Genomic DNA, 57,671 nt, shown 5'->3' with positions numbered 1-57,671 from the left:
TGGACAGAATGCTGATGAGCATGGATTTGGCTGGCGTTTTCAGGAAGATTAAAGGTCTAATAGTTGGTGGAATGATCAACATGGGTAGCGAGACCGACAATCCGAATTATGAAAATAGTTTTGATGAAAAAGCCTACGAAATTATCCAACACCGAATAAAAAAATATCACTTCCCTACCCTATTTGGATTTCCTAACGGCCATATTTTTGACAACCGCCCTCTGATAATTGGAGGCAAAGTCCATTTGGAGGTCGATAAAAACTTGTCGAGTATTTTATTTTAAAAAAAAGTATCCATGGCAGAACACAATGATTTTGGTAAAGAAGCCGAAGAATTTGCTGTTTCTTACTTAGAAAACAAAGGCTATACAGTAATAGCTAGAAATTTTTATTACCAAAAAGGCGAGCTGGATATTGTAGCGTTGTATAAAGATTTTTTGGTAGTAGTAGAGGTAAAAGCCAGAACAAGGAACCTATTTCAAGAGCCGTATGAAGCGGTAAATAAAAAGAAAATAAAATTGGTCGTTATGGCTACCGATGCTTTTATGAATGCAGGAAATAGAACGGAAGAAGTCCGTTTTGATATTATTTCTGTACTAAAAACGGATAGAGGTCATTTGGATTTGACCCACATCGAAAATGCTTTTGAGCCTTTTGATGCAAATTGAGGTTTTATTTTGAAATACAAGAATAAAAAAAGAAGCTGACTTTAAAGTACAGCTTCCGTTTTTTTTGTAAAAATTACCTTTTTACTTGCGATCCGGACGGGACTCGAACCCGCGACCTCCGCCGTGACAGGGCGGCATTCTAACCAACTGAACTACCGGATCAATATTTTTTATTTACCTCCCGAATAAAAATATAAATATTTTTTTTGGGTGAAAAATTGTGGTGCAAATATATTTATTTTTTCTTAAAATACAACTAAAAAAAGGAAAATTTTGAAAGTAGCTTTTTTAAAACATAAAAATACAAAACGATACTCCTTGCTTTTAAGCAAAATGAAAAAAAATAAAAGAATATCAAAAGTATGACTGATAAAAAGATGGTTTCGGATAAAAAATAATACTTTTGATTGAAATTAAAAACAATCTTTGACAGTAACCCCAAAAAACCATCAATTTTATAAAATTATGAAAACCATCTTCATTACAGGAGCAACTTCTGGTATAGGAAAAGCAACCGCAAAATTGTTCGCAAAACAAGGAAATCGCCTGATTATTTGTGGACGAAGAAAATCCATTTTAGACAATTTGGCCAATGAATTGGGTAAAATAACCGAAGTAAAAACCTTAGTTTTTGATGTTAGAAACCAAGACGAAATTCGAAAAGCGATGGATGAATTGGATGAAAGCTGGAAAAATATTGATGTTTTGGTCAACAATGCAGGAAATGCTCACGGACTCGAAGCTATTTCTGACGGGGATATCTCCGACTGGGATGCCATGATGGACGGAAATGTAAAAGGATTGCTCTATGTTTCTAAACCGATTATCAATTTGATGAAAACCCAAAAGTCAGGACATATCATCAATATTTCTTCGGTCGCAGCGAGACAAACTTATGCTGGTGGCGTGGTCTATTGTGCATCTAAAAAAGCCGTAGATGTTATTTCTGAAGGAATGCGTATAGAATTGACAGAATTTGGAATAAAAGTAAGCAACATACAACCCGGAGCCGTAGAAACCGACTTTTCTAAAGTTCGTTTCAAGGGCAACGAAAGCCGAGCAGCTTCGGTCTATGCAGGATATGAAGCCTTAAAAGCCGAAGATATTGCCGATGCCATCTCTTATTGTGTTAATGCTCCGGATCGTGTGTCTATTGCCGAGATCTGCATCTATCCTAAAGCTCAGGCCGAACCAAGAATGATCCATAAAAAATAAAGATTTTTTAAGAGGCCGTATAAAATTTATGAAGTTGTTAAAAGTAAAATACTGATGCTCTAAAAGACTCATAATGTTTGGTTTGGGTCGTTCATTAATATAATTTACTTTCAACAACTTCATCCAAATGGTAAAGAAGAAATGCGGTTTAATGTCGAAAAAAAATACAATTTTATAAAGAGTTAGCGCATTTGCAATTACTGCAATTCCAACGGGTTATTGTTGTTTTTCTGTTCTTCTTTAGCTCTTTCTTCCATTCTTTTTCTCATATCTCCAGAGTTACCACCTCTCATTGGGCCTGTGTGCATACCAGGACCTCTACCTCCGGATTGGGTAAAGAATGACGCAGGATCTTTTTTAAATTTTTCTTGCTGTTTCAGATACTCTTTTCTGTTAACCTTTATGATGTTACCCATATTGCTCAGATTCGGAAGTTCTCCAATTTTCTTGGTTTCCTTCAAAAGAAAAGCATAATCGCCTTTGCTGTCTTCCATTTTAATAATTAAACCCGGAAGTCCATGAAATTTATACGGTCCGTCCATAAAAGGTATGTCTTGTGTAAACCAAGCCGTCCAATGCCTTCCGCCAAAATCCAACTCGGCTTTTTGGGCTTTATAATCACCAATAACAGCCGTTTCAGATTGTATTTTCCAGTTCATTGGTCGGTCTTCCGTGTAGGTATAAATGTCTCTGGCAATACGGTCTTTGTAGTCCACTTTTTGGTTTGCAAGATCCTTTTCTATGGTATAATTAATCTCCGATCTTAGGTTTTCCATGGCATTTCTGTCCGGTCTTATGGTTCCTTGGGATTGGAAAGCCACCCGCATAATAGAATCTCTTTTTATTCTTTTCTCTGCATAGAACAACGATTTTTTTCCATCATTGTCCAAATAAGCCAACTCGGTTTTGGTGTTGTTTCTATTGATGGAATCGGTTTTCATATGCACTTCGTACACAAATCGGGAGTTTTGTGCAAAGTTCAAAGAAAAAAATCCCATAGCGAGGGTTAGAAAAACATTTTTCATAAATAATTATTTAATCGTTGGATAACAAAAGTAGGAATAAGTTAAATCTCATCAATGATAAAAATAGTTAAAACAAAACTTCAAATTTTTTAATCTGTTATATTGTTTGTACTTTTGCAATCTAAAATCATTCTAAATAAAAATTGAGATGATCAAAGTATCTGATACTGCAAAACTTAAAGCAGTACAATTGATGACAGAAGACGGATTCGATCCCAGCCTAGATTTTATCAGGGTTGGTGTAAAAAGTGGCGGTTGCAGCGGTTTGGAATATGTCTTAAAATTCGACAATCAAAAAAGCGATGCCGACCAAGTTTTTGAAGACAACGGAATAAAAATCATCATTGATAAAAAATCCATTTTGTACCTCGCAGGTACGGTTTTGGAGTTCTCCGGAGGACTAAACGGGAAAGGTTTTGTCTTCCAAAATCCGAATGCGTCCAGAACTTGTGGCTGTGGCGAGAGCTTTTCGCTTTAGAAAAAAAAATTAAGGATAGACAAAATCTTTCCTTTTACATACATCGTGAAATCATAATACAGTATTTCATTTTTACAAAAACCTTACTTATTAATTTCATAATTCATTTATGGCAAAATACACAGAAGACGATCTAAGGATTGATCTGGAAAATAAACAATACGAAGCCGGATTTTATACCGATATCGAATACGAGGATTTCCCAACAGGACTTTCTGAAGATATCGTTAGAATGATTTCTGAGAAAAAAGAAGAACCGGAATGGATGACCGAGTGGCGCTTGGAATCCTTTAGAATTTGGCAAAAAATGGAAGAACCCAACTGGGCCAATGTCAAATACGAAAAACCTGATTTTCAGGCTATAAAATACTATGCAGCTCCGAAAAAGAAACCTCAACTGAACAGCTTGGACGAGGTGGATCCGGAATTGTTGAAAACCTTTGAGAAATTGGGCATCAATATCGAAGAGCAAAAAAGACTGACCAATGTGGCGGTAGATCTTGTCATTGACTCGGTTTCCGTAAAAACAACTTTTCAGGAAACGCTAAAAGAAAAAGGTATTATTTTCTGCTCCATGTCCGAAGCGATCAAAGAATATCCGGATTTGGTGAAAAAATACATTGGCAAAGTTGTACCAAGAGGAGATAATTTTTATGCAGCACTCAACTCGGCTGTATTTTCTGACGGCAGCTTCTGCTACATTCCAAAAGGCATCAAATGTCCTATGGAACTTTCGACCTATTTCCGTATCAATAAAGAAGGTACCGGTCAGTTTGAAAGAACACTTTTGGTGGCCGATGAAGGGTCGTATGTTTCTTATTTGGAAGGTTGTACAGCACCTTCGAGAGACGAAAACCAATTGCACGCCGCTGTGGTCGAACTTATCGCCATGGACGGAGCCGAAATAAAATATTCTACCGTACAAAACTGGTATCCCGGTGATGCCGATGGTAAAGGTGGGGTGTTCAACTTTGTAACCAAAAGAGGTTTGGCAGAACGCAATGCAAAAATATCTTGGACACAGGTAGAGACAGGTTCTGCCGTTACTTGGAAATATCCATCGTGCATCCTAAAAGGAGACAATTCCATTGGAGAATTTTATTCGATTGCTGTAACCAACAACCATCAATATGCCGATACCGGTACCAAGATGATCCATATTGGGAAAAACACGAGATCTACAATTATTTCCAAAGGAATATCTGCTGGTAAATCCAACAACTCGTACAGAGGTTTGGTAAAAGTAATGCCAACAGCAAAAGGGGCTAGAAACTTCTCGCAATGCGACTCCTTATTAATGGGGAATGATTGTGGTGCACATACTTTCCCGTATATCGAAATTAAAGATCCTACGGCACAATTGGAACACGAAGCTACGACTTCTAAAATTGGAGAAGATCAAATTTTCTACTGCAACCAAAGAGGTATCAACACGGAGAAGGCCATTGCCCTAATCGTAAACGGATTTGGAAAAGAAGTCCTGAACAAGCTCCCAATGGAATTTGCCATCGAAGCACAAAAATTATTAGAAATTTCGTTGGAAGGAAGTGTAGGATAACAAATTTACCTTTCAAATAAAGTAGTATATAACCGTTGCTATTGTATTGCATCACCATGCAGGATAATCAATTCAACACAATTCAAAAGAAAAAATAAAATGTTAAAAATAAATAATCTACAAGCTCAGATTGAAGAGGGCAAACAAATATTAAAAGGAATTAATTTAGAAATAAAACCGGGAGAGGTACACGCGATTATGGGACCAAATGGTGCTGGAAAATCCACACTCTCTTCTGTTATTGCAGGAAAAGAAGATTATGAAGTTACCGGTGGCGAAATCCTTTTTGAAGGCGAAAACATCGTAGAAGATGCTCCGGAAGAAAGAGCTCACAAAGGGATTTTCCTATCCTTCCAATATCCTGTAGAAATACCGGGAGTTACGGTAACCAACTTTATCAAAGCGGCCATCAACGAAACCAGAAAATCAAAAGGAGAGCCTGAAATGTCTGCTAAAGACATGTTGGCATTGGTGCGTAAAAATTCTGAGAAATTAGGCATAAAAAAAGAATTTTTAGGTAGATCTCTGAACGAAGGCTTCTCTGGAGGTGAAAAGAAAAGAAACGAAATTTTCCAAATGTTGATGTTGGATCCTAAGTTGGCCATCTTGGACGAAACCGATTCTGGATTGGATATCGATGCCCTAAGAATTGTCGCAGACGGTGTCAATTCTTTTAAAAACGAAGGAAATGCGGTGTTGCTTATCACTCACTACCAAAGATTGTTGGACTATATACAACCGGATTTTGTGCATGTTTTGGCCGATGGTAAAATCATCAAAACCGGTGACAAAAACTTGGCTTTGGAACTAGAAGAAAAAGGATACGATTGGTTGGTAAACTAATCTTAGATTCTTTCATACTCCCATTCCAAATTCAACAATAAAACTCACACAATCTAGCTATTATGAGTCTATACGAACAAATTGAACGAATAAAACCTTCACTTTCAGGAGAAAAACTTAAGGCTTTAGAGAATTTTTTAGCTTTAGGATTTCCTACCAAAAAAGACGAAGAATACAAATATACCCACCTAAAAGAAATTACGGAGAAAGACTATAATTTCGCCCCAAACCAAGCGCACAACATTACCAAAAGACAATTGGATGATTTGCATTTGGGCGAGGAGCATTTTGATTTCTTGGTATTTGTAAACGGAATAATGCACCCAGAACTTTCCAAAATTTCTATTGAAAGTGCTAAAGTCCTAACCTTGAAGAATGCTTTGGAAAATAAAGAATATTCTGATTTTTTAAAAGGGTATCTTCATACCTTAACCTCTTCGGAAAATGCTTTTTGCCAACTGAATGAGGCCCTAACCAAGAACGGTTTCGTACTTCATGTACCAAAAAATACAAGAATAGAAAGACCAATTCATGTATTCTACCTGTCACAAAACCAAGAAGAAAACACCTTCTACAACCCACACAACTTATTGGTGGTAGAAGACGGTGCAGCCGTAGAGATTATTGAAAGCCATCACAACTACGACAATTCTTTTGTATTGACCAATTCGGTTACCGAAATTTTTGTCGGAAAAAATGCCAAAGCCGATTGGCACAAATTGCAAAACGACAGCCAAACCACTTACCTTATCGATCATACATTTGCCAAACAAGACCGAGACAGCTTGGCTACTGTGAACACCTTCAGTTTTGGTGGTAAATTGGTGAGAAATAATTTGGACTTCATCCATGCAGGAGAGAACATCAACTCTTTTATGAACGGAATTACCATTATTGGTGACAATCAATTGGTGGACCATCATACTGCCGTGCACCACAAACAACCTAACTGCGAGTCGTACCAAAACTATAAAGGCATCTTTAAAGACCAAGCAAAAGGCGTATTCAACGGAAAAGTTTTTGTGGATAAAATTGCTCAGAAAACCAATGCTTATCAACAAAACAACAACATCTTGCTGAACGAAGGGGCAACCATAGACACCAAACCTCAGCTGGAAATTTTTGCAGATGATGTAAAATGCTCACACGGTTGTACGGTAGGCCAGTTGAATGAAGATGCCATGTTCTACCTTAGAGCCAGAGGTATCTCTAAAAATGAAGCACAAGCGTTGTTGCTGTATGCTTTTGCTAACGATACCATGCAAAATATAGACATCGAACAATTAAAAGATAAAGTTTCCAGTCTTTTGGCGGAAAAATTAGAAGTAGATTTAAGCTTTTAATACTGAACGAAAGGCGTATCGTTGCCAAATAACGAGGATTGAACATCGTTTAATCGAATACCTTTCTCAAATAAAGATACGGGAAATTTCATAAAGTAAAGGCCGTTTTCACGAGTTGTGAGACGGCCTTTTTATTTAAAAATTCTTTGTAGCTCCAATCAACATGGACATGGTCATCAGCCTTTGCTCATACAAACTTTCGGAAATATTGTTAATGCCGTAGGTCTGAATGCTTTTTACATTCAGGAGGTTGTGTCCTTTAAGGAACAGATTCATGTTAAAAAATTTACAATTAGTATTCAAAAAAAAACTCCCAAATGCTCTTGCATTGGAAGTTTTTTTTTAAATTTATATCATAAACTCAAGAGCAGCAGCCTCTGCCACAATCTTTATCTTTTCCACCATCTTTTTTCACAAAACTTTTTCTAATGTATCTGTAAAAATAATAACACGCCAAGACAAATACTACGGCTAATACGATGTACTGAACGGTTAGAGAATCCATTATTATTGATTTTTAATGACTTATTTAAACAGCTGATAAACCACCAGCGAAACGATATAGGCCAAACCGGACATGGACACCAACTGTATCAAAGTCCACTTCAGAGATTTTGTCTCTCTGTACACCACGGCAATGGTAGAGATGCATTGCATGGCAAAAGCATAATACATCAATATAGAAATACCCGTTGCAAAAGAAAAGACCTTCTCGCCATTTTCATTCACATCGTTTCTCATTTTTTCGATGATGGTGCCTTCCGGAGCTTCATCGTCCAAACTATAAAGCGTTGCCATTGTTCCTACAAAAACTTCTCGAGCTGCAAAACTGGTGATGATCCCCACTCCCATTTTCCAATCGTATCCCAACGGTGCAATGACGGGCTCTATCTGATGTCCCATTTTTGCCAAATAGGATTGTTTCAGCTTGACATCGGCATCCATAAACGAACCGGATTTTTGAGCGGGTCCAAAATAGCTTAAAACCCAAATGATGATGCTAACAAGGAAAATAATTTTCCCAGCACCTGTGATAAATTCCCAAACTTTCTGCAATACAATCTTGAAATCGTAACCAAAAAGAGGCTTTTTATAAGTCGGCAAATCCATTACCAAAAAGGATTTACCAACATTTTTAATAATTTTTTTCAAAACAAAGGACGACAGCAACGCCATGAAAAATCCGACCAAATACATCGCCAAAAGAGCGATGGCTTTGTAAGAAATACCGATAAAAGTTTTGTCCGGTATCACCAATTCTATAATGATGCTGTACACCGGCAATCGAGCAGAACAAGTCATAAAAGGAGTTACCAAGATGGTGATCAACCGTTCTTTAACATTCTCAATATTTCTGGTGGACATGATGGCCGGAATGGCACAAGCCGTACCTGAAATAAGCGGAACAATGCTTTTACCACTCAACCCGAAAGGCCTGAGCAATCGGTCCATAAGGAAAACCACCCTCGCCATATAGCCGGAATCTTCCAAAAGATAGAGCATATACAAAAGTATCCCAATTTGTGGGGCGAAAACGACAATCCCACCAATCCCAGGAATAATTCCGTTAGATATTAGAGAATTGATAGGCCCAGCAGGAAGTGTCTCTGCTGAAAACTCGGAAAACCAAAGGAAAAAATTAGAAATCCAATCCATAGGATAGGCTGCCAAATAATAGACCATTTGGAAAATCATCAGCATGACGAAGATGAAAAATAAATAGCCCCAAAATTTATGAACCAAAACTTTGTCCAGTTTTTCCGTGAGCAATTCCTTGAACTGAGGTTTTTTATTGATGACTTTGGCGATGGTTTTGTCGATGGACAAGTACCTCCTTATGGTTTCTTGCGTTTGCAATCTTTTGGGAACCAAGCACTTTAGCTCTTCGTTATCCCTCAATTGTTCGCTTACGGTTTCCAATTTTGCAATATAGGTTTCGGATGCCAAAAGCGTCCAGATTTTATATTGATTTTCTTCTTTAGAATCGGATAATATTTTGAAAACCAAGCCTCTGTGTTCGGTAGGAATTTGGAACGATATGTGGTTGGAAGTCCTGAACTTGTTGTTGTAAATGGAATTTCTAAGCTCATCAATGCCGATCCCTTCTTTGGCATTGGTCGGGATAACTTTAGTTCCTAATTCTTCTTCTAAAAGAGGAATATCGATGTGTATGCCTCTTTTTTCAGCTTGATCTATTTGGTTCAATAATATAAGAACCGGAATTCCCAAATCCTGAATTTGTCGGAACAAAAGAAGTCCTCTTTTGATGCTTAGTGCTTCCAAAACATAGATGACGCCGCTGTACTTATGGGCTTCGTCTATCAGATATTTAGAAAAAATGGCTTCGTCTTCAGAGCTTGGATAGATGCTGTACGAACCAGGAAGGTCAACAATTTCTACCTTTTGGTCTTGATAGATATAGTCTCCAGAGTGGGCAGCAACAGTAACTCCGGCATAGTTTCCGGTTTTTTGTTTTCGGTTACACAATTGGTTGAAAACGGTAGATTTGCCAACATTGGGATTTCCTACTAAAAGTATTTGTTTTTTTTGATCGGTCTGCATGGGTCGTGTTAAAAATTAATACGAAAGACAAAACTTCAAAAGCCAAGAAGCTTAGGCTGTGGTCGATTCTACAATAATGAATTGAGCCTCTTCTACACGCAAGGCAATTCGACTTTTCTCTTCACCAAATTCTATATACAAAGGTCCATTAAAAGGGGCTTGATACAGGATTTTGAAAAGGGTGTCCGGCAACAATCCCATTTCGATAATTTTGTTGGGCATTTTAAGATTGTCGTTATCGTACCCACAAATTCTTCCATCGATATTCTGTGGAAAACAACTTAACTTATTGGAATGATCTCTCTTCACGGCTGAAAAATTTCTACGCAAAGATACGCTATTTAAACTTAATCTAAATAAGAAAAACCAAAAGCTTGACAAAACTCATTAAGAAGCCCGAAAACAATACTGTTCTCGGGCTTCTCTACAATATAAATAGTTAAAATGAAGGTCTATTATTTGGTCTTAACAACAGGAATTTCGATGCTGTTGTTCACACGAGCCAGCTCTTCTTTCATCTGTTTTTCGGCATCTCTCATCATTTGCGAAACCGATTGTCCACCTGCTCCGGAGATCTGTACCTGAGCTTCCGGAGGGAGTTGGGTAAGCATTTGTCTCACACTTGCTAACGGATCTTTTTTATAGGCTTCGTATTTTTCGTTAAACTTCTCCTTGCTCACCTCCATGGTTTTATTCCCAATTGGGGACTGTTTCATCATGCTTTGGAAGTACAATTCATCAGCTATTTTTTTGATTTGCTTGTTTCCTTTTAGCTCCCAGGAATAATTTTTACCCTCGTCTTCTATTTTCACAATGAGGCCAGGCAAACCGTAAAATTTGTAAGGTCCATCCTGAAATGGAAGATCGGTAGAGAACCAAGCCGTCCACTTTCTACCGCCGTATTCGGTGCTTGCTTTTTGGGCGTTGTATTCACCTATTTTTGATTTGTCAGAAGTAATTTTCCAATTGAAATTGGGCTGTTCTTTGTACGAATACGAATCGGTTCCTAAAAAATCGGAATACAGGATTTCTTTGATCGGATTGTTTTTCGAAATACGATGGGCAAAAGATCCCTTTTTTTGATTTTCAAATTGTTTGGTATCCATCATGACTCCTGTTTTTTTCATGTTTTCTATAGAAACTTCTAACAGAGAGTCCATCTGCACCATTTGATAGGCTTGGTAGATGGATTTGTTTTTATCGATGTCCAAACTCATAACTTCTTTCTGTACTTTGGCAGAATCTTTATGCGGCTTGAAGGTCAATTCATAATAAAAACGATGGCTTTGAGCTAAAGTCAAACAGCTCACTAAAATGGTAAAAAATCCAAGAATTCTTTTCATAACAAAATGGTTTTGATGTTTATTTCTTTTTCTCAGGAGTCCAAAATTCTATAGGATTGTCGTTGGAATTGTAAAAATCCTTCATCATTTTCTCTTGATCTTTTACCATTTCTCCGATGGTCTTGTCCATGCCTGGCATTTTTTGCGACATCATGTTCGCTGGGATGTGTTGCCTTACCGAAGCAAAAGGGTCTTTTCTATAGTCGGAAAATGTTTTCTCAAATTTGTCACGGCTTACCTCAACCACTCTTCCGGCACCACCAGGTCTTACTTTTTCAGCATAGGATTCTTCCTGGAAATCGTCTATTTTTTTGTTTCCTTTTAGTTCCCAAGAATAATTTTTGTCGGTATCTTCTACTTTTACAATCAATCCCGGTAATCCGTGGAATTTGTAAGGTCCGTCTTGCAAAGTGATATCATTGGAGAACCACGCCGTCCAATTTCTACCTCCAAATGTTGCGGTAGCTTTTTGGGTATTGTACTCGCCTATTTTCTGTTTTTCGCCTGTAATTTTCCAATTGAATTGCGGATTTTCTTTGTATGCCAATTGTACCGGAGACATCCCGTTCATCATCCCTTCGGAATATTGAATGTTCATTTCTGGATAGCTTTTGGCTACTTTATAGGCGAATTTAGGCATCACAATATCTTTGGACATATCCTTGAAAACATTGGTTTTCTGCATTTCTTCGACTTTCACTTTGATGATTGAATCTTGTGCTAGCATTGTATAATCCTGATAAAGCGATTTTTTATCCGTAATATCCAATACGGTCATCACTTTTTCCAATTTTGCAGAATCTTTTTTAGGCTTGATGGTCAATTGATAAAAAAAACGATTGGCAGGGATTTTTGTCTCTGTATTGCTTTGTGCATAAGAGCTAAAGCCAACAGACATCAGGGCTAAGAATACTAATTTTTTCATGTTATTTTTGATTTTTGATGAATGAAGAATAGCGTTTTCAACAAAACTTCTTTTCCTCATGGTACACAATTAGTGTTCAAAATTTATGGAATGTTACAAATTTTAATAAAAGTTTATCATTATTTATCCAAAACTTATGAAAGATTTATTTTAATTTTAATCTTCTAAATTTCAAAATATTATGAATACTTTAAATTTGTTAAAACAAGAATTTCAGCACGAATTCGAAACCACAAAAAAATTCATTGAGCAATTCCCAGAAGGACAAAACGAATACAGTCCACACGAAAAATCCATGAAGCTGATGCCGCTTGCCACGCACATTGTCGAGATATTTGCTTGGCCGGAAACCATCATCAACACCACCGAATTGGATTTTGGAAAAGGCGATTACCAACCTACCCACCTCAACACCAAACAAGAATTGACAGACAAACTTGCACAAGATTATGAAACCGGAATAAAGGCTTTGAATGCGATTTCCGAAGAAAAGTTGGACGGAAGATGGGCCATGAAAATGAACGGACAAATTCTACAAGATTGGTCCAAGTACGAAGCTCTAAGGCATTCTCTCAATCAAATAACCCACCACCGAGCACAATTGGGGGTCTATTACAGACTGAACAACATCCCGGTACCCGGTGCATACGGTCCGTCTGCAGATGAAAATAATTTTTAACAAAAAAGCCCGAATATTTCGGGCTTTTCTATTTATTTGATAAGTGTAGGCTCTATGCTGTTGTCGAAAAACTCTAAGGATTTTCTGACCCTTTCTTCTTTATTTTTTATCATTTCCTTGAAGTCCAATGGTTTCCCGCCAACCGAAGAAGTAACGACCACCCTGTTTTCACTGCTCGGGGATGCCATTTCTCTTATACTTTTTGCAGGATCGGCAATGTAGTTTTTCACTACTTTTTTATACTTCTCTTCGGATATTTCTATCGCTTTGTCGCCATCGAAAACCAACCCATTGGGTTGTGATTTTTCTTTTACTTCAACTTTTGGTTGTAGTTTTTTGTTGGCGATCATGTTCATTTTAAAACCGCCTGTTGCGTCTTCAATGCTTACAATAAGCCCCGGTAATCCTTGGAATTTGTAGGGTCCATCAGGGAAAGGAAGTTCTTCTACAAACCATGCCGTCCAATCCCTTCCACCCCAAGAAGTTGTTGCTTTTTGGGCAGTGTAGTTTCCTATTTTCTTTTTTTCAGGTGAAATTTTCCACAGCTGTTTTTCTTCTTCTTTAATTTTATAATTCTGCCCGTCCAAATCTTTCAATAAAAAGACCTCATTTTTTGCATAATCCTTTATTACAGAAGTGCTGACGGTTCCTTTTTTAGATCCGGTTCCGGAAAGATCAATATTGGTAGTAACACCTGGTTTAAAATTTTTCCAGATTTCTGCTTTTATCGAGTCGGTTTGTATTTTGTGTAAGGATTTGTACACCGAGCCTTTGGCATCTATATCCAGCGCCATTAGGTCTTGATAGATGGTGTCTTTAAGTTTGGAGTTGGGTTGGTATTTGTACTCGTACACAAAACGATGTACCTGAGCGGTTGCCATGGTGGTGCACAGCACCAATAGTGCGAATAATTTTTTCATGTTTGTATTAAAGTTTAAATAGATTAGGCTCTATTCGGTTGTTGTTGTTTTTAAGCATCGTTTTGGCACTTTCTTCTTTTCGCTTCATCATTTCTTTCATGTCCAATTCTTTTCCATTTTGGTCTTTCATGATGTATGTATTGGTCGTATAGTAACCGCCACCACCAGATACACTTCTTGATGACATTTCTCTAAGGTTTTTTGCGGGATCTTTTATATAATTTTTCCATGCTTTTTTAAACTGATCTACGGTTACCGGAATTTCTTTAGTCCCAAATGTAATGGTTGCTTCTCCAACTTTTTTGGTGTTTACAATTTCTTCTTTGTTGGGCATTTTTTTATTGGCCACCATGGTCATGATGTGAGATCCCGTTGTATCTTCTAATTTTACAATTAAACCGGGTAAACCGTGGAATTTATACGGGCCGTCTGGAAATGGCAAATCTGTGGTGAACCACGCCACCCAATCTCTTCCACCAAAGGATGTCGTTGCTTTCTGAGCGGTATAATTTCCTATTTTTTGAGTTTCGGAAAGGATTTTCCAGTCTTGTTTTCCTTCTTCTGCTATTTTGTACAAATCAGAATCTACTTTTTCAAAAAGATAGGTTTTGTACTCCGGATATTCTTTTACAACCTTCTGTTCTACCGTACCTTGCTTACGAGATAATCCAGAAAAGCTGAGAGATCCACCACTTCCCATGCTTTTTTGTGCACTGAACAATCGTGCTCTAAATGCGGAATCTCTTTCCAATTTACTTAGACTTTCGTAGCTGGATCCTTTTTCATCGATGTCCAACACCATAAGATCGTCCATGACTTTTTCTTTCTCGTTGATGTTCGGGATGTACTTGTATTCGTAAACAAAACGATGTACCTGTGCCGTAGCCATGGTTGAACAGAGGACCAATGCTGCAAATAATTTTTTCATGTATTTTTTTAATTAATCGTTTAAAGATATGACTTATTGATAAATCTCAATAAAATTTAATATTTTTTTAACAAAAAAGCCCTTTCAGTTGGATTTGAAAGGGCTTTTAATCAATTCTATTTTGTTAAAAGTTAAACTTAACAGCAAACATGACCTGACTCGGTCTAAGTTGGATTTTGGTATAGCTTTCCGATGTTGCACCTACGGAATACCTTTCGAATACTTTTTTGTTCGCGATGTTATTCCACTTCAATTCAAAATCAATTTTCTTTTTGGACCAAGTGTACTGATAGGTCAAATCGTAAAATGCATTGTGGTACATATTGTCCGGAGTACCGGAGTTCAGCTGATCCCAAGCAAATCCTACGGTATGGTTTTCTATCGGATAGAAGTAGGTGCTCAAATTATGCTGATACCCTAAGGATCTGTTGGTAAGTGTACTGATCTGTTTGCTCCAATTGTAGTTCATGTTATAATCGACACTCATCCAAGAAAAATAAGAATTGTTGAACTTGAAACCTAAACTTTGGCTTTCGGATTTGTTGTCGAACAAAATATTGTTTTGGATCATTTCAGATTTGGACTCGTTGTAGCTGAAAGTTACCGATGCATTCGACTTGATGGCCGGGAAGTATTTTCCCACCTCAGCATTGGCAGCAAAAGAGTTAGAACTGTTGTCTCTTTCGATATAATTGGTTACCACATATCCCAAAGAGTTCACAAATGGTGACGATGTCAAGTTGCTTTTGTTACCGCTTATGTTCGTGCCTACATTAAAGAACAAATTGTTCAAAGGATTTCTGTATTGAATTCGGATTCCTGTAGATTTCGATTGATTTTCTCTGAACGGATTGTTCGGGTTCATGGCGGAAAGTGACGACGGCGAACCAAGAAGTAAACCGGCATAAACATCCGAAATATCTGCAAAACTATGGTTCATATTGGCAAAAACATTCGCCGTCCAGAACGATAGAAATTTGTACTGAACAAAAGCATTGGGCTCGAAGGTTATTTTGTGTGCCGAACGATCCAAACCTCTGAGCGGATCAACTGCTTTTATGTTTTTAAAATTAAACGGCAATCCCGCAAACATCATCCAGTTATCGGATTTGTAATTAATGCCCAAAGACGCATACGGTTTCAGATCGGTAAACTCCAAATCGTTTTGGAAGGCTTGTCCCATGGTCTGAAGCGTGCCACCGTTTCTGAACATCAAATCCGAGTTGATCGTATTGTTGGAAAAATTCAAACCAATTTCTGGGGTGAAAGTCCAATATTTGTAGCTCAAACTAAGATTGGCAGAATGATTGGCCTCTATGGTTTTCATTTTGAAATCTTGTCTTAGCATTTCCGAAGTACTCGGGAACGGCAAGTTCAGGTTGACATAAGAAGCCGGTGCAATATCCAAAGTTTGTCTGTCGTTTTGGTAGTTGATGTACGATTTCAGGTTGATCATTTTTTCCTTCCACGGCAATATCGCGCTCAACGAGTTTTGGAAAGAAGAAGTAGGCGACTCGATGGACTCTGCACCGGTTGCTGCACCTCTTTGTACATCGGCTCTATCGGCATTCCAAAATTGGTTAAAGGTTGTTGTGTTTTTAAAAAAGCCTTTCTTGGCATTTTTTGTAAAGATCAATTCTCCTTTGGCTTTGTTGGTGTAAAATTTATTCTGAAGATTGGTTACTACCGTAGAGTTGATGGGAGCAAAATAGTTGATCTGGCTGTACGACTCACGGCTCACCACATTGTTGGTGTAGTTGGCATTGGCCTTCAGCTCCCATTCTTTATTTTTGAATGGATTGGTCAATAAATTTGCAGAAAGGAAATGAACATTGTTCATCAAATATCTTTTTTGAGGCAGGTTGGGTACGGATGCGTTTTCTACATTCAGCCAATCGTTTTGGGAAGCATTTCTTCTCACTCCTTCCCAATGGGATCCAAAAGAAAGCATCATGCCTTCTCTCTCCACATCTTCTCCAACATTGTTGGTTTTGTAATTAACAATCCATTGGTTTTTCTGACCAAAAAACATGGGGGTAAGTTTTACATTCCACAACCAAGGATCGATAAAACCTGTGCCTACCTCGCCACGACCGGTCATGGTGACTTTGGATTTCAGTTTTATGTTCATTGCTGCTTGATCGGAAGGGACTTTATCTTGAAGAATTTTTATTGGTTGGTGGTTTTCCATGATCTCTACCTTTGCCACAGCATCTTTGGGCAAAGAGTTGTTGATCGTTCCGTAGCCGCCTTCCATAAGATCTTTTCCATTGACATAAAATTTGATAAGTGGTTTTCCTTGGTACAAAATACCACCGTCTTTCCCCACTTCTATTCCCGGCATTTTTTTTAGAACATCCGCAAGGGTTCTGTCCGATTTGTTTTCAAAAGCTTTCAGGTCGTAGGAAATGGTATCGCCTTTAGCGGTGATCATTTTCGCCTTCAGTTTTACTTCTTTAATCTCTGTAGCCTCGGTTTGCAGGGTAAAATTAAGTTGCTGATCGTTATTGCTGATTTCCTTCACCAAAGTTTTGTGATTGAAAGCTTTTACTTTGATGTCCAAATTGGGATCTGCCGAGTTAAAAGAAATTTTATACTCTCCTTTGGCATTGGAAATGGCATACGCTACGATGGCGTCTTTTCCTTTTTCTTCGATGGTGATGCTGGCAGAGGACACCGTCTCTCCTTCGGAGTTTTTTACTACTCCAGAAATGTTTTTCTGGGAAAATGCTATGGCAAATACCAAAAGCAAGAAAAGTGATAACGATTTTTTCATATTTTAGTCTATTTTCTATTCTTATCTCAATCTACCTTTTCATTGCAAAAAAGGAGGTGTTTTTTGTGTTTACTTTTTGTTGTTAACTGTGATTTAACATTTTATTGGTAGTAAATTTCCTGAAAATGTTACAAAGTATTCAATAATTATTAAAAAAACAAAACCATTTGAATTGCAATTCAAACGGTTTTATAAAAAACCACTGTTAAGTAGGATGAAGATTCTTTGTTAAAGTTAAAATCTTTTTAATTTATTTCAAGTTCAATGGGATTGTTTCTTCTTTCTTCTGTATTTTTTAAATTAACCATAATTCTTTTTTTTAATTCTGGATCTTCAAACACGGGGTAAGGAGCAAGTGTGAACATGATATTATAAACTGTTTCTTTGTATTTGTTTTTTGTTACAAATTTGATGTCGGAAAAGTTTATTTTTAGATCCACTTTCTTTCTCTCGACCGATTTCATAATAAAAACATATTCTCTATTTTCATCAAAGACTTCTACCACCAATCCTGGAAGTCCATTGAATTTATAAGGCCCTATTGGAAAAGGATATCGTGTAGAAAAATATGCCACCCACTTTCTTCCGTATTTTTCAGTGGTTGCTTTACTACAAACAATCCCATCAATTTCTTTGGTTTCGTTTTCAATTTTCCATTTCAAATCCACCTTTTCTTTATATCCTAATTTGTCGTCCATAAAAGTCCCAAAAGCAAAAATTTCTTGATGGTTATTAAAAATTAATTCTTCTATATACGATGTATTCGATTCTATTTTAGAACGATCTACTGTATAATTGGTCGCAAAATCTTCTAACAAAGATTCTGGAGCAGAGAAAGAAAAATCATCTCCCAAGAGCAAAATGTAGTTCACCTTATGTACCACTTTGGCTTTTCCTGGTTGAAAAAAACCATCGTACATCACCATATAATTTGAAGATTTGGAAATCTCTTGCGAAAAGATACATGATGAAATTGCGATAAGCAAAAGAGAGATGATTTTCTTCATAAATTTAATTTAATGTTAATACTTTCGTTACTTTCATGTTTATAACATTAGGTCTTACCCCACATTGGGTTTCGTTGATATTTTTAATATCATTCTTTATTTGTGTTTCTGTCCAACTATCCGGATAGGTCGTGGAATGTTTTACACCACAAGTGGAAGTCCATGTTACAATTTTTTCTGCGTAAGCAAAAACTGAAAAGCATGTTAACGCCATGAGTACAAGTTTCTTTTTCAGAATAAATAAAATTTTTAAAGTGTTTAATGGCGTAAAACTAAAACTAAAACTATGCAAATTTTTTAGTATTTATTTTCATTTTTTGTAAGAATTCTTACAATTTTTCAAAAAGACTAAGGATTATCGATCTTCTGTTCTCTTCCTGTGTTGATCAATTTTTTCTCGCATTTTCATTTCGTTATGAAAAAGTTTCAACACTTGTTTGGGGCTTAGGATTTTTAAAAATTCTTGAGTGTATTTTTTTCTGTTGTCCATCAACTTTTGTCCTACCACAAAACTGTTTTCCAATTCCAACTTCGCTTCCTGCTCTGTCATTTTATCGGAATCTTCAGGATGTTTGAAACGGTCTTTTATCACTCTTTGGCTTTCCATATATTCATGAAAAAGTTGTCGGAACTGTTTGTCATTGCTTGGCGAAACTTGAAGTTCTTTTACCAAATGATCTTCTCTCATTTGTCGTATAAACATCTTTTTCTCGGACATCGACAGTTTGTCAAAGGCTTCTTTTCTTTGTTCTTTGCTCATGCTTCTATAGGCATCTGTCGTCAGTTGTTGTGCAAAAGCCAACGATGCACAAAATAGGCACAATACGGTAACTATTCTCCTTGCTTTCATTGCATTATGTTTTTTAGTTTAGTAATATAAATCCAGATAAATATCTTGGTCGCCGCCGCTGCCCAAATCGGCCAAGTCTTTTTCGCTCATTTCGGAAAGCACAGCATCCATTTGTTCTTTATAAACCGTTTGTGATACGGGTTTAATCGTAGCGTTTGGTTTTTCATTTTTTACATTCTCAATTTGATCCGATTGAGCAGTACCTGTTATTTCTGGTGCTTGATTTGTGGCAATGGAGTGATCAACGGCAATTTTATGATTTTCTTTTCTTTCATTGGTCGGATTATTAACCACAACAGGGATAGGCTTGTCTTCAACCGTATCGTTCAGATTTGGGATAAATTGGCTTATTCCGAAAATTAATGCTACAGCAGCAGCCATTGACAGTCCAATCCATTTAATCGAGAAACGAGAATTTCTCTCGGTTTCTCTCTCGGTTTCTGCTTTGTTTTCAGAAGCGAGTACCGTTCTAGAAAGGACATTGTTTTGAATTTCTTCAAAGAAATTTTCAGGAACCTGTCCTCGATTTTTTCTTTCTAATTTTTCTATATCTATATTTTTCATGATATCAATGGTTTGCGTTTTCTATAATATACTCTTCAATTTTTTGTTTGGCATAGTGGTAATTGGTTTTCAGCGTCCCAACCGACATGTCCACTATTTGTGAAATTTCTTCGTAAGGCAAATCGTCAAAATACCTCATGTTGAATACCAATTTTTGTTTCTCCGGCAGCTTGTCAATGGCCTCATTCAACAAGAGGTGTATTTTATCTTCTTCATTTTCCAAGGGTGCAATGCTGTTTTTCAGGTGATAATCGGCATCTTCATCCATCATTTTCATTTTATTTTGTTTGTTCAGATGTTGCAAGGCTTCATTGGTCGATATTCGGTACAGCCAAGTGTACAACTTGCTTTCTTGTTTAAATTGATGAAAATTCTGATAGACCTTCACGAAAGTATCTTGCAAAACATCCTGTGCAACACAATGATCCACAACCAACCTTCGTATGTGCCAATACAAACGAGTCTGATAGGCGTCCATCAGCATCCTCAACCCTTTTTCTTGGGCTTTTGCATCTTGCATACAGCGTATGATTTCGGATTCGTTGCTTTTCATAAATTAATTTCCATTATTTGGATGTTTTTCTATTCTAAAAGTTAAATCGCCTTTCAAACAATTATTATTTTTTACTTTTGTTGTTATGAAAACGGTCATCATCGGTTCCGGAAATGTTGCTTATCATTTGGCAAAAGCTTTTTTACAAAAAGGCATTTCGGTATCTCAAATTTACGGCAGAAACGAATCGGAACTAAAAAAAATCTCTGAAGAATTGGATATTCCTTATTCTTCTCAAAAAATTCAACAGGCCGATTTTTATTTGATTTGTGTAAAAGACGACGCCATTGCAGAAGTTTCCAAGGCAATTCCTAGTCAAGACTGTCTTGTAGCGCACAGTTCTGGTGCCGTTTCCCGTGAAACCTTGGTGGGAAATTACAGAAAAGCAGTGCTCTACCCGCTCCAAACTTTTTCCAAAAACAAAGCGTTGAACTATTCCGAAATTCCGTTTTTTATCGATGCTGAAAATGCTGAAGATGAAAATCTCTTAAGAAATTTAGCCGAAAAAATATCCACTCGAGTGGCTTTTGCCGATGGAGAAAAAAGAAAATACATCCACCTGACGGCGGTTTTTGCATGCAACTTCACCAACCATCTTTTTGCCAGAGCCAAAGAAATTGCAGACAGCCAAAACATTCCGTTTCAGTTTTTTCTTCCACTCATCGACGAAACGACAAGAAAAATTCATGAAATGGATCCCAAAATGGCACAAACAGGTCCGGCCGTTAGAAACGACAAAGCCGTACTGAAGGCACACGAAGAGCTGTTGGCCGATCCCGAAAAAATCAAACTTTATAAAACCCTGAACGAATCCATAAAGAAAATGTATGAGTTATAAATTTAAACTTAAAAATATAAAAGCTTTTGTTTTTGATGTCGATGGCGTATTTACAGACGGTAGCGTATATCTGCTTCCTGGTGGACACATGTCCCGAGTGATGAATGTCCTGGACGGTTATGCCGTGGTGAAAGCCATAAAAAACAAATATCCAATCGGAGTGATTACCGGTGGAAATGACGACATGGTCAAACACAGAGTTCACTATCTGGGCATCCAAGATTATTACCCAAAATCCCAAGACAAACGAGAAGATTTTGAAAAATTTAAAGAAAAATACCAACTGAAAAGCGAAGAAATTTTGGTGATGGGCGACGACATCCCAGACATTGCGATGATGAAAAACGCAGGTCTGGCTACTTGTCCGGAAAATGCAGTCCCAGAAGTGAAAGCCATAGCCGATTACATCTCGCCCATTGCCGGCGGCAAAGGTGCTGTCCGTGATGTGATAGAACAGGTGATGAAGGTACACGGAAAGTGGACAGAAGACAATACTCAAAGCATTTAATTCTAAAAATGAAATTATTATTAGCCTCCAATTCGCCAAGACGAAAAGAACTTTTACAAGAATTGGGATTTGAATACCAAGTGGTAAACATCGATTGCGACGAGTCTTTTCCGGAAAACTTGCCCTCAGAAGAAGTAGCCGCTTTTGTATCTTTGTTAAAGTCCAACGCCTATTCAAATCTCGATAATGACGAAATTTTGATTACCGCGGATACCGTTGTTGCGTTGGAAGGAACGATTTTGGGCAAACCAAAAGACAAGGAAGATGCTAAAAAAATGTTGCAACAACTTTCAGGGAAAACCCATCAGGTGTACACGGCATTTACCCTAAAAAACAACGACAAATCCATCACAAAAACCGATGTTGCCCAAGTTTCGTTTTTAGAAATAAGCGATCAAGAAATTGAATTTTATTTGGAAAAATACCAACCCTACGACAAAGCCGGCAGTTATGGTGTACAAGAATGGTTGGGTATGGCTAAGATTTCTAAGATTGAAGGCAGCTACTATACCATTATGGGATTGCCTACCCACGAAATCTATCCTTTGATATTTGATTTTCAAAAGATTCAGCATTAATCAAAATTTCATTAAATTTACGCAAACATTTGGCAAATCAACAAAATAATTCGAAGTGTTTGCAGTTATTATACAATAATGAAAAGAAATTTTTTATATCTATTTTTAGGCGCAGTCTTATTTTCTTGTGGATCCAACAAAAGTCCTGAGACTCGTGGCCGATTCCTAAAAGGTTTTACAGCACAAAACAATACCTTGTTCAATGCCAAAGAAGCCTTGAATACGGAATTGGAAAGCCGTGAGAAAGCCTATAAAGATAATTTTTATTCGGGGTACATTTCTTTGGTCAAATACAACGATCCTTCGGAAGGTTTGGTTTCGTCAAGTTCGTCATTTTCTGGGGGTTCAAATGCAAATGTCCCGTCCATTCCCAATACTGGAGGCGTACCACCTGCCTCTCCAGGAACGAATACTACCGGAGTGAAAGGAGCAAGTATTTTGGAAATTGCAGAAGGTAAAGCACTGAAAACCATACACAACTATTCCGTTATGAGAAAAGGATTGGAAAAAAACGATCAAATTTTTGATGCGTATATGGTTTTAATAAAATCCAGAATTTACCAAAACAAACCCATCGAAGCTCTTGATGCATTCGGCAGCTTGAAACAGATTATGCCGAGAGACAAAAGAATGCCTCTGGCCATCGTGTACGAAGGACTTGCCTACACAAAACTAAAAGATTATCACAAAGCCAATTCTATTTTTACTGAGCTTAAGAAACAAAATATTTCCAAGAAATACGATAAAGTTTTATCTGTTTTTAATGCAGAAAATTTAATTTTATTTGACAAAAAAGATCAAGCCATTGCAGAGTTGGATCGGGCATTTGCTCTGAACTCGGATCGCCCATTAAAAAGTAGAATTTCCTTTCTAAAAGGGCAACTCCTTTCGGAAAAAGGGAAAAATGTAGAAGCCAGAACTGCTTTTTTAAACGCGTACAAATACGCCAATGATTTTGAATTTGAAGTAAAATCACAAATAGAAATCGCAAAAACCTACAACTCCAAAGACGATTATGAAGGAGCTAGAAAATATTTAGAAAACATCTCGAAAAAAGGAACTTACGCCTCCAGAAAAAACGAATTTTACTACGCTTTAGGACTGATGGCTAACAAAGTAGGAAAGAAACAAGAGGCGCTAGACTATTTTAGAAAATCGCTTAAGGAAAAAGTTTCAGATTCTCAAATTCGAGGTTTAGATTATTATGAAATTGGTAAACATTATCTGGAGAAAGACGATTACATCACGGCTGGAGCCTATTATGATTCGGCATTGGTAGCCATGACGCACGCTCCGACAAAAATCCTTTTGAAAGAGCAGAGCGATAACATAAAAAAGCTCTCAAAAAACTATTACCTCATCAAAAAGAATGACAGTATTCTGGCATTAGCAGCCATGCCAGAGGCGGATAGAACGGCTTTTTTCCAAAAATACATCAACACGCTAAAAGCCAAAGAAGAGCTTGCTGAAAGAGAAAGAAAACTAAAAGAAAGAAATGCCGGTTTTGACAATTCTGATTTTAGCAAAAATTCGATTTTTGGAAATTCCGGGAATAATTTTCAGGATTTTGGAACAGGAACCAAAGGTTTTTACTTTAACAATCAGAATACCGTTGCAAAAGGAACAAGCAGTTTTAAACAAATTTGGGGCGATCGTGCTTTGTCGGACAATTGGCGATTTTCCGCTAAAATGGCAACCCTTGTCGATACAAAAAACTCCGTTATGGGTACCTCTTCCGCACCCGACCCACGAAGATACGAACCTGCTTTTTACATCGAAAAAATCCCAACAGATTTGGCACAGTTGGATCAGTTAAAAAAAGATCGGGACACTGCATCTCTTGGTTTGGGTATCATGTACGACAATCTGTTTAGCAACCGACCGTTGGCAACCAAAACCTTGTACAAATTGGTGGACAACAAACCCGTGGAAGATGTTATGTTAAAAGCCTTGTACCAAATCTTTTGGATGAATTATGAAAAGAATCCCGAAATTGCTGAACGAGCAAAAAACATCCTGATCAACGATTATCCGTACAGTTCCTATGCTGAGTTTGCCAGAAACCCAAGAGGCAGTAACTTCTTAAAATCTGCTGAAGCGGTAGAAAGTGCCTATCTCGAAGCTTACCAGCTTTACAAAGACGAGAAATATGCAGAAGGTAAGCTCTTGGTTGAAAAAACTTTGAAAGACCATCCTAAAGACGCTTTGGTGCCAAAACTTTCTTTGTTGAACGCCTTTTTGACCGGGAAATTATCCGGAAAAGAAATCATGATCCTTCAGTTGGAGCAAATTGTTTTGAACTATGCCAAAACGGATGAGGGCAAAAAAGCCAAAGAAATGCTGAACTATCTAAAAAGCGATATCAAATTGCAAATGATGGACAACAAAGGCAATCCGATACAGCAGCCGAATAACAACCTGCCAAAGGCCGCACCACCAGCAACATCGGGAGGATTGTTTAACTCAGGAAATTCTGGGGCACCGCCTGTGAAAAAGAATGCAGATCTGAATAAAAAAATAAACACATCACAAAACTTGGAAACAATTGATGCCCAAGTGAAAACCAAAAAATAAGTGTGCATCTGAACCTTTTCAGAATAGAGATGCGAATAAAATCAACATAAAAAAGTGGCTGTCAATTTTTTCTGACAGCCACTTTTTATTCTAAAAAATCAAATTGTTTTTTATTATTTTCGACTTGCGGTTATTGAATACACCAGGGGAATGTTGTCTTCCAAATGTTTAATTCTGTAACGATTGGGTTCAAATTCTATTGTTTTGTTGAAGCAGTTGTAGGGTGAGTAGTCGTACTCTTCCAAAGAGTTAATTTCCAGACCGTTTTTAATTAGTGCACTTACAACCTCACCTAAGCCGTGGTTCCACATCACGGAAGTTTGTGTAATTTCGGCATTTTTATCGGCATAAGTTCCATTTTCTGTTTCTACAATTGCACCAGAATTGAAATAGTTGTACCCAACTTTCTCAAAATTATCATCAAACATCCACACAACAGGATGAAATTCAACAAAAACAAATTTCCCATTGGGTTTTAGAAATGTTGAAACTATTTCTGCCCATCGATCCATATCGGGCAGCCAACCTATGGTCCCGTAACTTGTGAAAACGAAGTCAAATTTTTCGTCCAAATGCTTGGGTAAATCGTAAATGTCACAACAAATAAATTTTGTATTGCAATTGGCTTTTTGCGCAATCTCCTTTGCTTTTTCAATGGCTTTGTCGGATAAATCGACCCCAGTAACCCTAGCTCCCAAACGCTCTAACGAAATAGAATCTTGACCGAAATGGCATTGTAAATGCAAAATTGACTTTCCTTGGACATCGCCCAGCAAGTCAAGCTCTATGTCGTTAAGTGAATTTTTCCCTTTTAAAAAATTATCCAGGTCATAAAAATCCGACTTCAGATGTGCATCAACACGATTGTTCCAAGATTGTCGGTTGATGTCGATGTATTTGCTCTCTTCTGATCTATTGCGTTTCATTTAATTTTTCTTTAGTCCATGAAAATCTTTCAAATAGAAGGGTTCAAAGTAGGCCACATCTTCAAAATCTTTATTTTTAAATTTTTCTGTGGCTTTATTCACCAAATATTTTGCAGAAGGATAGACCTCTGAATTGTATTTGGCAAAGGGCAATTGAAGTAGGGTTTCTGCTTTTTTGGCACCATCTCCAACAAAAAGAATTTTTTTATCTTTAAAATTATCAAATGAGGAGTTTTCCAAAATTTTTGCTTCTGTAGCGCCAAGAACAGCTCCTGTTTTCGCATCATAAATCCCGCAATACACCTCCATTCTTCGGGCATCGACCATGGGAATGATGAGGTCAAAATCTTCACCTATAAAAGGCTCAACCATAGAATCCAAAGAGTTGATGGCGATGAGTGGTACATTCAGGCCAAAACAAAAACCTTTGGCTGCAGAAGCCCCAATTCGGAGTCCGGTGTAAGATCCGGGTCCCATTCCTAATGCAATTGCATCAATGCTGCTAAGGTCGATCTCTGCGCCTTCCAATGCCCATTGAACAAAGGTGTGCAAGCTTTCGGATTGTTTGTAATTTTCTGAAACTTCATCGCAAGAACACAGGATTTTTTGATCTTCAGAAATGGCTACAGAACAATTTTTAGATGAGGTTTCTAGGTGTAAAATTCTCATGAATCTAGTCGGATTTGCATTGAACAATTGTTTGCAAAGATACTTAAGATTTCAACTTAGAATTCAATTTTAGGTTGATGAATGAAAAAAATTAAGTATTTCTGACCAAAAATGTAGTGAAAACCATGATTCTCACTGCATTTTCTGATAATTTTATGGTGTTCATTCGTTGAAAATATTATATTTGCATCCTATTCAAATAATAAATACAAAAAACTATGAAAGAACTAATCGAAAAGATTACTGCCGAGTACGAAACTTTCACTAAAGAAGCGTCTCAACAAGTAGAAAAAGGAAACAAAGCTGCAGGAACAAGAGCTAGAAAAGCAGCATTGGAACTTAGCAAACTTTTCAAAGATTTCAGAAAAGAATCTGTAGAAGCTTCTAAAGCAAACTAAGCCTACTGAAATAGAAATAAAATCCGCCTTTTAACTGAGGCGGATTTTTTATTCGGTATGATCGGAAATGATTCTCCAGTCTTTGTGAAAGCGTTCAAAAATTAAAGTGAATATCCCGCTGGGGCTGTCTTTTTCTCGGATCAATTTCCATTTTCCAATGACCAAAGCATGTTTTTTACCCAGCATTTTTATGCGAATATCCGTAAAATCCAGCTCGCCCATTCTTTCTTTGTTGGGATATCCTTTTTTGTAATTGTTCAAAGTATTTTTCCACCCGTAAGTTGTACCTCGCGATCCAATAAACACCAAGGAATCGTTTTTCCAATAGCCTTGCATGTAGCCCTCGATATCTCCACGATTCCACGCGGTTTTTTGATTGCTCATCACCTTCAAAATATCGGATTTTTGAGCAAATGTTGATACAGACATCAAAACGAAAATCAGGCTAGACCAAAGAGTTTTTATCCGCATAATTCAATTTAAAAAAGATAAAATTCATTATAGAAAAAGTCACCAACGAGGTTCCTCCAGAACTAAAAAACGGGAGCGGAATCCCTACGGTTGGGAAAAGGCCCATCACCATTCCAATATTAATGGAAAAGTGCATGAGTAAAATAGAGGCGAAACAATACCCAAAAACACGATTGTAGATGTTCTTCTGTCTTTCTGAGAGATAATAGATTCTACCGATGTATAAGGCGTAAAGCAAGATCAAAGTGGTGCTTCCTACAAAACCCCACTCTTCGCCTACGGTACAAAAAATATAATCCGTGCTTTGTTCTGGGACAAATTTTCCTTGAGTTACAGAGCCTTCGCGATAACCTTTGCCCAATAAACCACCAGAACCAATTGCCGTTTTGGAGTAAAGCAAATTGTACCCGGAAGTATCCCTGAACATTTTCTCGCCTTTGTACAAGACTTCTATCCTTTCTCTTTGGTGTTTTGGAAGTTTTTCTAAAATTTTTGGCGCTGCAAAAGCCAAACCACACAACACAACCACCACACCCAATATACTGGAAATGGAAATGACATTCCAAGAAATTCTATTTTGGTTGATGAACACATAGAGTAAAGCTATACCGATAATGGTGATAATGACATAAACGGGATCTATGCCCAAGGCTATCAGAAAGACCAATCCAAATATAAAAATAACACCAAAAAACCATCCGCTCAATCCCTCGCGATAAAGCGCGATCATAAATGCCATAAACACCAACAACGATCCCACATCGGGTATGGCCAAAACCACGATAGCGGGAACTCCAATAATGATGAGTGCCGTCCAAAGTGATTTGTTAATTTTTATGTTAAAATCCGGTCCGGCTACATAATTGGCCAACATGAGTGCAGTCCCCAATTTGGCAAACTCTACCGGTTGAAAACTGAAGCCACCAACTCGGTACCAATTTTTTTGTCCTAAAACCTCGGTGCCAAAAGGGAAAAGTCCTATGAGCAGCAAGACACTTCCTATGTAAAACAATCCGGCCATATTTTCGAAAAATTTGGCTCTTGTAAAGAAAATTACGATACCGATAAAGACAGAAATTCCAAAGAAAGTGAGCTGTTTAATTCCGGCAGAAGGCTCAACACTATAAATGTTCGCCACTGCAAAAAGACAGAGGATTGCATAGAGAGAAAGTCCCAGTTTATCTATTCCTTCGGTCCAATTCATGGTTTGTTGCTTTTTGGGGTGTTGGTTTTCTTATTCTGTAAGCTGTCTTTCTTTTTCTTATTTTTTAGTTCGGCTTTTACCTGATTGGCCAGTCGAATACTGTCTTTAATTCGTTTTAAAGTTGCAGAATCTGGTGCCGGTTTACCGTGTTTTTTATACCACTGCCTTTTGTACTCGCCCATGAAACTGGCATTGGTCATTTTTTTATAAAGGTTTTCTCTTTTCAGCGTTCCGGTGATGTACTTCTCAGCAATCGTCGTACAAGCCGGTCCAGCCCAAGTCGCACCAAAGCCAGCATGTTCCATAACTGCAGCGACAACAATTTTAGGTTTATCGGCTGGAGCAATTAATGTGAAAATGGAATTGTCCTTACCTTGAGGTACCTGTGCCGTTCCGGTTTTTGCCATTTGGGTAAACTCAGTGCTTCTAAGGCTAGCACCCGTACCACGAAGCATTACGGCTTCCATCCCTTGTTTTACAAGATCATAAAAATGTTTATTTTGAACTTTGGTATAGTGTTTATTTTTGAAACGAGGATCCGGATTGGGTTTTCCGTCCACATACTTCACAATATGCGGGGTATAGTACCATCCGTTATTGGCTATGGCTGCCGTAAAATTTGCAATCTGAAGAGGTGTTAAAAGCACATCTCCTTGTCCCATCCCGTTAAAAATAGACCCGTTCATGGTATAATCCGAAGTCCAATTTTTTTTCCCGCGGCTTCTTTTCTCGTAAAATTCGCCGCTTGGGATTTTGCCTTTGGCACCGGTTGCCAAGTCGTTGTCTAAGTATTTGTTCAAGCCAAAACTTTCCATGATGTCTTTCCATTCATTAACACCCTTGGTCGGATTTCCAGGATATTTGTTCATGATATTGATGAATGCATGAGAAAAATAACAATTACTAGAAACCTGAATAGAAGGCACCAAAGGATCGGCACCTCCATGTCCTTTGATGGTCAATCCTCGATAGAAAAATCCTCGGCCACAAGGGAAAATGGTTTTTTCGTCCATAACCCCCATTTGCAATGCTGCAAGCGCTGTTAATAATTTAAAAGTAGATCCTGGAGGGTAAGCGGCTTGTATGGATCTGTCAAAAGTCGGTTGGTTTTCGTACAAAGTATCTTTCGCCAATTTGTACAAATTTCTTGATTTTTCTGGTCCTGTAAACAAAGCCGGATCAATATCTGGACCGGTTGCTAAAACCAAAATCTCTCCGGTATTGGGATCCAAAGCTACAATTGCACCGTGTTTGTTGACCAACATTTCTTCGGCCATTTTTTGCAGATCGTAGTCGATGGTAAGGGTAAGATCCTGACCGGTAACCACATCTTTATCCAAGCGCCCTTCTTTGTACGGACCTACGCTTCTTAGCTTAATATCCTTCTGAATATATTGTATGCCTTTAATTCCTCGAAGTTGCTTTTCATAGGATTTTTCAACCCCCGATTTTCCGATGTTATCTCCGGGTAAATAATAAAGCGAGTCTTTCTTGATGTCCCTTTCGTTCACCTCGTTGGTGTATCCCAAAAGATTACCGGATGTACTCACATTGTACTGCCTTTGAGGTCTGGAAATAATACTAAATGCGGGATATTTGAAAATAATTTCCTGAATCCTGGCGATTTCTTCCCTACTGATGTTCTTCATAAAAGTCATCGGGGTTAGCTTGGAATAGTATTTTTCCTTCTTAATTTTATCAATGGTGTTGATGAAATCGCTTTTAGAAATTCTGAGCAAATTACAGAAATCCAAAGTGTCGAAGTCGGGTTTCATCAAAGCATCGGTGTAGGAAATCTCAAAAGAAGGCTGGTTGCCCACCAAAATTTTACCATTACGATCGAAAATTACACCTCGTTGTGGGATGATGTATTCGGTTTTGATGGAGGTATTGGCTGCATTCAGCGCATAACGATCGGTAAACAGTTGAAGATACGAAAGCCTTGCGACAAATATTGCGGCAAGTACAATAAGAACGATGGATATTTTATAAAATTGAGGTTTCACACTTTTTGTTTAACTCTAAACATTAATGCATACAGCAGTATAAATATAAATGAAATAACGGCAGTAACGCTAATGTTAAGAAGAATTTCTAAAATTTTGAAGTTAAATTTAAAAAATTCTAGGTATTGAACAAAAAATTGATGCAACCAAATGCTAGAAAAAATATAACCTAAAAACTGAGACCACATGAGGGAATCAAAAGAGAAAAAATCGGTCGATGTATCGGTTGAAGAACGGAAAATCATCGTCCTAAAATAGGCAATTACACAGGTTGAAAACGCATTGATTCCCCAAGTTCCCAAAAAAGCATCAACCCCCAAACCCAATAAAAAACTAAGCCCTAGAAATTGAAATTTGTTCCTAAAAAAAGGATAAAACATCACAAAAATGGGATACAACACAGGAGTGTATTTCCCCATAATAACAATTCTATTCAGCACAAAAATCTGCAGAGCAATCAGCAAAGCAATCATCAGAATATCGGTGAATAGACTTTTTGTTATCATTGTAAATCTTTGTCTTTTTTAATTTGTACACTCAGCGTATCTTGAATTTTTTGTACTTCTGCTTTTTTCAGATTTTTAACTACAAAAACTTTTGACAATTTACCCATTTTTTCGTTCAATTCAACACTGATGTTCCAAAACCCGGTTTTGCTATCCACTTGATAACCGGCAACTTTTCCAACCATAACTCCCATTGGGAAAATGGCCGATTTACCAGCCGTAACTACCGTATCTCCCACTTTCAGTGAGACATATTTGGGCACATCTGCCAAGTGCATGGTTCTGGAATCTTCGCCGTCCCAAGTGAGGGTTCCGAAATATCCTGAATTTTTTAGTGCTGCAGAAATCCTGATTTTATGGACACTGAGCACCGATTGTACAAGGGCATAATGATCGGTAGTGTTCACCACAATTCCGGCAATTCCGTTAGGTGCGATAACGCCCATTTTTGGAAATACTCCTTGAACTTTACCTCGGTTGATGGTAAAATAATTGTCTTTTCTGTTGATGCTGTTAAAGATGACATCTCCATCAACAAAAGTATAAATTTGTCCGCCTCCAATGGTGTCGTGAACTTTTTTAAAAACGGGTGTTTTTGCCGTCTGCTTTCCGTACAATTCTTGCATCAACTGTTTGTTTTGTGCTACCAATTCTTCATTGACTTGTTTCAGCTTCAAATACGAAGCACCTTCATCAATATAACCGGAAACCCAAGAATTGAATGCAGCCGTTTGTGCAGCCATCCAAGATTGCTGCATGCTGTTGCGGCTAAAGATAAGTACTATAGCGAGCAATTGTAACAATAAGAAGAACATGAAGAAACTGTTCTTGGAAAACACCCTCAACAAAAAGCCCAAAGTAAATACTTATTTTAAGTTCGAAAAAAAATTATTTAATCAAAAAGTTGAATTTATCCATGTTTTTTAGAGCAATACCGGTACCTCTTACCACGGCTCTCAATGGATCTTCAGCGACAAATACCGGAAGTCCTGTTTTACGATGAATTCTGTCTGCCAAACCTCTAAGTAAAGCACCGCCACCTGCAAGATAGATTCCTGTTTTATAAATATCTGCTGCTAATTCTGGTGGAGTCAATGATAGGGTCTCCATAACCGCATCTTCTATTCGAATGATGGATTTGTCCAAAGCTTTTGCAACTTCTTTATAGTTCACCATAATTTCTTTTGGCTTACCGGTAATCAAATCTCTACCCTGAACCGGGATGTCATCGATTGGCATATCCAATTCTTCAACGGCAGAACCGATTTCAATTTTAATTCTCTCGGCGGTTCTTTCTCCTATGTATAGATTATGATGAGTTCTTAGATAATATGCAATATCTCCCGTGAAAACATCACCTGCAATTTTCACAGATTTATCACAAACGATACCTCCTAAAGCGATTACGGCAATTTCGGTAGTACCACCACCTATGTCGATAATCATGTTACCTTCGGGCTTTTGTACATCGATACCCACACCGATTGCAGCTGCCATTGGTTCGTAGATCAAACGAACTTCTTTTGCATTTACTTTTTGTGCAGAATCTCTTACCGCTCTTTTCTCCACTTCTGTAATTCCAGAAGGGATACAAATCACAATTCTAAGAGCCGGCTGAATGAGCTTTCCTTTGATGCCCGGTATCTTCTTGATGAACTCCTTAATCATGTGCTCAGAAGCTTGGAAGTCGGCAATCACACCGTCTTTCAACGGACGAATGGTACGGATGTCTTCGTGCGTTTTTCCTTGCATGTGTTTTGCCTGCTCTCCCACTGCAATGGGTTTCCCAGACATTCTTTCGATGGCTACGATGGAAGGTTGGTCGACAACAATCTTGTTATTATGTATAATTAATGTATTGGCAGTCCCTAAATCTATTGCAATTTCTTGCGTAAACATATCAAATAAACCCATTTTCTTTCTTAGTTTTGAATTTACAAAGATATAAATTTAGAATCATTCTAAAAATTTGAAAAACAAAATATTTGGTTAAAATTTTATTAAATTTATATCAATAATCCCCTTTTTTATGATGTAAATTCTTCTATCTCACTTTCTTTTTACGATTGTTTTGTCTGATATCCATCAGCTGTCGAATATCTGTATTCTCGTTTTAATGTTGTAAATTTGCAACCGTTTATGCCACAAGATAATTTTATACATCAAACCTCAAAATTTGCAGTACTTTCCATCAGCTACGAAAAAGCCGATGCAGCCATTCGTGGTAAGTTTGCATTTTTTGATGAGAATGTTAAAAATTTTGTGCAAAACCTTCATGAAAAATCGTTGGGCGATGCTTTTGTGGTATCGACTTGCAACCGTACAGAAATCTACACAACTACCAATAATTATTTGTTGATTGCCGAAGAGTATTGCAACATCATTGGCGTTCAGCTTTCGGAATTTATACAGTATGTCAACATTTACCAAAGAGAAGATGCCCTAAACCATCTTTTCCGAGTTTCCGCAGGTCTTGAAAGTCAAATTTTAGGCGATTTCGAAATTATTGGTCAGATCAAAAAAGCCTACGCTCGTTTCAAAAAAGAACGACTTTACCCAAATCCTTATATGGAAAGGGTGATCAACTCGGCGATACAGATTTCTAAAAAAGTGAAAACCGAAACCGGAATTTCCAACGGAGCCGCTTCGGTATCGTATGCTGCGGTGCACTACATCTTGAATTCTAAAAAACAATTGTCCGACAAAAACATTCTTTTGTTGGGAGTTGGTGAGATTGGACAAAATACGGTGGAAAATTTGGTAAAGCATGTCCACAAACCCAAAGTAAAAGTGATGAACCGAACTTTGGAATTTGCTGAAAAAATTGCTGAAAAATATTGCATCCCTCATGTCCCGTACGAGTTTTTCCAAGAAGAATTGCTGAAAACCGACATCCTAATTGTTGCAACCGGAGCCAGCAAAGCCATTGTAAAGAACAACCACATCCCAGAAGGCAAAGAGATGTTGGTCATCGATTTGTCCATTCCGAATAATGTGGATAAAATGATTGGCGACAAAGAATTGGTCGAATTGGTGGATGTGGATATCCTTTCCAACAAAATCAACGAGACCATGCAACAAAGACAGAAAGAGGTTCCAAAGGCAATAGCCATCATCAAAGAGATGACTAAAGATTTTTCGGATTGGGAAAAAAAGAGAAAAATGGCACCAAAAATCAACCGTTTCAAATCGGTTTTGAAAAAAATGGAGCAACACGAAATGCACAACATCCACAAAAAACACAAATATATAGAAGTGGACGACATGGCTCTTTCTGATAAAATCATTCAAAAAATTACAAACCGATTTGCTAAATACATCATCGACAATCCTTTAAAAGCCGAAGAAGTTAGTAAATTGATGCACGAAATGTTTGTAGAACAACCCAATCAGGAGTTTAAGGACAAACACTAATTTTTTAACTGAGATTTTCTGTAGTAAAACAACGGGACTATCAGCAACACGATAAGAGGTTGTATAACAAACCTTCTCATGTAGAAAGAAAACAAATACCCTACCTCAAACCGATCGTTTATACACAAAAGGTACGCCGGAAAAGTGACGACAAAAACCAGTCCCATCATGACTAAGGCTTGGACGGTCCATTGTATTTTTCTGAACAAAAAATGAACGATAAGCAGCGAGAATATCACATTCAATCCGAAACGAAAAAGATAATTAAGCGCTAAACTTCCCCATTCAAAATTAGGAAAAGAAGCGTTTTCATTGGCATCGTGAAAATACGCCAGAAAAGGATCGTAAAACAGATTTTCTTCCAAAATCCGCACTCCTACCAACCCTGCGAGTCCAATGAAGACAAAGAAATAATTAAGAATTTTCATCTCGTTGAACAAATAATTTTATCCAAACCAACCACAATACCACAATACTTCCGTAGATGATGGCAGGGAAAACATAGTCGTGACCAATCTTAATATATTGTGGCCAACGCAAATACAAGATGTTGAGACCCGCAATTCTTAAAACATTGATGGCGATTAGAAAAAGCAAACTGACTGCGATAAAGCCAAAAGTTTTCAGTCCTTTGTAAAACGCCAATATAAAAGCAACAAAAAGGATCATCACCGAAATGGCGTTGCAGCCTTCGACAATTCTTGTGGTATTCTCGTCATTTAGGACAAATAATATCGAATGCCAACCTGGAAGATCTTGCAAAACCGACTTGTACCCCAACAATTGTTGAACTCCATGTACAGCATTTGCAGTGAATCCCGTAAACGGATCTACCAGTTGAAATTGGTAACGGTTGAGATACAACTGATACAAAAAAATCATCACCAAATAAATGACGAGAAAGCGAATCAGAATTACAAGTACAGGTTTGAAATCTTTGAACATACCCTGCAAATATAACAAATTTGATTGATGAACGATATTTTAGTATTTTAGCAAGATCAAAGTGGTATTTTTGTTGCAAAACCAACATTCTTCCAAAGTTAGATTTATTTATTTCCATGCAAAAAGAAGACATCATTCGTTTTTTCGAAAAATCAATTGATCAAAAAGTCCTGAATTGCACCGAACTGCCTGCCAGCGGATCGGCCAGGAAAAATTTTATTATCCAAACCGGACAAAAAAACTTTGTAATTACCTACAATGAAAATAGGGAAGAGAACGAGGCTTTCTTTTATTTTACTGAAAAATTCTCTGAACAAAATCTCAACACACCCGATGTTTACAAGATTTCTGATGACCGGTTGACATATATTCAGACTTTTTTGGGAAAAAAAACCTTATCCGATATTATCGCTGAAGAAGGTCAGTCGGATCGGGTAGAACTCTTGGTACAACAAACTTTGGATCGACTATTCACACTTCAAGAAAAAACTAAATTCAACATCGATTATCATAAAACTTTTGAATACCAAGCTTACGATAGCCTCCCTATATTGCACGATCTGAATTATTTCAAATTTATGTTTGTGGATGTTTTGGAATTGAAGTACCACAAGTCGAAACTTTTAATGGAATTCCAAAAAATAGCATCTAAAATTGAAAATTTGCAACCCACAGGAATCATGATTCGGGATTTTCAATCAAGAAATATTATGGTGGACGATAAAGACCAAGTCCATTTTATCGACTATCAAAGTGCGATGAAAGGACCTTTGATCTATGATGTAGTCTCATTTCTCCATCAGGCAAAAGCCAATTTCGATGACGATTTCAAACAAAAAATGTTCAAGTATTATTGTTCAAAATTCAGTCAAGAAAATCAAGAATTACTAATCGCGTCCTTTCCTTGCATCCAATTCATGCGCTTTACACAAGTTTTGGGTGCTTACGGATTTCGAGGATTGGTACAGCGAAAAAATCATTTTATAGAAAGCATTCCACAAGGCGTTATCAACTGGGTGCATTTTATGGAAACTTGGAAGGATGCCGATTTTTTTCCAGAACTGGTAAAAATACAACAACAACTGAAAAATTTGGATTTACCCTCCAAAATAAAAGATTTAACTAAATAAAAAATTATATGAGCTCAACATTGCATATCGACATCCACAGTTTTTCCTACAAAAAAAAGGGATATCCCCAAGACCAAAGTGGTAATGGAGGTGGCTTTTGCTTCGACTGTCGTGGTATTCTGAATCCGGGGAGAATTGAAGAATACAAAACGCAAACCGGAAAAGACATTGGGGTGCAAAATTATTTGGAAAACCAAACCAAAATGCCGGAATTTATTGCTCTTGTCCAGCAATTGGTCAGCATCAACATAGAGGATTATCTGAGCAGAGGATTTGAGAATTTGCAAATTAATTTTGGCTGTACCGGTGGGCAACACCGTTCGGTATATGCAGCGGAAAGCATTGCCCGATTTGTAGCGGAAAAATATCCGCAAACCCGCATCTCCGTTACTCACGACGAACAACCTCAACTGAACGAGTCCGCATCATGAAAGCCATGATTTTTGCAGCCGGAAAAGGCACCAGACTCAAGCCCTTCACCGATTCGCACCCAAAAGCACTGGCTTTGGTGAATGGCGTTTCGCTTTTGGAAAGAAATATTCGCTATCTTCAATCGTATGGCATTCAGGATTTTGTGATCAACATTCATCATTTTGGCGAGCAAATCGTCGATTTTTTGAAAAAGAACAATAATTTTAATGCTCAGATTGAGATTTCAGACGAAAAAGATCTTTTGGAAACCGGTGGCGGATTGGTCTTTGCACGATCTTTTTTAGATCACGGAGAAGATTTTATTATTATGAATGCCGACATCCTGACCAATCTCGACATTTCTGATTTGGCAAAGTACCATCAACAAAAACAAGATTACGCCACACTTGCCGTATCGGACAGGAACAGCTCCAGAAAACTCTTGTTCAATGATGAAATGATACTCCGTGGTTGGTTGAATGTGGGCACTGGAGAACAACGATTGGCAGAACACAACATCGGATTCCGAGCTTTGGCTTTTAGTGGAGTGCATTGCGTGAATCCTGAAATTTTTAATAAAATCCGACGCACAGGAAAATTCTCCATCATGGAAGAATATCTGGATCTGATGCTTACCGAACACATCCACGGCTATTTGCACGATGCCGACCTGATCGATGTTGGAAAACCAGAGGCCGTCCTGTTGGCCGAAAAAATTTTTAAATAAACAACATGGCAAAAATTAGAAATACTAAAAAACAATCGGCTCAACACATAGAGATCGACGAAAAATTACAAGAAAGTTTCAGACAAAAAACTTGGGACGAAACCATCACCAAAGACTCTTGGATGATTTTTAAAGTGATGGCGGAATTTGTTGACGCATACGAAAAACTTGCAAAAATAGGTCCTTGTGTGTCCATTTTTGGATCGGCACGACTAAAAGAAGGAGATCCTTACTATGAAATGGCGGTAGAAATAGCACAAAAAATAACCCAAATCGGTTTTGGTGTCATTACCGGTGGTGGCCCTGGAATTATGGAAGCCGGAAATAAAGGTGCCAAATTGGGCAATGGAAAATCCATAGGACTGAACATTGAACTTCCTTTTGAACAACACTTTAACCCGTACATTGACAAAGCCTATTCCATGGATTTTGATTATTTCTTCGTGCGAAAAGTAATGTTTGTAAAATATTCTCAGGGATTTATCGTTATGCCCGGTGGTTTCGGGACTTTGGACGAGCTCTCAGAAGCATTGACCCTCATTCAGACCAAAAAAATTGGCCGTTTCCCAATTGTTTTGGTAGGTTCATCCTTTTGGAACGGGCTGATCGACTGGTTCAAAACCTCGCTTCTCAAGGAAAAAATGATTAACGAAGAAGACCTTAATCTTTTTAGAATTGTAGATACTGCAGATGAAGCCGTTGCGCACATCAAAGCCTTTTATGATAAATATGCAATTAATGTAAATTTCTAAATTGGCATATTATTTGACTAAAATATTAAAAATAATACATCGATACCATCATGAAAAAATATACATTTTTAGGAATACTGTTTTCTTTCGTTCTCATTTTAAGCTTTGCAACATTGGACTTTTTCTCGTCCATGACCAAAGTTGATTTTGTAGAAGGGAGCAAAACCCTAAAGTTCACAACCAAGATGAACACGAGTCACATTGCTGAAACCATAAAAATAAATCCGAATACCGCAGCATTTGATGCCGAAGTAAAAAAATATGTAAACAACAATATTGCAGTGAGCATCAACGGAAGCTCAAAAAACCTAACCTTTACGGGCAGTCAAGTCAATGGAGAGTCGGTTTGGGTGTACTATGAAGCCAAAGATGTGAGTGATATTTCAACGCTAAGGATAAAAAATTCCATTTTGCTAAATGCATTTCCAAAGCAGATTAACATCGTGAACATCGCCTACAAAGGCAATCAGAAAACCATGACTTTCCAAAGAGGAAAAGAGGTACATGAAGTTAATTTTTAATTAAACATAAAAATAGGCTACTTTTTTTGAGTAGCCTATTTTATTAATTGTAGAAATTTTTTCTATGATCTATTCAAGAAAGCATCCCATCCTTGTGCGGTAATCTGAGACAGTTCGTTGCTTCCTCTAAGCACCAAAAAGTTGCCCTGCTCCGCATCTACGGCATGTCCAATGATGCTGAAATCCGGATGGTTTTTTATTTTTTCAAAATCCGATGGTGCAATGGTCATCAGCAATTCATAATCTTCTCCACCGTTCATGGCACAAACCACAGGATTAAGGTTAAACTCTTCTGCCGTAGTTACAGTTAGAGAATCCATGGGCAATTTTTCTTCGTACAAACGGAAACCCACTTTGGACTGATCCGAAAGATGCAGAACTTCAGAAGCCAACCCGTCGGAGACATCAATCATGGATGTTGGTGTTATTCCCAATTCTTTCAAAATATTTTTCACATCCGTTCTGGCTTCCGGCTTTAGTTGTCGTTCTAAAATATAATCGTAGCCTTCCATTTCGGGTTGCATGTTTGGATTGGCCAAGAAAACGGCGTGCTCTCTTTCCAAAATTTGAAGTCCGAGATAGGCTCCACCCAGATCACCCGTTACTACAAGAAGATCGTTGGGTTTGGCTCCGGATCTTCTTACGATTTCCTCTTCTACTTCCATACCAATTGCAGTGATGTTGATCACCAATCCCGCATTGGAGCTGGTTGTGTCACCGCCCACCAAATCAACTTGATATCGATCACAAGCCAGTTTAATCCCGGCATAGATTTCGTCCAAAGCTTCTACCGGAAAACGATTGGAAACTGCGATAGAAACCAAAATTTGTGAAGGTTTCACATTCATTGCAGCGACATCGCTTAAATTTACCACCACCGCTTTATAACCCAAATGTTTCAGAGGTACATAACCCAGATTAAAATGTACACCCTCTGCCAAACAATCGGTAGTTACCACCATTTTTTTTCTGTCTGGATCTATAACTGCACAATCATCGCCTATAGAGGTTTTTGTTGTTGGGTTTTTTATTTCAAAACTCTGTGTAAGATGTTTTATTAATCCAAATTCTCCCAAGGCAGAAATTGGTGTTTTTATCATGTTTTTATCCTCAAGCATAAAGATTTTATTTTTTGCAAAATTAGAAAATTAAAACCAAGTATTCGTTCTACCAAAACCCAAGTAGGTTTTACAAAAACAAGATTAAATTATCCAATTTATTTCTCATAAAACCCGGTCTGTCCTCTTATGAATTGACAAGTGTTAAAAGTCTCTATTTATGGCTCAGAACAGCTGTAAGCTCGATTTTGAGATTAAAATTATTTCGAAAACTTATCAACATTAAGTCAAAAAGTGGGACAAAGTGGGAGACTTATAGAAATAAATATCTAATTTTGTCACAAATGATGAATTTCTACGAGACATATGAGTGCAAAATAGACGATAAAGGAAGGTTAAAACTCCCTTCGTCGTTGGTGAAGTTGCTGAAAATCACAGAGGATAAGTCTTTTGTGATCAAGCGCTCTTTGCATCAAAATTGTTTGGAAGTTTATCCAAATGAGCCTTGGACAAAAATGATGTCAAAAATAGCGCATCTCAATCGATTTGTCAAGGCAAACACGGACTTCATCCGCAAGTTTACGGCTGGAGTGAAAAACATAGACTTGGATTCTTCGGATCGAATTCAAATTCCTAAAGACCTGAAAGGTTTTGCAGAACTCAGCAAAGAAGTAGTGATCTGTGGAGCTGGTGAAATTTTTGAAATTTGGAATAAAGAATACTACGAAGCATTCATGAATGAATCGGAAGCCGATTTTGCCACTTTGGCGGAGGAGGTTATGGGTAAAGTTGACTTTGGAGAAAACTAAACCTTGAACTATCATAATTTACAATCCTAACTAAAAACAATACATTTTGGACACAACCTATCACAACCCGGTTTTGCTTATGAAAAGCGTCGATGATTTAGTCACCGACCCAAACGGCGTCTATGTGGATTGTACTTTTGGTGGTGGTGGTCACTCTAGAGAGATCCTAAAAAGATTATCGGACAAAGGAAAATTATTTTCTTTCGACCAAGATTTGGATGCCTTGAACAACGCCATCGACGATCCCAGATTTACTCTGGTGAATCAAAATTTCAGGTTTTTAGAAAATTCTCTTTTGATGTATGGACATGTTCAGGTTGATGGTATTTTGGCCGATTTGGGTGTTTCGTCCCATCAGTTTGATGAAGCTGAAAGAGGTTTTTCCATCCGAAATAACGCCCCTCTGGACATGAGGATGAATGTCATGCAAGGATTGGATGCCAAAAGAGTGGTAAACGACTATGAAGAAGAGCAACTGGCCGACTTATTCTACTATTATGGAGAACTGAGAGAAGCGAGAAAACTGGCTAGAGAAATCGTTCATCACAGAAAAAATAAAAGTATTGAGACCACGGACGATCTGAAAAAAGTATTCAGTTACATCCCTGCTCACAAACAAAATAAATTTTTTGCACAAGTCTTTCAAGCCATCAGAATTGAGGTGAACCAAGAATTGGAAGTGTTGAAAGAAATGCTACAACAAGCGTATAAAATCCTAAAACCAAACGGCAGATTGGTGGTGATTTCCTACCATTCGCTTGAAGACCGATTGGTAAAACGATTTTTGAAAAACGGCATGTTCGAAGGCGAGCCTACACGAGATGTTTATGGAAATTATGAAAAATCATTTGAATTGTTACAATCCAAAGCCGTAATCCCGGACAACCAAGAAATCGAAACCAACTCCAGAGCGAGAAGTGCAAAACTAAGAACAGGAATAAAACTATAACCAAAAATATTGGCTAAAAAGAATACATATAAACCACAGAAGAAACTAACCTTTGTAGACATCATCAAAGGAAATTTCCTGAATCGTGATGAAGTAACCATTCATTACAAATTTTATCTGTTGTTATTTGTGCTGATGATCATCATGATTTACAGCAATCACTTGGTGAGCCAAAAAATAGAATTGGTAAACGATTTAAAAGATAAAACCGAAGAATACAAATCCAGAAATGCGTATGCGCAGAGCAATCTGATCAAAGTAAGAATGGAGTCGGAGCTGAGCAAAGAAATGGTAAGCGACTCACTGATGTCACTAGAAAGGCATCCGCATAAGCTTTTAATAAAACTAGACAGTACAGAAATCCATGGCAGTGCAGAATGAATATGAAGTGAAGCGCAAAAAAACGCTAAAATGGGGCTATCTCTTTACAGGGGTGGCCGCTATCACCTTTGTTATGTTTCTAGCGAGGATTGTGCAACTTCAGAATACCAATGTCGAAGAAATAAAAAACGATTACATCAACAAAAATTACCGTGAAGCCACACTGAAAGCTGCACGAGGAAATTTATATGCTGCCGACGGTACCATTCTGGCTACCACGGTGATGCGTTATGATGTTTTCTTGGATTTCAAAACCATAAAAGACACCGTGTACTCCAACAATATCGGAGCACTTACCGACTCTCTTTCTAAAATGTTCGGCAAATCGAGAAGTCATTACCGACAAATTCTCGATCAACAAAAAGCCAAAAAAAACCAATACTATCGATTGGTGAAAGGTTTGGATTTTGATCAATACGACAGAATTCGAAAATTTCCCATCTTCAAAAAAGGAAAACACAAAGGAGGCTTCATCGTAGAAAGAAGACATAAAAGAGAATTGGCCACCCTAGAAATTGGTTCCGGAACCATTGGTATGGATGAAGGCGAATACAAATCTGGTCTGGAAGCAGCGTTCTCCAAATACCTTTCAGGTACCGATGGCAAACGATACGAACAAAGAGTCAACTCTTCCGATTGGAAACCCATAGACTATTGGAAAGTTCAAGAACCGATTGACGGACAAGATGTTTATACCACTCTAGATCTTAGAATACAGGACATCGCAAGTTCGGCTTTAGAAAAACAACTCATCCATTACAATGCCGAACACGGATCGGTAGTGGTTTTGGAAGTGAACACCGGCAAAGTTAGAGCCATGGTCAATTTGAAAAGAATAGAACCTGGAAAATACACCGATGCTTACAATTATATTTTAAGAGACGGCATCGAACCCGGTTCGACTTTTAAAACCATTTCGCTTTTGGCAGCAATGGATGATGGTTTTATCGATGAAAACACAACGGTAAATGTCGGTAACGGCTCTTGGGTTTATGCAGGACAGAGAATTAACGATGGGCATGGCGGCGGAACTTACGAGATTTCCGATGTCTTGGCTCAGTCCAGCAATGTGGGTACAGCCAAACTCATTACCCAATATTATGCTGAAAAACCAGAAGTCTTCATCGATCATCTAAAAAGATGGAAAATGTTTGACAAAATGCAGTTGGAATTGCCCGGTGTGACCAAACCGTTCATCTACACTCCGGAGCACAAACGATGGAATGCAGCAACTCTAGCTTCCATTTCTTACGGATATTCAACCAATTTCAATCTTTTGCAATTGGCCACATTTTACAACGGTATAGCAAACGGAGGAACCATGCTAAAACCTCTATTCATCGATAAAGTGATGAAAGACGGAGTCACTACCTTCGAAGCCAAACCTGAAGTTATGGTCAAAAAAATGGCTTCAGAAAAAGCCATTAAGATGATGACCAGCGCTTTGACCAAAGCCGTGGAAAAAGGTACTGCAAAGAGCATCTTTACCCCAAACCTTAAAATGGCTGGTAAAACCGGAACCGCCCGTTTTGAATATTGGAAACCCGGCCCTAGAAAATACCGCGCTTCTTTTGCAGGATTCTACCCGGCGGATAAACCCAAATACACATGCTATGTCATGGTAAGTGAGCCCGATGTTGCCAAAGGTTTTTATGGAGGATCGGTTTCAGCTCCTGTTTTCAAGGAAATTGCAGGAAAAACATTCTTAAAAACGCCTCAAAATATCGAAAAAGAAATTTTAGCCGATAGAAAAGTGGATTTAAATAAATTGACGGCTCCCAATACCAAAGTTGCCGTAAGCAACAATCAAATGCCCAATGTGGTGGGTTTGATCGGCAAGAATGTTATCCCACAGCTCGAAAACTTAGGATACCGTGTCGATTATAAAGGTGTCGGAAAAATTTTAGAACAATTTCCAAGTATGGGAACGGTGATCAATAAAGACCAAAAAATCTATCTTAAACTACAAAACTAAAAACATGCAGATCAAAGATTTAATCAATAGATTACCGATATTAGAATCGTATGGATCTCTGAATATCGATATTGAAAGTCTGGTTTTCGACAGCCGAAAAGTTGTGGAAAAGGCTGCTTATGTCGCCATAAAAGGAAACTTTTCCGACGGCCATGATTACATCACTCCTTCCATTGAAAAAGGAGCAAGGCTGATTGTATGCGAAAACTTGCCCAATAAATTGGTTGAAGGAGTCGGTTATATTAAAGTTAAAGATTCTGCTAAAGCCTTGGGAGATTTGGCTTCAAATTTTTATGGAAATCCATCCGAAAAATTAAAACTCATCGGCATTACCGGAACCAACGGGAAAACAACCTCATCAACATTGTTGTTTGATGTTTTTCAACATTTGGGATATTCGTCTGCACTGATTTCTACAGTGGAATATAGAATTGCGGATCGGATCATGCCTTCGACCCATACCACTCCGGACATTGTTCGTATCAACGAAATATTGGCAGAAGCGGTAGATCAAGGTTGCGAATATGCTTTTATGGAAGTTTCTTCTCACGGCATACATCAAAACCGAACCCAAGGATTGCATTTTAGAGTGGCGGGTTTTACCAACATCACTCACGATCATTTGGATTATCATAAAACTTTTGATGAATATCTAAAAACCAAGAAGCGATTTTTTGATGAATTGCCTGCAGATACAATAGCCATCACCAATATCGATGACAAAAACGGCAACATCATGTTGCAAAATTCCAAAGCAAAAAAAGTTTCGTATGCGTTGAAAACTTTGGCCGATTATCACGGACGCATTTTGGAAGTCGATTTCAACGGAATGCTTCTCAACTTCAACGGAAAAGAGTTTTGGACAACACTAACAGGAAAATTCAATGTGTACAATCTTTTATTGGCATTTGGAATTGCTCATGAATTGGGCTTTCAGTCGGAAGAAATCCTGAAGGCTATTTCCCAACTTCATAGAGTTCACGGTAGGTTTGAGACCCTTATTTCACCATCAGGGATCATTTTTATCATCGATTATGCTCACACTCCGGATGCATTGGATAATGTTTTGGACTCCATCAACGAAATAAGAACAAAAAACGAAAGACTGATAAGTGTTTTTGGCTGTGGCGGTGATAGGGATCATGCAAAAAGACCTGAAATGGGAAAAATTGCAACCCGAAAATCTACTTTAGCCATCATCACTTCGGACAACCCGAGAAGTGAGAAACCAGAAGACATTATCAAAGAAATTGAAGCCGGGGTAGAAGCTCAGTATTTTAGCAAATACACTTCGATACCGGACAGAAAAGAAGCCATAAAAATGGCTATAAAATTTGCTGAACCCAAAGACATTGTCTTGGTGGCAGGCAAAGGACATGAAACTTATCAAGAAATTAACGGTGTAAAACACCATTTTGACGATAAGGAGACCATAGAGCAATTGTTACAATTGATGGGTAAGTAAAAAAGTTGACTCAAAAATAAAGAATTAACTAAAAAAGAAAACCAACAACAATCCATTTAAACAAAAAATTATGCTGTACTATTTATACGAATATCTCAACCAACAAGGCATTCACATTCCAGGAATGAACCTTTTGAAGTACATCTCGTTCAGAGCGGGTATGGCGGTATTGTTATCTTTATTCATCGCATTGGTTTATGGAAAAAAAATAATCGATTTTCTTAGAACAAAACAAATGGGAGAATTGGTGCGTGACTTGGGATTGGAAGGGCAAAAACAAAAAGAAGGCACTCCAACCATGGGGGGGGTCATCATCATCATTGCAACGCTAATACCTGTTTTATTATTTACCCGAATTACCAATGTGTACATCGTATTGCTCATTGTATCTGTCGTATGGATGGGTGCCATTGGTTTTGTTGATGATTATCTAAAAAAAATAAAGAAAAACAAGGACGGACTTAGCGGAAAGTTCAAAGTAATCGGGCAGATTGGTTTAGGACTCATTGTGGGCATTACCATGTACTTTCATCCGGACATTACCGTAAAAAGAAAATATGCCGATGCCAAAATCGTGAATAGAAATCATGTGGAAACCAATTTTATGCCTACAGAAAACATTACCGTTTCTACCGTTCCTTTTGCAAAAAATAACGAATTCGATTATAGCGGAATTCTTTTTTGGATGGACGAAGACAAAGCTCACGAATGGGCTTGGTTGGTGTACATACCCATTGTTATCTTTATCGTAACGGCCGTTTCCAACGGTGCTAACATTACGGATGGTATCGACGGCTTGGCAACAGGAACCTCGGTGGTCATTTTGTTTACATTGGCCTTGTTGGCCTACCTTTCGGGCAACATCATCTTTGCTGATTATCTCAACATCATGTTCTTGCCCAACACCGGAGAGGCTACCATTTTCACCATTGCATTGGTGGGTGCTTGCATTGGTTTTTTCTGGTACAACACTTATCCTGCACAAGTTTTTATGGGCGATACAGGATCTTTGATGCTGGGTGGGGTGATTGCTGTATTGGCCATCATCCTTAGAAAAGAATTGCTGATCCCAGTACTTTGTGGGATATTTTTAATCGAAAATTTGTCTGTGGTTCTTCAGGTTGTTGTTTTCAAATACAGAAAAAGAAAATACGGATTAGAGTACGCTCAAAACAATAGACTATTCAAAATGTCGCCTTTGCACCATCACTATCAAAAAAGTGGTTTTCACGAAAGTAAAATCGTGAACAGGATGATCATCATCGGGGTGATGTTGGCCATCATTTGTCTAATTACTTTGAAGATACGATAAAAATTAACGGATATAATAATCTGAAAAATTGGAAAATACAGTAAAACATACGGATAAAAGACCAACCTTTCTTGATGATAAAAAAGGAAGAGTTGTCGTATTGGGAGGTGGCGAAAGTGGTTTTGGCGCGGCATATCTGGCTAAAAAGAAAGGACTGGATGTGTTTCTTTCGGACAAAGGCAGCATAAAAGAACCGTACAAACAGCTTTTGCAAGATAACAAAATTCCGTACGAAGAGCTTCAGCATACAGAAGAATTGATTCTGAATGCCGATTGGGTCATCAAATCTCCAGGTATTCCGAAAAAAGCACCTTTGATCCAAAAAATTATGGAAAAAGGCATTCGCATTTCGTCTGAAATCGAATTTGCTGCCGAATTTACCAATGCAAAAATCATTGCCATCACCGGAAGCAACGGCAAAACCACCACAACTTCTCTGATCTATCATACTTTGGTCAACGACCGGTTTAATGTAGGATTGGGAGGTAACATTGGGAAAAGTTTCGCCAAACAAGTTGCTGATGAAAACTACGATTTCTATGTACTGGAAGTGAGTTCTTTCCAATTGGACGACATCCAAAACTTCAGACCGTATATCTCGTTGCTGCTCAATCTGAGTCCGGATCATTTGGATCAGTACAACTACAATTATGAAGAATATGCTTTGGCCAAATTCAGAATTGCAGAAAACCAAGAAAACGACAGCTTTTTCATCTACAACCGAGACGATGAAATGAGCCGTAAACTCTTGAGTAAACTAAACATCAAAGCCAGACTCCTTCCTTTTTCATTAAGAGAAAAACTAAACGAAGGTGGCTTTGTAGAAGAAGAAAACATCAAAGTAAAATACCACGACGATTTTGCCATGAAAATTGACGAACTCAGCTTGGTAGGCAGTCACAATGTTGCCAATAGCCTAGCCGCATCTATTGCCGGGAAAATCCTGAACATTAGCAACGAGAGCATCAGAAATTCATTGATGACCTTTCAGGCAGTGGAACATCGTCTGGAATTTGTTGAAGAAATAAACGGAGTAAAATACATCAACGACAGCAAAGCGACCAATGTAAATGCCGCATATTATGCCCTTGAAAGCATGAAAACCCCAACCGTATGGATTGTGGGAGGCACCGACAAAGGCAACGACTATAGCGAGGTCGAAGAGTTGGTAAGACAAAAAGTGAAAGCCATTGTTTGTCTTGGTTTGGACAATAAAAAAATCATTGATTATTTCAAAAATAAAAAAGAACTGATCTACGACACCCACAATCTTCAAGACTGTTTGGAAGTTTGCAGAAACCTTGCTCAAGACGGAGACACCGTATTGCTTTCTCCTTGTTGTGCAAGTTTTGATCTGTTCAAAAGTTATGAAGATCGAGGCAATCAATTTAAAGCTGAAGTAAGAAAAGGTAAAACGATTCAATAAAAATATTGGAAATGGAGAATGTATTGAAAATTAACAAAAACGAAATATTAAAGGGCGACAAAGTACTTTGGATGGCCGTCATTTTCATTTCTGCATTTTCTGTATTCCCGGTGTATTCGGCAAGTTCTAATTTAGAATATATTGTCAACAACGGTACAACTTCAGGACATGTCATGAAGCACATACTGTTTGTCATTGGTGGGTTGGCGTTAATGAGAGGCGTACAAGCTTTTAAATTTGAAGTTATTGGAAAACTGAGCGCCTTCATTCTCGGTTTTATGGCAATACTCTTGGGCTTCACGATGGTTTCCGGTCAACAAATCGATGGAGCTTCAGCCTCACGATGGATTACCATTCCCGGCACATCGCTCTCCTTTCAACCATCGGCTTTTGCATTCTTAGCATTAATCGTTTACCTCTGCAGGTATTTAACCAAAAAAATACAGAGAAAAAGATTGGTTTGGGAAAATATCCTTTACATTTTCGTACCCATTTTAGGAATTTTCTTGTTGGTAGCCAAAGACAACGGATCCACGGCACTCATGATTCTGATGGTTTCCATCATCACCCTCATCATCGGTCAGCTCAACTGGAGATACATCTTAGGATTTGTTTCAGTCGCTGCTTTTGCTATTGTATTGTTTCTTACCATTGCCTTATCCACCGATTGGATCAAAAGCAATAGGGTGCATACTTGGATGAGTAGGATCGAAACTTTTACCAGTTCCAAATCCAAAAACAACATTGAAGACGAAGCTGAAAAGGCCAAAAACTATCAGGTGATGCAAGCTAAGGCAGCCATTGTCCACGGTGGTATCACCGGAATGGGACCCGGAAAAAGTGCGTTGAAGCAGATGCTTCCTCAATCGGCTTCGGATTTTATTTTTGCCATTGTGGTTGAAGAGTACGGACTCATAGGAGCTTTTGGACTGATTGCTCTATACATGATCATCATTTTTAGAATTGTGATTATCGCTACCAAAATGCCTGTGTTTTTCGGCTCGTTGCTCGTCATCTCCATTGGGATTATGATTTTTGTACAATTGGCGGTAAATATTGCCGTCGCCGTCAATCTGATTCCGGTAACAGGACAGCCTCTACCGCTTATTAGTTATGGTGGTACCTCCATTTTACTTTCATACATCCAACTGGGATTGGTACTCAATGTAAGTTCCAGAATTCAGGTTTATGATGAAGAAGGGATCGGTAAAAAACAATCTGTGGACGAGATTAACGATATTGCTTGATAAAAGATAAATAATTAAAAAATGAATAAAAAACTAAAAGTATTGATGAGTGGTGGCGGAACCGGAGGACACATTTTCCCGGCAGTAGCCATAGCACAGGAAATCCAAAAGAGATTTCCCGATGCCGAGTTTTTATTCGTCGGTGCTTTGGGTAAAATGGAAATGGAAAAAGTCCCACAAGCCGGTTTCAAAATTATAGGCCTCAACATTGCAGGTTTTGACCGTGGTAACTTACTTTCCAACCTCAATTTGCCGTTCAAACTCATCTCCAGCTTGTGGAAAGTGAGAAAAATTATTAAAAACTTTCAACCCGATTTTGCTGTGGGCACCGGTGGATATGCCAGTGGTCCGGCTCTGATGATGGCTGCACAACAAAACATTCCTATTTTTGTTCAGGAGCAAAACTCATTACCGGGGAAGACCAATATCTTTCTTTCTAAAAAAGCAAAAGCCGTATTCACCGCCTATCCGGATATGGAACATTTTTTTGGAGAAACTCCCACTTTCTTTTTGGGCAATCCCATCCGTCTGAATATTCTAAACAACATGGTGGACACCCAAACTGCGAAAGAAAAATTAGGTTTGGACAGGGATAAACTCAGCGTTTTATCCGTTGGTGGTTCTTTAGGATCTAGAACTCTGAACCAAGCTTGGAAAAAAAATAGTTCAACATTGCTGAACAAAGACATTCAACTTATCTGGCAAACCGGATCTACCGATTATCCATCGTTACAAAAAGACAACCTACCGCTATCGGACAAACGATTGATGATGAGAGAATTTATTCAAGACATGGCAACAGCCTATTCGGCAGCCGATGTCATTGTTTCTAGAGCCGGAGCCATTGCCATTTCTGAATTGGCCATTGCCGGAAAACCTGTGGTTTTGGTGCCTTTCCCTTTTGCGGCAGAAGATCATCAAACCAAAAATGCACAAGCCTTGGTCGGAAAAAATGCTGCAAAAATGGTAAAAGATACCGAAATGGATGCTGATTTTTGGAACACGCTGACCTCCATTTGCGACGATGAAAACCTTAGAAAATCCATGTCCGAAGCCATTAATTTTTTCGCCAAACCAAAGGCAACTGAAGACATTGTGAACAAAATTTTAGAAAAATTAAACCGTAAATAACAGTACATGAAAACCATAGATGCATATCAAAATTTTTACTTTGTTGGGATTGGCGGCATAGGCATGTCGGCCCTGGCCAGATATTTTCACTCTATCGGAAAAAATGTATTGGGCTACGACAAAACACCTACCAAACTGACGCATGCTTTGGAGAACGAGGGCATAAAAATCTCTTTTGAAGATAAGGTTGATGCTGAAGTTCAAAATTTATTGGCCGAAAACACACTGGTTATTTACACCCCGGCCATTAAAGTTCTGAGTATTTTGGATCATTTCAAAAAAGAACAATTCGAAATTTTGAAAAGAGCCAAAGTTTTGGGAATGATCACCGAAAACACCAACTGTTTGGCAGTTGCCGGAACACACGGTAAAACGACCACATCAACCCTTTTGGCACACCTTTGCAAGGAAGTCAACCTTCCTTTTTCCTGCTTCTTGGGCGGGATTTCAGAAAATTTCAAATCCAATTTCCTCTTCAACGGAAACGATTATTCTGTGGTCGAAGCCGATGAATACGACAGAAGTTTCCTGAACCTGCACCCCAATTGGGCGGTCATCACTTCTACCGATGCCGATCATTTGGATATTTATGGCGACAAAAAAAACATTGAAGAGGGGTTCAAAGCTTTTGCCGACTTGGTTAAAAATGACAACCAACTTTTTGTGCGAAAAGGAATTGACTTCGGAAGACCTTGTAAAAATTATGCTGTGAACGAAGAGGCCGATTTTTATTCGGACAATCTCAGGATGGATGGAAGCAGAACTTCGTTTGATTTTCATGCTCCGGGACACGATATTGCCGAGTTTACATGGGACATCCCCGGCATTCATAATGTAGAAAATGCGACTGCTGCCTTGGCCATCATGTTGGGACTGGGAGCCGATATGGAAAATTTGAAAAAAGCCATCGCCAACTTTAAAGGCATCAAAAGAAGGTTTACCAAACATATTTTTGACAATGGAAAAATCTATATCGACGACTATGCGCACCATCCAACCGAGTTGGATGCCGTAATCGGATCGACCAAAACCTTTTATCCGGACAAAAAATTATTGGTGGTTTTTCAACCGCATTTGTTCAGTAGAACCCGTGATTTCGCCCATGATTTTGCTAAAAGCTTGGGGCAATCCGATGAGCTTTTGTTGTTGGACATTTACCCCGCAAGAGAATTGCAACAGGATTTTGAAGGCATCACTTCGACTTGGCTTTTGGAGAAAGTAAATTTGAAGGAGAAAGAAGTTTGCGCATTGGATCAGGCATTTGAAAAGATTAAAAATAAAGAATTCGACATACTGCTTACCGTGGGTGCTGGTAATATAGACACTTTGTACGACGGTCTTGTTGAGTGGTTAGAAAAAAATTAGTGGAAACAGCATGAAAAATAAATGGCGGATATTGAAAATTTTGGTTACAGTAATCGTGTTGGGATTTCTGTTAAGCTTTTCGTTGAAACGATTTGCCCAAAAACCCATGGACAATATCGCTGTTAACCTAAAGCAAAGTCCTGTTTACTTTTTGGACGAAAAAGACATCAAAAGAATTGTAAAAAAATACAACCCTACACAGAAACTGAAAGATATTGACATCCCAAATCTTGAGAAAAAACTAAATTCTTTGGCTGCGGTGGACAGTGCAAATGTTTATTTGGGACTCAACGGAAAACTGAACATCGATATCAAACAAAAAGTTCCTGTATTTCGTTTGCATCGTGGAGACAAGGAAATCTATGTGGATAAAAAAGGAAGAGAGTTTCCAACCACTTTCAACTACACCCATCCGTGCATGTTGGTCGATGGCGATGTAGATCCTGTAGATTATCCGGCACTAAGCGAGCTGATCCATAAGATAGATGAAGATCCTTTTTGTAAAAAATATTTTATCGGAATATCCAAAGTAGGTCAGAATTATAATTTGCTCACCAGCGAAGGTCATTTTAAAGTAGAAATTGGGGACTTAGAAAACATTGATTTCAAAGTGAAAGGGTTTAAAACATTTGCCGAAAAAATACTGATCTATCAAGATCCAACAAAATACACAAAAATTTCGGTAAAGTACGGCAACCAAATCGTTACCACACTCAACCCAAGATTGGAAGAAAACGACAGCATACTGCAAATCAGTAAAAAAGAATTCGACAAAATCCAAATGGATAAAAACAACAAAAATATCATAAAACCCGCTGTGGTTAAGGAAAAAAAAGAAGAGAAAAAAACAAACATCTAAAAACACTAGAAAAAAAGAATTCGTTTAATAAAATCAAATTGTTATATAAAAATGGGAAATCAAGAGTATTCAGTAGGATTAGACATTGGCACCACCAAGATTGTGGCCATTGTCGGTAAAAGAAATTCTCAGGGTAATATTGAAGTCTTGGGAGCAGGAAAAGCAAGAAGTCTTGGCGTAAACAAGGGTATTGTGAACAATGTTTCGCAAACCATTTCTTCCATCAAAAGCGCTATAGAAAAAGCCGAAAAAAGTTCTGGACTGCCAATTAAAAATGTTACCGTTGGTATCGCCGGCAAGCACATCCGATCGTTGCAACATTCGGATTATATCATGCGTAAGAAACCCGATACTTACATTACGGAAGAAGACATCGACGAGCTGAAAGAACAAGTAAAAAAATTGGTTATGCTTCCCGGAGAAGAGATTATCCATGTACTACCACAAGAGTATAAGGTTGACTCTCAAGGCGAAATCCACGATCCAATCGGTATGCATGGAGCTCGACTGGAAGCCAAATTCCATGTGGTGGTCGGTCAGATGGCAAGCATCAAAAACATTGTTCGCTGTGTTGAAGAAGCTGGTTTGTTCATGGAATCTCTAACTTTAGAACCTTTGGCATCTTCGGAATCGGTCTTGACCAAAGAAGAAAAAGAAGCCGGAGTCGCCATTGTGGACATCGGTGGAGGGACTACGGACATTGCCATCTTCAAGGACAACATCATCCGTCACACATGTGTTATTCCTTACGGTGGAGGCATCATCACAGAAGACATTAAGGAAGGATGTTCCATCATTGTGGATCATGCTGAAAAATTAAAAGTCAATTTTGGATCTGCACTTCCAGAAATGGAAAAAGACAGCACTTTTGTGACCATCCCCGGATTGCACAGCAGACCGGACAAAGAAATTTCTCTGAAAACTTTAGCACAAATCATCAATGCCCGAGTAGAAGAAATTTTGGAATTGGTAAATACCGAACTGAAAGCATACGGTGCGTATGAACAGAAGAAAAAATTAATCGCCGGGATTGTATTAACCGGAGGCGGCTCCAATCTGAAACACATTCGTCAGTTTGCCAACTACATCACCGGTTTCGATAGCCGATTGGGATTTGCAAACGAGTACATTGCCAACGACAAAAACCAAAGCCTAAAAGGACCGGAATTTGCCACTTCAATAGGATTGTTAATGGAGAGTTTAAAAATTCGAGAAAAAAAATCGATTGCTAAGACTCCAACTCCTTCAGAAGATGTGGCACAAGCAAATCAAACAATTCCTGAAACCGTTGTTACAAATGAAATCCCAGAAATTGTAAAAATTGAAGAAACCGATGTTCTGCCAAAACCAGAAGAAAAGGTAAAAAAGCCAACAATTGGTGAAATCATTCTAGCAAAAGTGAAAAAATTCTTCGAAGAAGTTGAAGATTAAAGGAAATTTTATAAATTGTAAAACAAAAAAATATATAACCTTATGGACGGAAATACTACAGGATTTACTTTTGACATGAACAAAGGAAATTCATCCATAATAAAAGTGATCGGCGTAGGCGGTGGTGGTAACAACGCCCTGAAACACATGTACGAAAAAGGAATCTACGGAGTCGATTTCGTAATCTGTAACACCGATGCACAAACTCTAGACAACAACCCTGTAAGCAACAAAGTACAGCTCGGTATTTCCATTACCGAAGGACTAGGCGCCGGTGCCGATCCGGATATCGGAGAAAAAGCGGCCATAGAAAGTATGGAAGAAATAAAATCCGTTTTGGGACAAAATACCAAAATGGTCTTCATTACCGCTGGAATGGGTGGTGGTACCGGAACAGGAGCAGCTCCAGTAATTGCAAAAATTGCAAAAGAAATGGGCATCCTTACCGTGGGTATCGTAACCATTCCGTTTAGTTTTGAAGGAAAAAGAAGATTGGATCAAGCCGAAAACGGTTTGGAAAAACTAAGAAATTCTGTCGATTCCCTAATCGTCATCAACAACGATAAACTGAGACAACAATTCGGTAACTTGGGATTCAAACAAGGTTTCTCCAAGGCCGATGAAGTGTTGACCAACGCTGCAAAAGGTATGGCCGAGGTAATCACCGGTTATTTCGATGTTAATATTGACTTTAGAGATGCCAAATCGGTTCTTCAAAATTCCGGTACGGCATTGATGTCAACCGGTACGGCAACCGGCGAAAACAAAGCTGAAGAAGCGGTGAGAAAAGCGCTAGACTCTCCACTGTTGAACGACAACAAGATTACCGGTGCCAAAAATGTACTTCTCCTTATCCGTAGCGGAAACGAAGAGGCTACCATGGACGAAATCGGTATCATCAACGACCACATCCAGAGAGAGGCAGGAAATACCGCCGACATCATCTTTGGGGTGGGATCTGACGAAGAATTGGGCGATGCCATTTCTGTATTGGTTATTGCAACCGGATTTTCCAAAGACGATAAAATTGTTGCCGGACCAACAGAAAAAATAAAATATACCTTGAACGATGCGACGGAAAGAAGAGAGTCTCCGTTCAAATCAAGAGAGGAGAGATTCGACAATGCAGGTTCATCAGACACGACGAATACAAAAAATGTATTTAGATTGGAAGACGACAGCCCAAGCAACAGTCCAACACCTTCTTTTTACAATTCGGCTAGCGAACAACAATTGGCGGTAGAACAGGTTCATCTCGACGAAATCGTATTGGATTCTGCAGATCGTAGTTTTGACTCTTTTGATCAGTCGGACAAAGAAGTTGATCTCTTTTCTTATGGTGATTTCCAAAATGACCCTTGGGAAAAAGAATCTTTCAGCTTCGAAACGGAGAGCCAAACCAATTCTTCAATAGATGATATCCCTGCTTTCAGAACAAGAGAGGACAACAAGGTCGAATTTAATTTTGAATCTACAGAACCAAAATTTGAAACCGCCCCTGAATTTAAATTGAGAACTGAAGAAAGCGTTGTTGTAGAAACCCGTCCCTCTGAGGCGATCCCAACGGCAGCGGCTGAAGTGCAAGAAGAACCAAAAATCGAAGAAAAAGCACCAGAAGTTCAAACTTATGGAGAATTTACATTCATCGACAAAACGGCAAAACAGGATCAAAAAATTCAAGAAAGAAGAAATAAACTGAAAGAATTCAATTCGAGATATCAGTCCTCAGAAAACGAAAATCATTTCGAAACCGTTCCTGCATTCAAGAGAAAAAATATTGTGATAGAAGGTATAACTCCTTCCGAACAGCAAGTTAATTCTTTTATGTCCGAGGACGAAAGAGGAAAAATCCAAGTGAGAGAAAATCGTTTTTTAAATAAAGATGTAGATTAAGATGAGTTTAGAAAATACCATCAGCGATGCCATAAAAACGGCGATGAGAGAAAAAGACAGAACGGCTCTTGATGCTTTAAGAGCGGTTAAATCTCAAATTTTATTGTTGAAAACTGAAGCCAGAGGCGTCGAAGTATCTCCCGAACAAGAAATAGCCATTGTACAGAGAATGATCAAGCAAAGAAAAGACTCGTACGAACAATTTTCTGCACAAAATCGAAACGATTTGGCTGAAGTAGAACTGGCTCAAATGAAAGTCATTGAACAGTTTTTACCGGCTCAGCTTTCAGAAGATGAACTGAAATTGGCCATTGAGCAAATCATTGCCGATGTGCAAGCAGAAAGCATGAAAGACATGGGGAAAGTGATGGGACAAGCTTCCAAAACGCTCGCCGGAAAGTCCGATGGAAAAGCCATTTCCGAAATGGTAAAGAAACTGCTTTCATAAAAATCCACCTTTGTGGATCCTAAACAGGATATCCAAACTTTGTATATCAATTTGATTTTGAACCGAGAATTTTATGTTCTCGGTTTTTATCTTTTTTGAGTATTGGATTTTGATCTTAAAAATACCAAACCTGCCAAAATAATCAAAGCTCCTATGGATTGGAGCAGTGTAAGGCTCTCTCCATCCAAAACTCCCCAAACTACAGCAACTATTGGCATTAGCAAAGTAACTGTAGAGGCAAAAATGGCATTAGAAATATGAAGCAAACGATAGTTGAGCATCATGGCCAATCCGGTTCCTAAAACGGCCAACATGGACACAAAGCCCAAACCGTACACCATCTGCTGATTCCATTGGAATTCTTGGAAAAAACCTGAAAATACAAGCGCAATCAACGATGGAAAAAACAAAGCAAAACCAAACACAAATGCCGATAATGCTTTGGGCTCCAGGTGTGCTAATTTCTTTTTTACAGTAATCGAATTGATGGCATAAAGCAAAGTGGCAAACAACAACAACCCAATCGGAAGCCATTTTATTTCGCCCAACTCTCCACTTCCTAAGGTTAAAAGAACGGCACCGGCAAAACTAATGCTCACCCCAGTCACTTGTCGTTGTGTGGTTTCTTTTCTCCAAAAAATTAAAGTGAGAACAATGATAAAAATCGGCATTAGAGAGTTGATGATTCCTGCAATGCTGCTGCTAATCTGGGTTTCGGCAAGGGGAAAGAGAAACATGGGAAAGAAGTTGCCTATCAGAGCCGAAAGAACAATCCATTTAAACTGTTTTTTAGGTAGATTTTTTATGTTTAAAATGGCATAGGGCATCAACAATACGGAAGCGATCAAAACCCTTAATGCACCTACTTGATAGGGATTGAAATAGATCAATGATTTTTTGATCAGGATAAATGAGGACCCCCAAATGAGTGTAAGGACCAAAAGCAAAACCCATTTTTCTTTTTCTGAATTCATTATATACTTAGATTCAACTAATAAATGCAACAGCATTTAAAATAACCAAGGGAAGTGTTTTGCCCCTGGGGCAAAACACTTCCCTTGGTTGGCGAAAAAAAATCACCTTATTTTGTGGTCACTACACTACAAA

The 57,671-nt window shown here is 38.2% G+C and carries 60 protein-coding genes and 1 tRNA gene (1 of these 61 running past the window's edge); 33 read left to right on the top strand and 28 right to left on the bottom strand.

The features are described from left to right. Together EIY84_RS06525 and EIY84_RS06520 are read left to right on the top strand one after the other, a co-directional pair. Positions 1-284, top strand: partial view of a S66 peptidase family protein gene (locus EIY84_RS06525; RefSeq protein WP_124641427.1) — the 3' portion only. 640 nt of this gene lie to the left of the window's left edge; 284 of the gene's 924 nt are visible here — the last part of the coding sequence; its start codon lies off the left edge, out of view; the stop codon is at positions 282-284. Positions 285-296: 12 nt separating this feature from the next. Further along, positions 297-668 (top strand): YraN family protein, encoded by a 372-nt coding sequence (locus EIY84_RS06520; RefSeq protein ID WP_124641425.1) that lies wholly within the window; start codon positions 297-299, stop codon positions 666-668. A gap of 88 nt (positions 669-756) precedes the next feature. On the opposite strand, the gene EIY84_RS06515 is transcribed toward EIY84_RS06520, so the two are convergent. After that, positions 757-830, bottom strand: a tRNA-Asp gene (locus EIY84_RS06515). A gap of 303 nt (positions 831-1,133) precedes the next feature. Here EIY84_RS06515 and EIY84_RS06510 point away from each other — a divergent pair. Beyond that, positions 1,134-1,883, top strand: coding sequence for an SDR family NAD(P)-dependent oxidoreductase (locus tag EIY84_RS06510; RefSeq protein WP_124641423.1), 750 nt, complete (start codon positions 1,134-1,136; stop codon positions 1,881-1,883). A gap of 197 nt (positions 1,884-2,080) precedes the next feature. Here EIY84_RS06510 and EIY84_RS06505 read toward each other — a convergent pair whose 3' ends face one another. Continuing rightward, positions 2,081-2,908, bottom strand: a complete 828-nt coding sequence (locus EIY84_RS06505) for a GLPGLI family protein (RefSeq protein ID WP_124641421.1) — start codon at positions 2,906-2,908, stop codon at positions 2,081-2,083. A gap of 148 nt (positions 2,909-3,056) precedes the next feature. On the opposite strand from EIY84_RS06505, the gene EIY84_RS06500 reads away from it, so the two are divergent. From EIY84_RS06500 to sufD, 4 genes are all read left to right on the top strand, one after another. Next, a complete protein-coding gene (locus EIY84_RS06500) occupies positions 3,057-3,386 on the top strand; it encodes a HesB/IscA family protein (protein WP_124641419.1) in 330 nt (109 codons plus the stop codon). A gap of 109 nt (positions 3,387-3,495) precedes the next feature. After that, complete coding sequence (sufB, locus tag EIY84_RS06495; RefSeq protein ID WP_124641417.1) at positions 3,496-4,944, top strand: Fe-S cluster assembly protein SufB; 1,449 nt, start codon at positions 3,496-3,498, stop codon at positions 4,942-4,944. 99 nt (positions 4,945-5,043) lie between these two features. Continuing rightward, positions 5,044-5,787 carry a Fe-S cluster assembly ATPase SufC gene (gene sufC / locus EIY84_RS06490; protein WP_124641415.1) on the top strand — a complete coding sequence of 248 codons (744 nt, stop codon included), beginning with the start codon at positions 5,044-5,046 and terminating at the stop codon, positions 5,785-5,787. 62 nt (positions 5,788-5,849) lie between these two features. After that, positions 5,850-7,130 carry a Fe-S cluster assembly protein SufD gene (gene sufD, locus EIY84_RS06485; protein ID WP_124641413.1) on the top strand — a complete coding sequence of 427 codons (1,281 nt, stop codon included), beginning with the start codon at positions 5,850-5,852 and terminating at the stop codon, positions 7,128-7,130. A gap of 135 nt (positions 7,131-7,265) precedes the next feature. Here the strand turns inward: sufD and EIY84_RS11815 are convergent, their stop codons facing one another. The 6 genes from EIY84_RS11815 to EIY84_RS06460 form a co-directional block, all read right to left on the bottom strand. Next, positions 7,266-7,406: a hypothetical protein gene (locus tag EIY84_RS11815; protein WP_164472021.1), complete on the bottom strand. Its 141-nt coding sequence runs from the start codon at positions 7,404-7,406 to the stop codon at positions 7,266-7,268. Between the two features lie 85 nt (positions 7,407-7,491). Beyond that, complete coding sequence (locus EIY84_RS06480) at positions 7,492-7,635, bottom strand: FeoB-associated Cys-rich membrane protein (protein WP_124641411.1); 144 nt, start codon at positions 7,633-7,635, stop codon at positions 7,492-7,494. Between the two features lie 20 nt (positions 7,636-7,655). After that, positions 7,656-9,692, bottom strand: coding sequence for a ferrous iron transport protein B (gene feoB, locus EIY84_RS06475; protein WP_124641409.1), 2,037 nt, complete (start codon positions 9,690-9,692; stop codon positions 7,656-7,658). 51 nt (positions 9,693-9,743) lie between these two features. Beyond that, positions 9,744-10,001, bottom strand: coding sequence for a FeoA family protein (locus tag EIY84_RS06470; RefSeq protein WP_124641407.1), 258 nt, complete (start codon positions 9,999-10,001; stop codon positions 9,744-9,746). 146 nt (positions 10,002-10,147) lie between these two features. Next, a complete protein-coding gene (locus tag EIY84_RS06465; RefSeq protein WP_124641405.1) occupies positions 10,148-11,035 on the bottom strand; it encodes a GLPGLI family protein in 888 nt (295 codons plus the stop codon). A gap of 19 nt (positions 11,036-11,054) precedes the next feature. Next, positions 11,055-11,960: a GLPGLI family protein gene (locus tag EIY84_RS06460; RefSeq protein ID WP_124641403.1), complete on the bottom strand. Its 906-nt coding sequence runs from the start codon at positions 11,958-11,960 to the stop codon at positions 11,055-11,057. 181 nt (positions 11,961-12,141) lie between these two features. On the opposite strand from EIY84_RS06460, the gene EIY84_RS06455 reads away from it, so the two are divergent. After that, a complete protein-coding gene (locus EIY84_RS06455; protein WP_124641401.1) occupies positions 12,142-12,639 on the top strand; it encodes a DinB family protein in 498 nt (165 codons plus the stop codon). A 32-nt stretch (positions 12,640-12,671) separates the two neighbouring features. Here the strand turns inward: EIY84_RS06455 and EIY84_RS06450 are convergent, their stop codons facing one another. The 8 genes from EIY84_RS06450 to EIY84_RS06415 all read right to left on the bottom strand — a co-directional run bounded on the left by EIY84_RS06450 (position 12,672) and on the right by EIY84_RS06415 (position 20,237). After that, positions 12,672-13,559 carry a GLPGLI family protein gene (locus EIY84_RS06450; protein ID WP_124641399.1) on the bottom strand — a complete coding sequence of 296 codons (888 nt, stop codon included), beginning with the start codon at positions 13,557-13,559 and terminating at the stop codon, positions 12,672-12,674. A gap of 7 nt (positions 13,560-13,566) precedes the next feature. Next, a complete protein-coding gene (locus EIY84_RS06445; protein ID WP_124641397.1) occupies positions 13,567-14,487 on the bottom strand; it encodes a GLPGLI family protein in 921 nt (306 codons plus the stop codon). Positions 14,488-14,611: 124 nt separating this feature from the next. After that, positions 14,612-17,263, bottom strand: coding sequence for a carboxypeptidase-like regulatory domain-containing protein (locus EIY84_RS06440; RefSeq protein WP_124641395.1), 2,652 nt, complete (start codon positions 17,261-17,263; stop codon positions 14,612-14,614). Between the two features lie 245 nt (positions 17,264-17,508). Continuing rightward, positions 17,509-18,270 (bottom strand): GLPGLI family protein, encoded by a 762-nt coding sequence (locus EIY84_RS06435; protein ID WP_124641393.1) that lies wholly within the window; start codon positions 18,268-18,270, stop codon positions 17,509-17,511. A gap of 4 nt (positions 18,271-18,274) precedes the next feature. Next, positions 18,275-18,484, bottom strand: coding sequence for a hypothetical protein (locus tag EIY84_RS06430; RefSeq protein WP_124641391.1), 210 nt, complete (start codon positions 18,482-18,484; stop codon positions 18,275-18,277). A 141-nt stretch (positions 18,485-18,625) separates the two neighbouring features. Next, on the bottom strand, positions 18,626-19,120 hold the full coding sequence (locus EIY84_RS06425) for a hypothetical protein (RefSeq protein WP_124641389.1): 495 nt from the start codon (positions 19,118-19,120) through the stop codon (positions 18,626-18,628). Positions 19,121-19,138: 18 nt separating this feature from the next. Beyond that, complete coding sequence (locus EIY84_RS06420) at positions 19,139-19,684, bottom strand: hypothetical protein (protein ID WP_124641387.1); 546 nt, start codon at positions 19,682-19,684, stop codon at positions 19,139-19,141. A 4-nt stretch (positions 19,685-19,688) separates the two neighbouring features. After that, positions 19,689-20,237, bottom strand: coding sequence for an RNA polymerase sigma factor (locus EIY84_RS06415; RefSeq protein WP_124641385.1), 549 nt, complete (start codon positions 20,235-20,237; stop codon positions 19,689-19,691). Between the two features lie 85 nt (positions 20,238-20,322). Here EIY84_RS06415 and EIY84_RS06410 point away from each other — a divergent pair, with 85 nt between their 5' ends. The 4 genes from EIY84_RS06410 to porW all read left to right on the top strand — a co-directional run bounded on the left by EIY84_RS06410 (position 20,323) and on the right by porW (position 24,735). After that, positions 20,323-21,075, top strand: a complete 753-nt coding sequence (locus EIY84_RS06410) for a Rossmann-like and DUF2520 domain-containing protein (protein ID WP_124641383.1) — start codon at positions 20,323-20,325, stop codon at positions 21,073-21,075. After that, the gene (locus tag EIY84_RS06405; RefSeq protein ID WP_124641381.1) at positions 21,065-21,583 is read left to right on the top strand and encodes a KdsC family phosphatase; all 519 of its coding nucleotides are present in this window, start codon (positions 21,065-21,067) and stop codon (positions 21,581-21,583) included. The genes EIY84_RS06410 and EIY84_RS06405 overlap by 11 nt, the downstream gene beginning before the upstream one ends. A gap of 8 nt (positions 21,584-21,591) precedes the next feature. Continuing rightward, on the top strand, positions 21,592-22,161 hold the full coding sequence (locus EIY84_RS06400) for a Maf family protein (RefSeq protein WP_124641379.1): 570 nt from the start codon (positions 21,592-21,594) through the stop codon (positions 22,159-22,161). Between the two features lie 78 nt (positions 22,162-22,239). Beyond that, entirely contained in the window at positions 22,240-24,735 is a 2,496-nt protein-coding gene (gene porW, locus EIY84_RS06395; protein WP_124641377.1) for a type IX secretion system periplasmic lipoprotein PorW/SprE, read from the top strand. A gap of 113 nt (positions 24,736-24,848) precedes the next feature. Here the strand turns inward: porW and EIY84_RS06390 are convergent, their stop codons facing one another. Next, positions 24,849-25,661, bottom strand: a complete 813-nt coding sequence (locus EIY84_RS06390; RefSeq protein ID WP_124641375.1) for a class I SAM-dependent methyltransferase — start codon at positions 25,659-25,661, stop codon at positions 24,849-24,851. Beyond that, the gene (tsaB, locus tag EIY84_RS06385; RefSeq protein WP_124641373.1) at positions 25,662-26,330 is read right to left on the bottom strand and encodes a tRNA (adenosine(37)-N6)-threonylcarbamoyltransferase complex dimerization subunit type 1 TsaB; all 669 of its coding nucleotides are present in this window, start codon (positions 26,328-26,330) and stop codon (positions 25,662-25,664) included. 218 nt (positions 26,331-26,548) lie between these two features. Here tsaB and EIY84_RS06380 point away from each other — a divergent pair, with 218 nt between their 5' ends. Then, on the top strand, positions 26,549-26,728 hold the full coding sequence (locus EIY84_RS06380; protein WP_124641371.1) for a histone H1: 180 nt from the start codon (positions 26,549-26,551) through the stop codon (positions 26,726-26,728). Positions 26,729-26,776: 48 nt separating this feature from the next. On the opposite strand, the gene EIY84_RS06375 is transcribed toward EIY84_RS06380, so the two are convergent. Genes EIY84_RS06375 through EIY84_RS06350 form a run of 6 tightly spaced genes read right to left on the bottom strand, consistent with a single transcriptional unit; the run spans position 26,777 to position 32,829 of the window. Continuing rightward, positions 26,777-27,157: a YybH family protein gene (locus EIY84_RS06375; RefSeq protein WP_206428194.1), complete on the bottom strand. Its 381-nt coding sequence runs from the start codon at positions 27,155-27,157 to the stop codon at positions 26,777-26,779. A gap of 16 nt (positions 27,158-27,173) precedes the next feature. Beyond that, on the bottom strand, positions 27,174-28,403 hold the full coding sequence (gene rodA, locus EIY84_RS06370; RefSeq protein ID WP_124641368.1) for a rod shape-determining protein RodA: 1,230 nt from the start codon (positions 28,401-28,403) through the stop codon (positions 27,174-27,176). Next, positions 28,400-30,409 (bottom strand): penicillin-binding transpeptidase domain-containing protein, encoded by a 2,010-nt coding sequence (locus EIY84_RS06365; RefSeq protein WP_124641366.1) that lies wholly within the window; start codon positions 30,407-30,409, stop codon positions 28,400-28,402. Before EIY84_RS06365 ends, rodA begins: the two co-directional genes overlap by 4 nt. Continuing rightward, positions 30,406-30,915, bottom strand: coding sequence for a rod shape-determining protein MreD (locus EIY84_RS06360; protein ID WP_124641364.1), 510 nt, complete (start codon positions 30,913-30,915; stop codon positions 30,406-30,408). The genes EIY84_RS06365 and EIY84_RS06360 overlap by 4 nt, the downstream gene beginning before the upstream one ends. Then, the gene (mreC, locus tag EIY84_RS06355) at positions 30,912-31,772 is read right to left on the bottom strand and encodes a rod shape-determining protein MreC (protein WP_124641362.1); all 861 of its coding nucleotides are present in this window, start codon (positions 31,770-31,772) and stop codon (positions 30,912-30,914) included. The genes EIY84_RS06360 and mreC overlap by 4 nt, the downstream gene beginning before the upstream one ends. 31 nt (positions 31,773-31,803) lie before the next feature. Next, positions 31,804-32,829: a rod shape-determining protein gene (locus EIY84_RS06350; protein ID WP_124641360.1), complete on the bottom strand. Its 1,026-nt coding sequence runs from the start codon at positions 32,827-32,829 to the stop codon at positions 31,804-31,806. 225 nt (positions 32,830-33,054) lie between these two features. On the opposite strand from EIY84_RS06350, the gene hemA reads away from it, so the two are divergent. Next, entirely contained in the window at positions 33,055-34,329 is a 1,275-nt protein-coding gene (gene hemA, locus EIY84_RS06345; RefSeq protein WP_124641358.1) for a glutamyl-tRNA reductase, read from the top strand. Here the strand turns inward: hemA and EIY84_RS06340 are convergent. Together EIY84_RS06340 and xrtF are read right to left on the bottom strand one after the other, a co-directional pair. After that, positions 34,326-34,757 carry an exosortase F system-associated membrane protein gene (locus EIY84_RS06340; protein ID WP_124641356.1) on the bottom strand — a complete coding sequence of 144 codons (432 nt, stop codon included), beginning with the start codon at positions 34,755-34,757 and terminating at the stop codon, positions 34,326-34,328. The genes hemA and EIY84_RS06340 overlap by 4 nt on opposite strands. Beyond that, complete coding sequence (gene xrtF, locus EIY84_RS06335) at positions 34,744-35,274, bottom strand: exosortase family protein XrtF (RefSeq protein WP_124641354.1); 531 nt, start codon at positions 35,272-35,274, stop codon at positions 34,744-34,746. The genes EIY84_RS06340 and xrtF overlap by 14 nt, the downstream gene beginning before the upstream one ends. 116 nt (positions 35,275-35,390) lie before the next feature. Between xrtF and EIY84_RS06330 the strand changes: the two genes are divergently transcribed. From EIY84_RS06330 to EIY84_RS06310, 5 genes are read left to right on the top strand one after another with little or no spacing between them, the layout of a single operon-like run. Then, complete coding sequence (locus EIY84_RS06330; RefSeq protein ID WP_124641352.1) at positions 35,391-36,404, top strand: aminoglycoside phosphotransferase family protein; 1,014 nt, start codon at positions 35,391-35,393, stop codon at positions 36,402-36,404. Between the two features lie 8 nt (positions 36,405-36,412). Then, positions 36,413-36,835 carry a RapZ C-terminal domain-containing protein gene (locus EIY84_RS06325; RefSeq protein WP_124641350.1) on the top strand — a complete coding sequence of 141 codons (423 nt, stop codon included), beginning with the start codon at positions 36,413-36,415 and terminating at the stop codon, positions 36,833-36,835. Then, positions 36,832-37,542, top strand: coding sequence for a nucleotidyltransferase family protein (locus EIY84_RS06320; protein ID WP_124641348.1), 711 nt, complete (start codon positions 36,832-36,834; stop codon positions 37,540-37,542). The genes EIY84_RS06325 and EIY84_RS06320 overlap by 4 nt, the downstream gene beginning before the upstream one ends. A 5-nt stretch (positions 37,543-37,547) precedes the next feature. Continuing rightward, positions 37,548-38,294 carry an LOG family protein gene (locus EIY84_RS06315; protein WP_124641346.1) on the top strand — a complete coding sequence of 249 codons (747 nt, stop codon included), beginning with the start codon at positions 37,548-37,550 and terminating at the stop codon, positions 38,292-38,294. A gap of 50 nt (positions 38,295-38,344) precedes the next feature. Then, positions 38,345-38,815, top strand: coding sequence for a DUF6702 family protein (locus tag EIY84_RS06310; RefSeq protein WP_124641344.1), 471 nt, complete (start codon positions 38,345-38,347; stop codon positions 38,813-38,815). A gap of 62 nt (positions 38,816-38,877) precedes the next feature. Here the strand turns inward: EIY84_RS06310 and thiL are convergent, their stop codons facing one another. Next, positions 38,878-39,933 carry a thiamine-phosphate kinase gene (gene thiL, locus EIY84_RS06305; protein WP_124641342.1) on the bottom strand — a complete coding sequence of 352 codons (1,056 nt, stop codon included), beginning with the start codon at positions 39,931-39,933 and terminating at the stop codon, positions 38,878-38,880. A 284-nt stretch (positions 39,934-40,217) separates the two neighbouring features. On the opposite strand from thiL, the gene EIY84_RS06300 reads away from it, so the two are divergent. The 14 genes from EIY84_RS06300 (at position 40,218) to EIY84_RS06235 (ending at position 56,564) form a co-directional block, all read left to right on the top strand. Further along, positions 40,218-40,682: a division/cell wall cluster transcriptional repressor MraZ gene (locus tag EIY84_RS06300; protein WP_124641340.1), complete on the top strand. Its 465-nt coding sequence runs from the start codon at positions 40,218-40,220 to the stop codon at positions 40,680-40,682. Between the two features lie 43 nt (positions 40,683-40,725). After that, the gene (rsmH, locus tag EIY84_RS06295; RefSeq protein ID WP_124641338.1) at positions 40,726-41,631 is read left to right on the top strand and encodes a 16S rRNA (cytosine(1402)-N(4))-methyltransferase RsmH; all 906 of its coding nucleotides are present in this window, start codon (positions 40,726-40,728) and stop codon (positions 41,629-41,631) included. 9 nt (positions 41,632-41,640) lie between these two features. Further along, entirely contained in the window at positions 41,641-42,012 is a 372-nt protein-coding gene (locus EIY84_RS06290; RefSeq protein WP_124641336.1) for an FtsL-like putative cell division protein, read from the top strand. Continuing rightward, the gene (locus EIY84_RS06285; protein ID WP_124641334.1) at positions 41,996-43,987 is read left to right on the top strand and encodes a penicillin-binding transpeptidase domain-containing protein; all 1,992 of its coding nucleotides are present in this window, start codon (positions 41,996-41,998) and stop codon (positions 43,985-43,987) included. Before EIY84_RS06290 ends, EIY84_RS06285 begins: the two co-directional genes overlap by 17 nt. 4 nt (positions 43,988-43,991) lie before the next feature. Beyond that, positions 43,992-45,452 carry a UDP-N-acetylmuramoyl-L-alanyl-D-glutamate--2,6-diaminopimelate ligase gene (locus tag EIY84_RS06280; protein WP_124641332.1) on the top strand — a complete coding sequence of 487 codons (1,461 nt, stop codon included), beginning with the start codon at positions 43,992-43,994 and terminating at the stop codon, positions 45,450-45,452. Positions 45,453-45,522: 70 nt separating this feature from the next. After that, positions 45,523-46,764 (top strand): phospho-N-acetylmuramoyl-pentapeptide-transferase, encoded by a 1,242-nt coding sequence (mraY, locus tag EIY84_RS06275; RefSeq protein WP_124641330.1) that lies wholly within the window; start codon positions 45,523-45,525, stop codon positions 46,762-46,764. 28 nt (positions 46,765-46,792) lie between these two features. Then, complete coding sequence (gene murD, locus EIY84_RS06270) at positions 46,793-48,190, top strand: UDP-N-acetylmuramoyl-L-alanine--D-glutamate ligase (protein WP_124641328.1); 1,398 nt, start codon at positions 46,793-46,795, stop codon at positions 48,188-48,190. Between the two features lie 11 nt (positions 48,191-48,201). Further along, positions 48,202-49,437: an FtsW/RodA/SpoVE family cell cycle protein gene (locus EIY84_RS06265; RefSeq protein ID WP_124641326.1), complete on the top strand. Its 1,236-nt coding sequence runs from the start codon at positions 48,202-48,204 to the stop codon at positions 49,435-49,437. A 21-nt stretch (positions 49,438-49,458) separates the two neighbouring features. Further along, positions 49,459-50,568 (top strand): undecaprenyldiphospho-muramoylpentapeptide beta-N-acetylglucosaminyltransferase, encoded by a 1,110-nt coding sequence (murG, locus tag EIY84_RS06260; protein WP_124641324.1) that lies wholly within the window; start codon positions 49,459-49,461, stop codon positions 50,566-50,568. A 6-nt stretch (positions 50,569-50,574) separates the two neighbouring features. Next, the gene (murC, locus tag EIY84_RS06255) at positions 50,575-51,933 is read left to right on the top strand and encodes a UDP-N-acetylmuramate--L-alanine ligase (protein WP_124641322.1); all 1,359 of its coding nucleotides are present in this window, start codon (positions 50,575-50,577) and stop codon (positions 51,931-51,933) included. A 10-nt stretch (positions 51,934-51,943) separates the two neighbouring features. Beyond that, complete coding sequence (locus EIY84_RS06250; RefSeq protein ID WP_241154742.1) at positions 51,944-52,792, top strand: cell division protein FtsQ/DivIB; 849 nt, start codon at positions 51,944-51,946, stop codon at positions 52,790-52,792. 51 nt (positions 52,793-52,843) lie between these two features. Then, positions 52,844-54,223: a cell division protein FtsA gene (gene ftsA, locus EIY84_RS06245; protein ID WP_124641320.1), complete on the top strand. Its 1,380-nt coding sequence runs from the start codon at positions 52,844-52,846 to the stop codon at positions 54,221-54,223. A 42-nt stretch (positions 54,224-54,265) separates the two neighbouring features. Next, positions 54,266-56,116, top strand: coding sequence for a cell division protein FtsZ (ftsZ, locus tag EIY84_RS06240; RefSeq protein ID WP_124641318.1), 1,851 nt, complete (start codon positions 54,266-54,268; stop codon positions 56,114-56,116). A gap of 1 nt (position 56,117) precedes the next feature. After that, entirely contained in the window at positions 56,118-56,564 is a 447-nt protein-coding gene (locus EIY84_RS06235) for a GatB/YqeY domain-containing protein (RefSeq protein WP_124641316.1), read from the top strand. 86 nt (positions 56,565-56,650) lie between these two features. Here the strand turns inward: EIY84_RS06235 and EIY84_RS06230 are convergent, their stop codons facing one another. After that, positions 56,651-57,538 carry a DMT family transporter gene (locus EIY84_RS06230; protein ID WP_124641314.1) on the bottom strand — a complete coding sequence of 296 codons (888 nt, stop codon included), beginning with the start codon at positions 57,536-57,538 and terminating at the stop codon, positions 56,651-56,653. Positions 57,539-57,671: the final 133 nt, after the last annotated feature.

Source organism: Amniculibacterium aquaticum, from assembly GCF_003852705.1.
Classification (GTDB): domain Bacteria; phylum Bacteroidota; class Bacteroidia; order Flavobacteriales; family Weeksellaceae; genus Amniculibacterium; species Amniculibacterium aquaticum.
This window is presented reverse-complemented; position numbering and strand designations above follow the sequence as displayed.

Coding starts and splice junctions, on each gene's coding strand:
- EIY84_RS06520 (WP_124641425.1), top strand. CDS start 297: ATGGCAGAACACAATGATTTTGGTAAAGAAGCCGAAGAATTTGCTGTT.
- EIY84_RS06510 (WP_124641423.1), top strand. CDS start 1,134: ATGAAAACCATCTTCATTACAGGAGCAACTTCTGGTATAGGAAAAGCA.
- EIY84_RS06505 (WP_124641421.1), bottom strand. CDS start 2,908: ATGAAAAATGTTTTTCTAACCCTCGCTATGGGATTTTTTTCTTTGAAC.
- EIY84_RS06500 (WP_124641419.1), top strand. CDS start 3,057: ATGATCAAAGTATCTGATACTGCAAAACTTAAAGCAGTACAATTGATG.
- sufB (WP_124641417.1), top strand. CDS start 3,496: ATGGCAAAATACACAGAAGACGATCTAAGGATTGATCTGGAAAATAAA.
- sufC (WP_124641415.1), top strand. CDS start 5,044: ATGTTAAAAATAAATAATCTACAAGCTCAGATTGAAGAGGGCAAACAA.
- sufD (WP_124641413.1), top strand. CDS start 5,850: ATGAGTCTATACGAACAAATTGAACGAATAAAACCTTCACTTTCAGGA.
- EIY84_RS11815 (WP_164472021.1), bottom strand. CDS start 7,406: ATGAATCTGTTCCTTAAAGGACACAACCTCCTGAATGTAAAAAGCATT.
- EIY84_RS06480 (WP_124641411.1), bottom strand. CDS start 7,635: ATGGATTCTCTAACCGTTCAGTACATCGTATTAGCCGTAGTATTTGTC.
- feoB (WP_124641409.1), bottom strand. CDS start 9,692: ATGCAGACCGATCAAAAAAAACAAATACTTTTAGTAGGAAATCCCAAT.
- EIY84_RS06465 (WP_124641405.1), bottom strand. CDS start 11,035: ATGAAAAGAATTCTTGGATTTTTTACCATTTTAGTGAGCTGTTTGACT.
- EIY84_RS06460 (WP_124641403.1), bottom strand. CDS start 11,960: ATGAAAAAATTAGTATTCTTAGCCCTGATGTCTGTTGGCTTTAGCTCT.
- EIY84_RS06455 (WP_124641401.1), top strand. CDS start 12,142: ATGAATACTTTAAATTTGTTAAAACAAGAATTTCAGCACGAATTCGAA.
- EIY84_RS06450 (WP_124641399.1), bottom strand. CDS start 13,559: ATGAAAAAATTATTCGCACTATTGGTGCTGTGCACCACCATGGCAACC.
- EIY84_RS06445 (WP_124641397.1), bottom strand. CDS start 14,487: ATGAAAAAATTATTTGCAGCATTGGTCCTCTGTTCAACCATGGCTACG.
- EIY84_RS06440 (WP_124641395.1), bottom strand. CDS start 17,263: ATGAAAAAATCGTTATCACTTTTCTTGCTTTTGGTATTTGCCATAGCA.
- EIY84_RS06435 (WP_124641393.1), bottom strand. CDS start 18,270: ATGAAGAAAATCATCTCTCTTTTGCTTATCGCAATTTCATCATGTATC.
- EIY84_RS06430 (WP_124641391.1), bottom strand. CDS start 18,484: ATGGCGTTAACATGCTTTTCAGTTTTTGCTTACGCAGAAAAAATTGTA.
- EIY84_RS06425 (WP_124641389.1), bottom strand. CDS start 19,120: ATGAAAGCAAGGAGAATAGTTACCGTATTGTGCCTATTTTGTGCATCG.
- EIY84_RS06420 (WP_124641387.1), bottom strand. CDS start 19,684: ATGAAAAATATAGATATAGAAAAATTAGAAAGAAAAAATCGAGGACAG.
- EIY84_RS06415 (WP_124641385.1), bottom strand. CDS start 20,237: ATGAAAAGCAACGAATCCGAAATCATACGCTGTATGCAAGATGCAAAA.
- EIY84_RS06410 (WP_124641383.1), top strand. CDS start 20,323: ATGAAAACGGTCATCATCGGTTCCGGAAATGTTGCTTATCATTTGGCA.
- EIY84_RS06405 (WP_124641381.1), top strand. CDS start 21,065: ATGAGTTATAAATTTAAACTTAAAAATATAAAAGCTTTTGTTTTTGAT.
- EIY84_RS06400 (WP_124641379.1), top strand. CDS start 21,592: ATGAAATTATTATTAGCCTCCAATTCGCCAAGACGAAAAGAACTTTTA.
- porW (WP_124641377.1), top strand. CDS start 22,240: ATGAAAAGAAATTTTTTATATCTATTTTTAGGCGCAGTCTTATTTTCT.
- EIY84_RS06390 (WP_124641375.1), bottom strand. CDS start 25,661: ATGAAACGCAATAGATCAGAAGAGAGCAAATACATCGACATCAACCGA.
- tsaB (WP_124641373.1), bottom strand. CDS start 26,330: ATGAGAATTTTACACCTAGAAACCTCATCTAAAAATTGTTCTGTAGCC.
- EIY84_RS06380 (WP_124641371.1), top strand. CDS start 26,549: ATGAAAGAACTAATCGAAAAGATTACTGCCGAGTACGAAACTTTCACT.
- EIY84_RS06375 (WP_206428194.1), bottom strand. CDS start 27,157: ATGTCTGTATCAACATTTGCTCAAAAATCCGATATTTTGAAGGTGATG.
- rodA (WP_124641368.1), bottom strand. CDS start 28,403: ATGAATTGGACCGAAGGAATAGATAAACTGGGACTTTCTCTCTATGCA.
- EIY84_RS06360 (WP_124641364.1), bottom strand. CDS start 30,915: ATGATAACAAAAAGTCTATTCACCGATATTCTGATGATTGCTTTGCTG.
- EIY84_RS06350 (WP_124641360.1), bottom strand. CDS start 32,829: ATGGGTTTATTTGATATGTTTACGCAAGAAATTGCAATAGATTTAGGG.
- hemA (WP_124641358.1), top strand. CDS start 33,055: ATGCCACAAGATAATTTTATACATCAAACCTCAAAATTTGCAGTACTT.
- EIY84_RS06340 (WP_124641356.1), bottom strand. CDS start 34,757: ATGAAAATTCTTAATTATTTCTTTGTCTTCATTGGACTCGCAGGGTTG.
- xrtF (WP_124641354.1), bottom strand. CDS start 35,274: ATGTTCAAAGATTTCAAACCTGTACTTGTAATTCTGATTCGCTTTCTC.
- EIY84_RS06330 (WP_124641352.1), top strand. CDS start 35,391: ATGCAAAAAGAAGACATCATTCGTTTTTTCGAAAAATCAATTGATCAA.
- EIY84_RS06325 (WP_124641350.1), top strand. CDS start 36,413: ATGAGCTCAACATTGCATATCGACATCCACAGTTTTTCCTACAAAAAA.
- EIY84_RS06320 (WP_124641348.1), top strand. CDS start 36,832: ATGAAAGCCATGATTTTTGCAGCCGGAAAAGGCACCAGACTCAAGCCC.
- EIY84_RS06315 (WP_124641346.1), top strand. CDS start 37,548: ATGGCAAAAATTAGAAATACTAAAAAACAATCGGCTCAACACATAGAG.
- EIY84_RS06310 (WP_124641344.1), top strand. CDS start 38,345: ATGAAAAAATATACATTTTTAGGAATACTGTTTTCTTTCGTTCTCATT.
- thiL (WP_124641342.1), bottom strand. CDS start 39,933: ATGCTTGAGGATAAAAACATGATAAAAACACCAATTTCTGCCTTGGGA.
- EIY84_RS06300 (WP_124641340.1), top strand. CDS start 40,218: ATGATGAATTTCTACGAGACATATGAGTGCAAAATAGACGATAAAGGA.
- EIY84_RS06285 (WP_124641334.1), top strand. CDS start 41,996: ATGGCAGTGCAGAATGAATATGAAGTGAAGCGCAAAAAAACGCTAAAA.
- EIY84_RS06280 (WP_124641332.1), top strand. CDS start 43,992: ATGCAGATCAAAGATTTAATCAATAGATTACCGATATTAGAATCGTAT.
- mraY (WP_124641330.1), top strand. CDS start 45,523: ATGCTGTACTATTTATACGAATATCTCAACCAACAAGGCATTCACATT.
- EIY84_RS06265 (WP_124641326.1), top strand. CDS start 48,202: ATGGAGAATGTATTGAAAATTAACAAAAACGAAATATTAAAGGGCGAC.
- murG (WP_124641324.1), top strand. CDS start 49,459: ATGAATAAAAAACTAAAAGTATTGATGAGTGGTGGCGGAACCGGAGGA.
- murC (WP_124641322.1), top strand. CDS start 50,575: ATGAAAACCATAGATGCATATCAAAATTTTTACTTTGTTGGGATTGGC.
- EIY84_RS06250 (WP_241154742.1), top strand. CDS start 51,944: ATGAAAAATAAATGGCGGATATTGAAAATTTTGGTTACAGTAATCGTG.
- ftsA (WP_124641320.1), top strand. CDS start 52,844: ATGGGAAATCAAGAGTATTCAGTAGGATTAGACATTGGCACCACCAAG.
- ftsZ (WP_124641318.1), top strand. CDS start 54,266: ATGGACGGAAATACTACAGGATTTACTTTTGACATGAACAAAGGAAAT.
- EIY84_RS06235 (WP_124641316.1), top strand. CDS start 56,118: ATGAGTTTAGAAAATACCATCAGCGATGCCATAAAAACGGCGATGAGA.
- EIY84_RS06230 (WP_124641314.1), bottom strand. CDS start 57,538: ATGAATTCAGAAAAAGAAAAATGGGTTTTGCTTTTGGTCCTTACACTC.